Source organism: Pseudomonas sp. LTJR-52 (assembly GCF_003691465.1).
Lineage (GTDB): Bacteria > Pseudomonadota > Gammaproteobacteria > Pseudomonadales > Pseudomonadaceae > Chryseomonas > Chryseomonas luteola.
Genome location: NZ_CP033105.1, coordinates 685,631 through 743,031, shown reverse-complemented (window position 1 = coordinate 743,031; position 57,401 = coordinate 685,631). Strand labels below are relative to the sequence as shown.

The window sequence follows — 57,401 nt, the reverse complement described above, 5'->3', positions numbered from 1 at the left end:
ACCGTTACCGCCTTGATGTCGGCCTTCGACAGCGGGTTGCTGGTCGAATTGGACAGTTCCTGGCGATACGGGTTGGTCAGGCTGGACGTCAGGCGGATATCGTTGGATGCCGCACCCACCGAGATCTTGAACGTATCAGCATCCACAACCCAGTTGTTGGTGGCTTCATTGAAGTAGGCCAACGAACGGTCGTTGAGCTGCAACGTGACACGCTTGGTCTCACCCGGATTTAGGAACACCTTGCCAAAGCCCTTGAGCTCCTTGACCGGACGCGCTACCTGCGGCTTGTTCTGACCAATATAGAGCTGAGCGACTTCAGCACCCGCGCGCTGCCCTGTGTTGGTCACATCGAAGGACACCTTGATAGGCGCGTTACCCACTACCACCTTGGGCGTTACCTTGATGTTGGAATACTTGAAGCTGGTGTAGGACAGGCCATAACCGAACGGATACAGCGGCTTGATACCGCTCATCTCGTAGCCACGGTAGCCTACGTACAGACCTTCGCTGTAGGCCATACGGGTAATCTTGCCGGTGTTGTCGAACTCGGGGAAACCGGCATAGACGGGGTTATCCTGCAGTTTCTTCTCAATGCTGAACGGCATTTTCGCGGACGGGTTGACTACCCCGTACAGGATTTCCGCCAGTGCCTGGCCACCGTACTGACCAGGATAGAAGGCATGCAGTGCGCCATCGACCTGATCCACCCAGTCGGTCATGTTCAGACCGGTGCCGCCATGCATAACAACCACAGTTTTCGGGTTGACCTTGGCAACGTTCTGGATCAACTGGCTCTGGTATTCAGGCAGATCAAAGCCGTGGTCGAAACCTTCGCCTTCATACTCATTGCTGTTACCCACAGCCATAACGACCGCATCGTACTTGGACAGGTCCTGCGGAGCAGCCAGCGAGGCCCAGCTCATCTGCACGCCCACCATGCCGCCCATGGTTGAGATATAACCCTTGCGACGGGAGTACTCGAGCTTGATGTCGTAGGACTTGCCCGCTTCCAGATTGACCTTGCCGTATACCGGAATGGTCGGCGGAATGCTGTTGTTGGGCAGCGGATTGCCATCGCCATTGTCGATGATCTTCTGACCATTCACATACAGACGCACAGCGCCATCCGCACGAACCTTGAAGATCTGCTCGCCGGAGATGGTCGGCGTTACCGATCCGCTCCAGCGAACAGACGTATTCTGATCGTCGCCGGTAACGGGATAATTCGCGCCGTTGGTGGTATTGGAAACATAGTCCACTGTTGTGGTCTTGTTGCCATTGGCCCAGTCCAGGTTCACATGCTGATCGATACGGGTGTCAGAAGGGGTACCGGACCAGTTGGCATTATTGAAGAACTCAGCCTTCAAACCTTTTTCGGTATTGCCGGAGGCATCGGTGGTCGTCCATTCGGCCGCATTCGGGTCCAGGGACAGCGAGTCGATGAAGTCGACCTTGGCGTTACCAGCTACTTGCTTCAAGCCACTCAACTCACTGACGAAATTGCGTGCATCGACATTGGCACTACCGAAACCGGTAGGCGGCGCATACTTGGCCAAGTTGCCAATGACCGCAATGGACTTGACCTTGTCGCTGGACAGCGGCAACAACTGATCCTTATTCTTCAGCAGAACGATACCTTCACGAGCACCTTCCAGGGCTGCCTGCTGGCTACTGGCACTGTCCATGTCCTTGGACGCGGCAGGAATGGCCTGGTCGAAGCGGTACGCATAAATCTGACGCAGGATACGGCGAACCTTGTCATTGATGGTCTCGGTCGAGAGCTTTCCTGCCTGGATATAGGGCGTCAGGATGGTGCTATTCATCTGATAGCCCATCATGTCCAGATCGGTACCGGCATCAGCTGCTAGATAGCCATGAACGACAGCGTTGTAGTCGCTCTGCATGAGACCTTTCCAGCCCCATTCCTTCTTGAGCACGCCGGTGATCAGATGCTGGTGCTCACAGCTGTAAACGCCATTGATCAACTGGAACGCGCACATCATCATCGCAACGTTGCCGTTCTTGGCAGCCGACTCGAAGGCGGGCAGGTACATTTCGCGCAAGGTACGCTCGCCGATCCGCTCGTCCAGTGTAAAGCGGTTGGTTTCCTGATCGTTCGCTACAAAGTGCTTGGCATTGGCCCAGACGCCCTGGGACTGGATACCGTTGATGACCGCAGGCGCCATCACAGCGCCCAAATAAGGATCTTCGCCGGAAAGGTATTCGAATGCACGGCCGCTATAGGGCGAGCGGTACAGGTTGGCACCCGGACCTGTTACGAACTGATAGCCACCGGCACGTGTGTCGTAGCCCAGTGCTTCACCGAAGGACTTGGCTCGGTCGACGTTCCAGGTAGCCGCAAGGTTGGGACCCGCCGGGTAAACGATACCCTGGTTGTTGTCCTGACTGGTGTAGCGGATACCCACACCACCGTCTGCACCATGAATCTGGGGCAGACCAAATTTATCCAGCCCCTTGACATCCCAAGGGCCCGTTCCGCCAATCAGTGAAAGCTTCTCGGAAAGGGACATCTGCCCCAGCGTGCTCTCGACCTTCTTTTCAACCTGGGCAGGGTTTGCCTGGGTTACCGCATATGCTTGACCAACTGCCAGAGCCAAAGCCGTAAGCACAGCTCCCTGTAGCTTCATATTTCCCATTATTAATTAAGTCCTGCTTTTAAGTTAATAAAAACGAGTCACTTCGATATTGCCGAATATCAAGTTTTACTGACTTAACAGCGTCCCGCGTCCTGCGACAAATAACCTCAATACAATCAATTAAAGTTATTTGTACAAGTTGAGATTTTTTTGTTATGGGAGCAAACGAGAACAAAAGATAGCAAAATGATGGCAACAGAAAATCGCGTAAACGCGCGAAAAACCCGAAAAGATTAAGGCAAAAAAGGCGAAAAATTGTCAAATGAAACGGTTTAGCAAGTAGCAAACCATTTCTCTAATTTAACTTGAACTTTTACCGTTAAGCGATGTCTGGCCAAACTCTTGGCTTTAATCTATCGATTAGAACTTAGTCAAGAATCGAAAATTTAGAGTTGATTTTTTCTTTCAGAAGAAATTAGCTAAATATATCTACCTAACTCAGGCAGATATTTATCCGAAGAGTGAGAGCGTAATGAAAAAGTTTATTTCCAGCCTATGCCTGGTAGCAGGTTTTGCTGTAACAGGATGCGCCCTGGCGGCTGAAGACTCAGCCACTGCCACTCAAGCGTCCGGCACCTCCAACGGCCTGATGCAACAGGAGCACAACAGCAAGGCCGCCCAGAAAGCCAAACAGGAGCAGGACACCAAAGGTGGTCGTCCTGACGGCGTGTCCAACCCGAACGCCCTGAGCACCAAATAAGCACTGCTCAGCGTTCAAGCGCCTGCCGTTAAATGAGGCAGGCGCTTTCGGCCAACTCCAGCTTCGAGACTTGCGAATACAACGACATTGGCTGACCAAGCGCTCAGGTTCTATTCAGAGCGGCTTGGATGCTCGCTAATATCCCCTTCCGTTGACATGTCCTTCTGAGACAAAACCGACGAAGCGCCTCTTGCCCTTTTGTCAGCCTTTATTCAGCTAAAAACAGGTAATAGAAGTAACTTTGCAGCTAAAAAGCGATTTGGCTCACAGCCAATTTCGGTGGGTTACAGCAGCAAACACGTATTATTAAGCGTCCATCTGTACACTAAGTGTTCATTTAACGGTGCGATTATCATCCGTTAGGCTTTGTTTTCTCGTTTAGCCAACGCCCACTGCTTTCTACGCTACCGCCTATAACCATGAACCTACCCCAACCCGCTTCGTCGACCACGGCTGAACGCAGCCCTTCCAAGAGCGCTTCGCTGCCCTCGGTGCCTATGAACGAGCCACCGCTCACGTCTGTGGATTCTCACAAGCCGGGTGACGATGCTGTATGCGAATGGCTGGTCAGCCAGGGAAAGTTCAAGCCTGGCGATTTGGAGCGGGCCCGCCGTCTTCACGAAACCTCCTCTGGAGAAAGCTTCAGCCATCTGCTGCTGCGCCTGGGCATGGTATCCGAGCGAGACATGGCGCATGCGTGGGCATCACTACTGGACGTTCCGCTGGTTTTGGAAAGCGATGCGCCAGAAATCCTGGAAGACCCGCTCGACGTCTCCACACGCTTTCTAAAACAGCATCAGATCGTGCCGCTGGGGCAGGACAGTAACGGTCAGATCCATCTATTGGTGGCCAATCCCGCCGAGCGTTATGCCATCGAGGCGCTTGAGTACGCCTGTGGCCGCGCGGCTCGGCTGTCGATAGGACTTCGCAGTGACATCGAAAACCTGATCGAACGTTATTACGGTCAAGGCCGCTCGGCCATGGGTACCATCGTGGAAAACCTCGACGCCCAGGCCAATTCGGAAGACGACATCGAGCACTTGAAGGACCTGGCCTCAGAGGCACCCGTGATTCGCCTGGTGAATCTGATTATCCAGCGCGCTGTAGAAAACCGCGCCTCGGATATCCACATTGAGCCTTTTGAAAATCGGCTCAAGGTACGTTATCGCATCGATGGCGTACTGCATGAGTCCGAAGCGCCGCCTTCCAGCTCAACGGCAGCGGTGATCTCACGCGTCAAGATCATGGCCAAGCTCGACATTGCCGAGCGCCGTCTCCCCCAGGATGGCCGCATCATGTTGCGTATCCAGGGCAAGGAGCTGGACCTGCGGGTATCCACTGTTCCGACCAGTTTTGGCGAGTCGGTGGTAATGCGTCTGCTCGATCGCGAATCGGTGAGTTTCGATTTTGATACCCTGGGCTTTGCCGGCAAGTCACTGGACAACTTCCTGAGCGTGCTGGAGCGACCCCACGGTATTCTGCTGGTCACCGGCCCTACTGGTTCGGGTAAGACCACCACGCTGTATACCGCGCTGTCGCGCCTGAACACCGCCGAGCGCAAGATCATTACCGTAGAAGACCCGGTCGAATACCAGATCGAGGGCATCAATCAGATCCAGGTAAAGCCGTCCATTGGCCTGGATTTCGCCGGCGCCCTGCGCTCCATCGTGCGCCAGGACCCGGATGTCATCATGATCGGTGAAATGCGCGACCTGGAAACCTGCCGTATCGCCATTCAGTCTTCCCTGACCGGTCACCTGGTGCTTTCGACACTGCATACCAACAGTGCGGCGGGCAGCATCACGCGTCTTTTGGACATGGGGGTGGAAGACTATCTGCTAGCTTCTACAATCAATGGCATTCTGGCCCAGCGCCTGGTGCGCCGCCTGGATCCAGCGTTGTCAGAAGCCTATGAGCCGCTTCCGGAAGTTATCAGGGAATATGAACTCGAAAAATACACGGATGAACGCCCGATCCGTCTGTACAGGCCACGTCGCGACTTGCCACCCAATGAGGGCTACCGTGGTCGTAGTGCCATCAGCGAACTGCTGGTCATGAGCGATACGCTCCGCAGCCTGCTCATGCAGCGCGCCGATGCCGCGACACTGGAACAGGCCGCTCGCGCAGAAGGCATGTATACCCTGTACGAAGACGGGCTGCGCCAGGCGCTGGCAGGTACGACTACCTTGGAAGAGGTCCTGCGTGTGACGAGCGGAGACTGAGCATGGCCCAGTTTCGCTATCGCGCACTGGATGCGGCCGGTGAGTCCGTTACCGGCCATCTGGAAGCCGCAGGCCAGGATGAAGCTGTCAGCCAGTTGCAGGATCGTGGACTTCTGGTCCTGCAGGTCACGCCCACGCAAGGCAATGCTTCGCAGGGTTGGCGTGCTTGGTTCAATCGAGACCCGTTAAGCGGGGCCGGACTTGCCCAGTTTACCCAGCAGCTGGCCACGCTCCTGGGTGCAGGGCAGCCGCTCGATCGCGCCTTGAATATTTTGCTCAGCCAGCCAACGGAAGATAAATCCCGCCGACTGATCGAGCGCATCCGTGAGCGCGTCAAGGGCGGCAAGCCGCTTTCCGCCGCGCTCTCCGAAGAAGGCGGGCAATTTTCGCAGCTCTATATCAGCATGGTCCGTGCAGGCGAAGCCGGTGGCTCGCTGGAGGAAACCCTGGCGCAGCTCGCTCAATACCTCGAGCGCTCGCAGGCCTTGCGTGGCGAAGTGATCAACGCCCTGATCTACCCCGCCTTCCTGGTCGTTGGTGTGCTCGGTTCACTGGCCTTGCTGATGGCGTATGTCGTACCCCAGTTTGTGCCAATCTTCGCTGATTTAGGCGTTCCTGTACCGTTCATGACCCAGTCCGTACTCTGGATGGGCCAGTTTCTTTCGCAATATGGCCTATTGCTGCTGGCGGTTCTGGTTGCGCTCATCTGGTTCACCGGCGCCCGCCTTCGTGATCCGGAACGCCGCATCCGCTGGGATCGCCGGATGCTGAGCATTCGGATGATGGGCCCCCTTGTACAGCGGCTGGAGACCGCGCGGCTGGCCAGAACACTCGGCACCCTGCTGACTAATGGCGTTCCACTGCTGACTGCGCTGTCGATTGGCCGCCAGGTCTGCTCAAACCATGCCTTGCAGGGCGCCGTTTCGCAGGCAGCCGACCAGGTTAAGGACGGCGGCTCACTGGCCGCTGCGCTCAGCACCAGCAAGCTGCTGCCACAGCTATCACTGCAAATGATTCAGGTCGGCGAAGAATCCGGCCAGCTCGATACCATGCTGATCAAAGTCGCCGACGTCTTTGATGCCGAAGCCAAACGTGGTATCGATCGACTCCTTGCGGCATTGGTACCCAGCCTGACCATCGTCATGGCCGTACTTGTGGCCTTCATCATGTTGGCCATCATGCTCCCGCTGATGAGCCTCACCAGTAACATCTAACCGTAACGAGCCTTGTTTATGACTAGAAAAATGCGCTCCCTCCCCCACCGCAGCGGCGGTTTTACCCTGCTTGAAATGCTGGCTGTTATCGTACTGCTTGGTATCGTGGCCACCATTGTGGTCCGCCAGGTCGGTGGTAACGTCGATAAAGGCAAGTACGGCGCTGGCAAGGCTCAGCTGGCCAGCCTGAGCATGAAGATCGAAAACTATGCCCTGGATGTCGGCGCACCGCCCAAGAATCTGCAACAACTCACTACCAAGCCAGCCAACGCTCGTAACTGGAATGGCCCTTATGCCAAGCCCTCGGACTTGCAGGACCCGTTCGGCCATGAGTTCGGCTATCGCTCGCCCGGTCAGCACGGTTCGTTTGACCTGATCTTTTATGGTCAGGACGGACAGCCAGGCGGCGAAGGCTACAGCGCCGACGTTGGCAACTGGGAATAAAGAGTGTCATGCCGCGCCAGCCCTCCTGTACCCGTGCCCTACGCACCGTCTCGAACGGTATGCGCTTACAGGGCCGGACATCGCAGCGCGGCTTTACACTTCTTGAGCTGATCGTTGTCATCATCCTGGTCGCCATTGGTCTGACCCTGGTCTCCTTTGGCGTTACCCGCGGACTCGACAGTGTTCGATCCCGCGAGGCCGGTCGTGATCTGACCCTGGCACTGCGTGCCGTACGCACCCAGGCCATCACAACCGGTCAGACCACCACACTAAATTTCGATCTTGCCAACCAGCGATACCAACAACCCGGCCGCCGTCCTCAGTCGCTGCCCAAGGGCATGCGCATGCGGGTAACCACAGCGGCTGACCTGAGTACAGGTCGCAGGACCGCCATCGCCTTCTTTCCAGATGGCAGCTCAACCGGTGGAAATGTCAGGCTGGAAAAGGATGGACGTGCCTGGCGCGTCGATATCGCCTGGCTGACCGGCACCGTCAAATGGCAAGAGGTAAACCCGTGACGGGACAGCGCAGGCCCCGTTCAGAGGGTGGCTTTACCTTGCTGGAATTGCTGGCAGCCGTGGCATTGCTCGCCGTCACCTTTTTCGTATTGATGGGAGGCATTGGCCAAGCCACCCATGCCTTGCTGAAGGACAGCCGAGCGACCCAGATGGCCTTGACGGCCCGCTCGCTACTGGACGACACGGTTCATCGCCCTCTGAAGCCAGGCTCCAGCCAGGGCTCATTGCCTGACGGTACACGTTGGAAGCTGGATATCAGTAAAGCGGGCGCCGCAACGACCAGTCAGCTGTATCGCCTGGACTTGTCATTGACGGCGGGCCGGCATCAGGAGCGCTTCAGCACATTAAGGCTGCAAGGTATATCCGAGGTTTCGCAATGAAAGCCTCAATGCGCGGCTTCACCTTGCTGGAAGTCCTGCTGGCTATCAGCCTGCTGGGTATCCTGCTGGTCCTGATCGGCTCTGCCCTCATCAGCGCCAATCGGACATTGGCTCGCAGCGAGCAGTACAGCGCCCGATTGGATGAGCTGCGCTCTACACAGAATTTTTTACGTCGCGAACTGCAGCAAGCCCTTCCGCTGTCGATCCAGCGCACCCCCACCGGGCAGGGAATGGTGTTTATCGGCGAGCCACAGGAGATGCGCTTTATCGCAACGCTGCCTTCACATCTCGGAGGCGGTATTCATATCCAGACGCTCCGCCTGGCCGGTGACAGCCGAGACCAATGGCTACAGGTCGACTTCACCAAGATTGTTGGAAACAACCGCACTGAATCCTGGGGAGATCCCCAGCGTTTGTTGCGGCGGGTCAGAAACCTGCGCTTTTCCTATAGTGGCCTTGACCAGAACGGACGACCTACGGACTGGCTGCCGCGATGGCCCTGGCCGCAGCACCTGCCCCAGCGGGTCAGGGTTGACCTGGCGGCCGATGGCCCCATTGCTTGGCCGCCTCTACAGGTCGCCGTACGCCTCGACCTGGGCAACTCAAACAGCATGGGGTCTCTGCAGTGAAGCGGCAGCACGGGGTAGCGCTGCTCATTACGCTATGGGCACTGGCACTGCTCAGTCTGGTCATGGCCGGCGTCGTAACCGCAGTACGCCTGGAAAACAAACAGAGCGTCCATCAGCTTCAGGATGCCAGGGCGCATCTTGCGGCGGAAGCAGGTCTGGCCCTGGCTGTCCAGCATCTGACAGGCCTTCAACGAGAGCAGCGCTGGGTTGCGGATGGCCGCCCCTATCAACTCGAATTCGACCGCATGCGCCTGACCATTCAAGTGCGCAGCGAGCTGGGAAAGCTGGATCTTAACAGCACCTCATCCGCCTTGTTCATCAAAGTGGCGACTGCGTTGGGCGTTCCGGCTGGACAAGCGAAGCAAGTCGCGGCAGCCTTGCAAGCCCGTCAGAACGGGACGGATCCGACGCCCATGCGAACCCTGGAGGAATTGATTCAACTCCCCGGTATGGACAATGCGATGTTTACTCGCCTGGAGCCCTACATCACCGTCTGGAGCGGGTACGATCAGCCGGTTGTGAGCTTTGCAGCGCCACCCATACGCCAAGCCATGGACCAGAAGAACATCATTTCCCTGGAGGGAGAAGATCCAGGGCAGGTATTGAGTGTGTATAGCCAGGCTGAACTGGACAATGGTTTCCGCTCTGCCTTGAACGTGACCCTTTTACTCAACCCAACGGATAGCAACATGCAACCTTACCGCGTGCTGCGCTGGCAAGAATGAAAACAATTCGACTGGAATGGCCCAATAGCCTGCGCCCTGCCGTGAATGCCTTTCAGGCGCAATGGCACGCCTCCGTGTTTCCCCGCTTCTTCAACTGGTGGTTTACCGAACTTCGGGCCTGCTTGCCCCCTCGCCTACGCAGCCTGTTCGAGCGAAGCGAACATGAACAGATCATCCGCTGGGACAATGAAGAAGCCTGGCTTCACTCGGCGGAGGGTGAGCATCCATTAACCAGCGCCGATTCGCTGGGTACAGAACGCTGCGTTCTGCTGTTATCGCCTCGGCAGGCGCTGGTCAGAACCATCAATCTACCGGCTGGCGCAGCCCAGGACGTCATGGCGGCTGTCGCCTTCGAGATGGATCGCCATACCCCTTTTAAGGCCAGTCAGGTCTATTATGCGGTCCGCCGCTGGCCAAGCCAGCCCAAGCAGCCGCTCCGTGTGACGGTTGCCACCGTACTGAAGGATCGCCTCGATCCATTACTGGAGCGCCTGCAGGCGCAGGGCATTCGTCCCGACGAGATCGATGTGCAACAGCCTGAAGGGGGGCGCCTGGGTATTAACCTGTTGCCATCCGAACGCCGTCAGCTTCGCAAGAATCCGAGGCGTCAGCTGAACATTGGTCTTGCAGTCCTGGCTATCGCTTTGACATTCGCAGCCATGCAGGTCTGGTTGTATAACCGCGCCGTTGCGCTCGAAGCCATGCGTCATGAGGTCAGCCAGCTTCGTGCTGGCGCCCAGGAGATCGAAAGCCTGCGCCAGCAGATACAGAATGGCCTGGGCGCCACTCGCTACCTGACGGAGCGTAAGGCGGGTACTCCGCCGCTGAGCGTGATGCTTAGCGAGCTGACTCAGTGCCTGCCCAAAGACACCTGGCTGACGGAGCTGTCCGTTGAAGGAGACGGACAGGTCAATCTGGCCGGCCAGAGCCAGAAGGCTGGCGCCTTGATTGGCGAGATGAAGAATTGTCACTCGCTTACCGGTGCGCAGTTCCAAGGCGTCATCCAGCCAGACGAAAACACCAAGAAAGAGCGCTTCTACCTGCTCGCCCACCTGCGTCGGGAGGAAGCCAGCAATGCGCCGGTCACTGACACCCCGTGAAAGTCGCATCGCCGCGCTGGCCGTTCTGGCGTTCGCGTTGTATGTGCTGTACTGGATTTGTCTGGAATGGTGGTTCGTCGCGCCCCAGCAGGCCATGAACGACGAAATGGAGCAGCTCCGCCAGACCCAGCGCCGGTATGCCGCGCTGCAGGCCCAGCGTGAACCCTTGCAGCGCCAGCTCGAAACCGCACAGGAGCGAAACGCTGGGAGTGACAGCCTGCTGCCCGGTGACGACCCCAGTGCCGTAGCAGCCAACCTGATGCAACATACGGCTGAACTGATCGAGTCGCACAAGCTGGACGGCGCCGGCTGTGAATTGCTCAACCGCACGCCCATCGCCGGCAACCCTGGCGATGAGCCCTATGCCCAGGTCAAGGTCAGCTTCAACCTCAGCTGCGCCATCGAGCCGCTGGAAGCCATCCTGTACGACATTGAAAACGATCGCCCTTTCCTTTTCGTAGAGGAGCTTCGCGTCGAGCGTCATGAGGATGCGCCGCCCAAGGGTGGTGCCGGCAGGCTTGAAGTCCAGATGCTTGTCACTGGCTACATGCAGCGTAAAGCCGGTATGGACGATAACGAAAACACGGATTCGGATGACCCGACATGAACGCCGCTGATCAGCGTCGCCTCACCCCCTGGCTCGTCCTGATTACGGGGCTATCGGCCGCGCTTCTGGTCATGTTCGCGCTGGGCATTGGCCGTAACGTACAATGGCTGCCTCCCCTTGAAGCACAGCACTCGCCTGCAACCGTCAGGTCGCCGGAGCTGCCGAACGCACCGCCCTTGGATGCGTATGCCAATACCTGGCAGCAGCCCTTGTTCAGCCCGGACCGCCAGTCTGATCAGAAAATGGCCGCGCCGGGTCAGCCGACTTACCTTACAGGCTATGTGCTGACCGGCATTATCCTGACCGACTCGCTGCAGCTGGCCCTGCTCAAGGACAACTCAGGCAAGGCGCTCAGCGTTACCCGGGGCAAGGCACTGCCCAACGGCTGGAAGCTGGAGTCCGTGGCTGCCAACAAGGCGGTATTTGTCTCTGGTGATCGTCAGCAAAGCTTGCCGCTCGTGATCGAAAAGGCACCTCTTGACGGTGTGTCGGCCCCAGCCGCCGATGCGCCCAGCTCTACCACGGAAACGTCCCCGGAAGAGGATGACGACTCCGATAGCGAAGATTGATACGGAACCCGGATTCAGTGGCCAACGCGGCCGCCCCCTATTATGGAGCACTACAATCGTGACCTTGCGTTACCCCCTGGCCTGCATGGCCACCGCCACCTTGCTGGCAGGTTGTATCTCACCGGCCACCGATACGCAGCAGGACGATGCCCTGCTGCGTGAAGGTCTGGCCGGAACAGGCAGCCAACGCCCCTTGGTAAGAGAGCCCTCGCCCAATGTTCCCAGCTCGGCCGAAACGGGCGATAACCCCCGTACACCGGCCCGCAGTCAGATCATTCGTGGTGATAACCGCTTCATCAACAGTCGAGTGACACCTGCCGCCAAGCCGTCAGCGGCGCCGGACGGCGGTGTGGTATTCAACTTCAACAACCAGCCGATTCGAGCAGTGATCAACAGTATCCTGGGCGATCTGCTTCAGGTGAACTACACCATCGCGCAGGACGTAAAGGGTGAGGTCACTTTCTCCACGTCCAAGCCCGTTGCAAAAACCGAAGCCCTGTCGATCCTGGAGACGTTGCTATCCTGGACCAATAACGCCCTGGTGCGTGAAGGCGATCGCTACATGGTTGTACCAGCCAACCAGGCCGTGGCAGGCCGCATGGTGCCGGCGCTACAGATGCCGGAGCCAGGCAGTGGCCTGTCTGCCCGCCTGTTCCAGCTGGACTACATCTCCGCCACGGAAATGCAGAAGCTGCTCAAGCCCTTTGCCCGTGAAAACGCTTTCCTGCTGGTGGACCCCTCGCGCAATGTCATCGCGCTGGCCGGTACGCCCGACGAGCTTGCCAATTATCAGCGAACCATCAGTACCTTTGATGTGAACTGGTTGAAGGGCATGTCTATCGGTGTCTTTGGCCTGCAGCGCGCCAGTGTGGCAGAGCTGATGCCGGAGCTGGATCGCCTGTTCGGCCCGCAGAGCGGCACCCCGCTGGCCGGTATGCTCCGCTTCCTGCCGATCGAACGCACCAATGCGGTGGTGGCCATTTCTTCACAGCCTGAATATCTGAACGAAGTTCGTCAGTGGATCGAGACCATCGATAAGGGCGGCGGCAACGAGCCGCAGATGTATGTGTACGACGTACGCAATATGAAGGCTACAGATCTAGCCCGCTATTTACGCCAAATCTATAGTAACGAAGCAGTGTCTGAAGAACCAGAAGCACAGGTTGCTCCGGGTTTGCGTACAACGACACTCTCAACAGGAACAAATACCAGTACAACAGGTACCACCGGTATTACTGGTAGCAGCCAGGGCTTGGGAGGATTGGGCAGCAATGGCCTTTCTACCAGTATTGGCAGCAACAGTGGCATTGGTGGCGGTAACACAGGTAACAGTACGACAGGTAACCGGAACGCGTCTGATACGGATAACGAAAACTCGAATAGCAGTGCCTCGGGCGGCAGTGATTCTAATACCAACGACACAGGCGTTCGTATCACGGCGCAGAAAAGTAGTAACCAACTGCTTATTCGGACCCGCCCTTCACAATGGAACGAAATTCAGTCCGCCATCAAACGGTTGGATAACGCCCCCATGCAGGTTCAGATTGAAACTCGTGTCTTGGAAGTTAGCCTGACAGGCTCACTTAGTCTTGGTGTGCAGTGGTATTTAGGCCATCTCGCCGGAAACTCCAGCACTGAGGGTATCGCCAATACCTCTGGCAGCCAGGGTGCACTAGGGCAAGGTGGCGCTGCGTTAAGTTCAAGTGATGCCCTATTTTACTCTTTTGTCAGCAATAACCTGCAGGTAGCCTTGCATGCCTTGGAGACGAACGGTAATACGCGTGTGCTATCTGCCCCGTCCTTGGTTGTCATGAATAACCAGCAAGCGCAAATTCAAGTAGGAGACAATATTCCGATCACTCAAACGTCTGTTAGTACAACCAGTGACTCAACATTTAGTAGTGTGCAGTATGTACAAACCGGCGTCATTCTTGATGTGGTACCCCGAATAAATCCCGGCGGCTTGGTTTACATGGATATCCAGCAGCAGGTCAGCGATGCAAGCTCGACGACTGATGCTAATGGGAACCCATCAATTTCTACCCGAGCCGTTACTACACAAGTAGCAGTGCAGAGTGGGCAAACCGTATTGTTAGGAGGCCTGATTCAGCAGAGCGAGGCTGAAACTGACAATAGTGTTCCCTATCTCAGCCGGATCCCCGGACTACATTGGCTATTCGGTAGTACAGCACGTAATAAAGGTCGCTCCGAACTAATAGTTCTCATCACACCACGTGTGATCACCAGCAACAGTCAGGCGAGCCAGATCACGGATGAGTACCGTCAGCAACTCCAGCTGATCAGTCCCATCAAGCCTGTCAGCCAGATCGACACCTCCCGTTGACAACCTTGGTGGGTCGCCTGCATCGTCAGGCGGCCCACCAGGTGCTCAGGCATTTCCCTTCGCGACATGGGCAGAACGCTTGAGGCGTCCTGCGTTCCAACCCTTTGGCCACAAAGGAAGTACGATCACTTATGTCCGCTTCGCTACTTGATGCCCGTACCGCTCGCTATTTACCCTGGCTGGTTGCCATTGCATTCTTCATGCAATCGCTCGACGCCACGATCCTCAATACTGCACTTCCCAGCATGGCACATGATCTCAATGAAGATCCGTTGCGCATGCAGGGCGTCGTGATCGCCTACATGCTGACGGTCGCGCTGCTGATTCCGGCCTCAGGCTGGATCGCCGATCGCTTCGGAACACGGCGGGTCTTTTTCAGCGCCATCGCTTTGTTCACTTTTGGCTCACTGTTATGTGCATTGTCCCCCTCGCTCCCCTTGTTGATCGCAGCCCGCGTCATTCAAGGTCTGGGAGGCTCGCTGATGCTGCCAGTCGGGCGGCTCGTCATCCTGCGGGCTTATCCTCGTACCGAGTTGGTGCGAATACTCAGCTTCGTCACCGTGCCGGGTCTGATCGGCCCGCTGACCGGCCCTACCCTAGGCGGCTGGCTAGTGGAAGCAACCTCCTGGCACTGGATTTTTCTGATCAACCTGCCGGTGGGCTTGTTGGGCTGTTATGTCACTTCAAAACTGATGCCTGACCTGCGCAGCCCCATTCCTATGCGCTTCGACGGGTTTGGATTCCTGCTGTTTGGCGCGGCAATGATCCTGATATCGGTTGCCCTGGAGGGTTTGGGCGAGCTTCACATGCCTCATGCCCGGGTGGTTCTGCTGCTGGTGGGCGGACTCGCCTGCATGATCGCCTACTGGCTGCGAGCCTTACGTATCGAGCGTCCGCTCTTCTCGCCGCAACTGTTCCGCACCCGCAGTTTTGCCGTTGGCATATTTGGTAATCTGTTTGCTCGCCTGGGCAGTGGCGCGCTGCCCTTTCTGACGCCTCTGCTGCTTCAAGTGGGCATGAATTTTCCACCGGCCAAGGCAGGTATGACCATGATTCCGCTTGCGCTGTCGGCAATGCTGGTCAAGCCCATCGCCAAGCCGATCATCGACCGCCTGGGCTATCGCCGATTACTGATCGGCAATACCATTTTACTGGGCTGCATGATTGCCAGCCTGAGCCTAATCACCACGGAGACGCCTTATCCACTGTTGCTGATTCACCTGGGCCTTCTGGGCGCGGTCAACTCGATGCAGTTCACCGCCATGAATACCGTGACACTGATCGATCTACGCGATGAGCAGGCCAGTAGCGGCAATAGTCTTCTGTCCGTGGTCATGCAGCTGTCGATGAGCTTTGGCGTCGCCTGCGCCGCTGCCTTGCTGGGTGGGTTCAAGGATGATTACGCCGATACCGATGTGCTGTCCGCCTTCCATGCCACCTACCTCAGCGTTGGGCTGCTCTCTATTCTGGCTGCCGCAATTTTCGGGCAGCTTCCGGGCAATCCTGACCGCAAGGCGCCTTCGCATCGCGTCGAGGAGCCGGAAAAGAGCCCGCAGAGCGCAGAGGCCTGATGATTCAGCAGCATAAAAAAACCCGAGAGCATTCTCGGGTTTTTTGCTTCGGCGCTCAGCGGTCAAACCACCTGAACGTGCTCAGCCTGCATGCCTTTCTGGCCCTGCACAACTTCGAAGCTGACGCGCTGGCCTTCTGCCAGGGTCTTAAAACCATTGCCTTCGATGGCACGGAAGTGAACGAAAACGTCGGGACCGCTTTCAGGAGTAATGAAGCCATAGCCTTTGGTTTCGTTGAACCACTTGACGGTGCCGTTCTGACGATTCGACATGAAGATGTTGCTCCTTGGTAAATCGGGTTTTGTTATTAAAGCTTTTATTGCCCTGAACGATGCGCCATCAGACCATTCGCCAGGGACTGCGTTGCAAGGAGAAATACCAATCGAGCAGGACGGGGCCACGTGGAAACCTACCGCCTCAGGTCACGATCAACAGCGACCCAAGCAAACACAGTGGTTTGAACTCTACGATAAATTTATTACGAAAGCGATTACACGAAAGCCGCCTGTCGCAAACGGGATAACCGGTACTTCAGACGCGATCAACGGAGTAATCAATGCCGTCATCAGGTTTACTTCTCCTAGCATGACATGTCTATAGAAACACTAAATAAGCGTGTTTTTGGATATATGCCATGCTTGATGAGCACCACTTCGGGAATCCATTTCGTGCGTAATATTCTGGTCGTAGAAGATAGCCAACTGGTCCTCAAGCTTTTGTCGCACCTCTTTCGACAGGAGCCCTTGTTCGAACCGGTATTCTGCGCATCGCTGGCCGAGGCTGAACTTCTTTTGGAGACCAGCCCCGGTCAGTTCTTTGCTGCCATAGCCGACCTGAACCTGCCCGACTCGCCCAACGGCGAGGTCGTGGATGTCATCCTTGCCCACAAGGTGCCCTGCATTGTCCTGACCGGTCGCTACGATGAGCGTCATCGCGATGAGCTCATCAACAAGGGCGTCGTCGACTACATTATCAAGGAGAGCCAGTACTCCTATGACTATGTGCTGCGACTCCTGCACCGGCTGGTCCAGAATCAGAACGTCAAGATACTGGTTGCAGAGGACTCCTCCGTCTCGCGGCACTACATGTGTCGGGTGCTCTCATCACAGCTGTTTCAGCCGCTGCAGAGTACGGATGGGAACGAGACGCTCAGGGTGCTTCAGGCGCAAAACGATATCGACCTGCTGATCCTGGACCATGACATGCCCGGCCTGTTGGGCTTCGAGCTAGTCAAGCGCCTGCGTCAGCAGCTCAAACGGCACGACCTGCTGATCCTGGGGGTTTCGGCTGATCCACAGGGCATCCTTAGCGCACGCTTCATCAAGCACGGCGCCGACGACTTCCTACGCAAACCCTTCTGCCCGGAAGAACTCAACTGCCGTGTCATGGCCATGCTCGAGCGACGCGACTTGCTAAGGGCGTTACAACAGGCAGCCCGCTATGACTCACTAACCAACCTCCTGAACCGGCGAGCCTTTCAGGAAAAAGCCGAGCTGCATATCAACCTGGCGCAAGCCCAGTCGCAACCCATTAGTATTGCCCTGCTGGATATTGATTTTTTTAAGAACATCAACGATCAGATGGGACATGCCGGTGGCGACACCGCCTTGATAGCGTTTGCCCATGCCCTGCGAACACATTTTCCGCAAGACATCATTGGCCGCCTGGGCGGAGAGGAATTCGCACTGGTGAGCCAGTCAAGCGAACAGGAGCTGGCCAGACGCCTGGATATCTTCCGCAAACTCTGCACCCGGCTCAATTACCTGCCTAACGCACCCCTGCTGTCCTTTAGTGCCGGGGTTGCCAACCTGCAGACCCAGGCGCTGGAGCCGGCACTTCACGTGGCCGACCAGCGTCTTTATCAGGCAAAGCGCAGCGGGCGTGGCATGACGCTATGTCACTGACCTGCTGAGTTGGCGGCCACGCCAGGTCGTAGCGGGCAAAAATGTCGGCATAGGTACCATCTGCCTTCATCCGCTCGATCGTATCGTCAAACTGAGCAATGATTTTTTCCTGCTCAGGATGATCTTCCGATACCAACATATGCAGGCCTTTTTCCGCCAGCGGCTTGTCCAGAAACTGAAGCCGGGACGATTGAGCACTGGCCACGCGCTCGATCACACGCCTGGCCACATGCTCCTCTTCGATTGCCAGATCGACACGTCCCGCTAACAGCATTCTCAAAGCCTGCTCGAAATCGGCAACCGCGATCTTGTCCAGAGTTCGATCCTGATCGAACTCTTTCGAATAGGCATATCCCCGTACGACGGCCAACCGGTACGGCCTTAAATCTTCCAGCGTGGAAAAGGTAATCGCGCGCGTTTTCAATGCGATAAAGCGTAGGCGGTTTGCCAGAAAGGGTTTGGAAAACTGCCCCAGGCGCTCTCGCTCGGGCGCGTACCAGATGTCGACAATCACATCATGGGAGCCATTTTGTATGCCATACAGCACCCGCTCCCAGGGCTCCTCACGAAACGTTGTCTCGTATCCGGAGCGGCCAAGGGCCGTCCTGACGATATCTACGGCCAGGCCCTGGCCGACCGGCGAAGTCATGACATACGGCTCCCAATGGTTTCCAACCAATCGAAGTGGAGGGCTGGCCCAGGCCAGGAGCGAGCACGACCAGGTCAAAGCCAGGCAACAAAAGGTGAGGACACGCATAGAGCCTCCCTACTGGCATGACAATGCAATGAACAGGATCTTCTTAAGTATGTAGTCTCTAAGACGGCTTTACGCCAGCGGCAGATGAAAACAGAAATCGCTGCCTTCACCCAAAGTACTGCTGGCCTGGATCGTACCACCATGCGCCTCGACAATGGTTTTCACGATTGCCAGCCCCAGGCCAACCCCCTGGTGTTCACGCTTTTTAACCTGCCAGTAGCGATCAAAAATAAATGGCAGATCGCTTTCAGCAATACCGGGCCCGTTGTCACTGACCGTAAAGCGCACCCCCTGCGCCTCACGAACGACCGATACCCAGACCGTCGAGCCGGGCTGACTGAACTTCACGGAGTTGCTCACCAGATTGGAAAAGACGCGCAGCAGGCGTTCGTAATCTCCTTTTATGGTTGGCAGCTCCTGCTCACAGGACGTCAGCAAGCGTATGCCACTCCGCTCAGCCAACGGCTGCAGCATCGCAACGGCGTCTTCCAGAAGCTTGTGCGGATCAAGCAAGGCGAGCCGAAGCTCCAGCTGGCTTTGCTCCATTTGAGAGATTTCAAGCAGCTCATCGATCAGCTTGCCCATATGACCACTGGCTTTTTGTGCATGGCTGACCACTTCGCGCTGCCGCTCATTCAAGGCGACCCCGTCGAACAGGCTGAACGCCATGGTCAACACCGATAAAGGCGTTCGCAGATCGTGCGCCACGACCGCCAGCAACTCTTCACGCGCCCGAACGGCAATACGGGCGCACCTGGCATGCTGACGCACCTCCTGAACCGCCAGACGCAGTTTGATTTCACGTGTAGCTGAGTAGGCCAGCTCGCTCAAAAGCTCCAAATCGCGGGGACACCAGAGTCGGGAACACTGATCGGCAACAGCAAAATAGCCAAGCAGCTCTCCATCACTGTCCTTGAGCGGCACGGCTAAAAAGGCACCTGTTTCAGCGGGAAGCATCATCCAAGATGCAGCAACAGGATGCTGTGCAGCAGCATCGATAATCAGCGGCACCCTTTCAGCCAGGATACATTCACCCAGCGCATAGGCCGATCGTTCCCAGTGACTGGCCAGACAATCCGGCAGGCCATACTGACTTTTTAAAAAGGCACGTCGGTCATCCACCAGTGATATAAACGCAATGGGCACGTCTAACAGGCGAGCCGCCATGGCGGTCAGCCGGTCAAATCCCTCTTCCGGTGGCGTATCCAAAAGCTGCGTCCTGTGCAGCGCCGCCAACCGTGTTGCATCTCCAATCAATTCTGCCGGCTTGCAAGCCGATACGCACGGCGCATCATGGCTCATCCCAAGGCTCCACACCAAAAGGCCCTAACGCTCGCGGCTGCAAAACTTTTTCTGTGCAAGCCCTTCTAATGAGGCGATTCCAGAGCCATTAAGGCCTGTTTTTCACAGCCGAGAGTCCTGTCTCCGCGCGTGGAGACACAATCCATGAACAAGGCAGAAGCGATTACACTACGTCGAGGCAGTGCCTTTTGCCCATACCCTAGCCTCACTTTAAATAATTTGTCTCCTGTCTCATGTACAACGTGACAGGCAACCCAGTAATGCAAGCTAAAGATCAGCAGAGCACTGTTTGCAAACGACCTGTCATCCAGGCAGGCCCGGTATCCCTTCCTCTTGTCTGCGGCCATACTGGCCAGCCGCATTAAGGACGTCTTTGATGAAACCACACGCGATCGAATTGCTCATCAGCGACTGTGATGGCGTACTTGTCGACAGCGAAATCCTGTCGGAGCGCATAGCCATGGACGAGTTGAGCCGTCACGCCCCCAGAACGGAGCTCGAAAAATTGCTTGAGGGTACGTTCGGACTGACGACGCGCGATATTATCCAGCGGGTTGAAGAGCGCTTTGGCATTACCCTCCCCGAAGGCATTTGCAAGGATATTCGCACTCGCGCCGAGCAGCTGATTGCAACGCAAGTCGAGCCTATACCTGGTGTCAAAGAGGCTCTCGAACGCATTGACCTGCCGCTGGCCGTTGCCTCAAACAGCCAACGCCACAGCGTAGTATCCTCCGTGGCGCGTGCAGGACTGACCGAGCGCGTTGCCGGTCATATCTTCAGCGCGGACATGGTGGAGCATCCCAAGCCGGCACCCGATGTCTATCTGCTGGCTGCCCGTACCATGGGCGTATCACCGGAAAACTGCCTGGTGATCGAGGACAGCGCCACGGGCGTTCGCGCAGCGCTGGCTGCCGGCATGCGTGTGATCGGTTTTACAGGTGCAAGCCACATTCCTCCCGAGCACGGTGAAACACTTAGACGCCTGGGCGTGACAGCGCTGATCAGCCACATGGATCAACTGCCGCAGCAGGTTGCCGCCCTGCGGGAAACGGCCACCAGCGGACACGCCTGACGGCTATCTCTTGCGACCAACCGTGATAGCCCCTATCGAGCGGCCTGTTACACTGCACGTTTTATTTTGCATGCTGCAGGCCCTCCGTGACCGCTACCTCCTTTACCACCCTTTCACTTTCCGATGCACTGCTCGGCAACCTGGAGTCGCTGGGTTATCAGCAGATGACCCCCATCCAGGCCCTGAGCTTGCCGGTTATCCTGAAAGGGGAAGACCTTATCGCCCAGGCCAAGACCGGCTCGGGTAAAACGGCCGCCTTTGGTCTGGGTCTGCTGAATGGCCTTAATACCCGATATTTCGGCTGTCAGGCACTGGTACTCTGCCCTACACGTGAGCTGGCAGATCAGGTCGCTCAGGAAATACGCAGGCTGGCGCGATCAGCCGACAACATCAAGGTGCTGACGTTATGTGGCGGGGTCCCTTTCGGACCACAAATCGCTTCGCTCGAACACGGCGCTCATGTAATCGTTGGAACACCGGGCCGTATTCAGGAGCATCTGCGCAAAGGGACGCTTTCTCTTGAAGGCCTGAATGTCGCTGTACTCGATGAAGCGGACCGGATGCTGGATATGGGCTTTCATGACGCTATCGCCGACATCCTTGGCCAGACCCCGACACGACGCCAAACCCTGCTGTTTTCTGCGACCTACCCCTCAGGCATCGAACAGCTAGCGAGTAACTTTCTACGCAACCCCAAGACCATCAAGGTCGAAGCGTTACATGACGATACCCGTATCGAGCAACGTTTCTATGAAATAGACCCGCGCCAGCGACTTCAGGCGGTTCTTCAGCTGCTTCAGCATTTTCGGCCTCAGTCTTGCGTTGCGTTCTGTCATACGCGCCAGCAATGCCAAGAGGTTGTCGACTACCTGAAGGCGAGCAAGATCTCCGCGCAGGCCTTGCACGGGGATATGGAGCAGCGCGACCGCGATCAGGTTCTTGTACAGTTTGCCAATCGCAGTTGCACGGTTCTGGTAGCAACTGACGTGGCTGCCCGTGGAATCGATATCGCCGGCCTTGAAGCTGTCATCAATGTGGAGCTGTCCCGTGATGCCGATATCCACATTCATCGAATCGGCCGAAGCGGCCGGGCTGGCGAAACCGGCATGGCCTTCTCCCTGGTAGCACCTGCAGAGGCTGGTCGCGCGCAAGCCATTGAGGACAAACAAAAGGCGCCGCTGAATTGGCAGTCCATCGATACGCTGACGCTGGAGAACCCTGCCCCTTTGGTACCTCCCACGGTCACACTTTGCATTGCTGGCGGCCGTAAGGAAAAAGTCAGACCTGGCGACGTCCTGGGCGCTTTGACAGGTGAAGCAGGTATTCCCGGAGACAAGGTCGGAAAGATCACCGTTCATGACTATCAGGCCTATGTTGCCATCGAGCGCGACACAGCACGTCAGGCCCTGAAGCGGTTAAGCGAGGGCAAAATAAAGGGGCGCTCTTTTAAAGTGCGCATGCTGTAACTCGACAGCAGCCGGCGGATCACTGTCGGCTGCCTTACTCAACGGAAAGCATCATTTCCAGGCAAATCGAAAAACTCATAAAAAACAACCTCTCAATTGCGAAAAAATATTTCGCCTTTTTACCCTTCCGGCTGAACTTGCTAGGCCAAAGTGATCAAAGAGTCAGGCTAACGCTTAGGTGGCTAACCTAATAATTCTAGCGGTGTCGCATATCTGATTGATCGACGTTGTACCGCCTCGTGAAACGCAAGCAATGAGTTCTATTCATCACTTCGTAACGTTCGTTTTTGTTACCTTGAAATAACCTCTTCTAGATAGCTGTGACCACGCCGTCAAACAGGCTGCTTTCCGGTACGCCTGTGGGGTCGCCACTTCGCTCTAGGCCGCAGCTTACTTCAAGGAAAGTAAAGGCCATCCGGCTTTTACCGAAGTATGAATATCGACTATGACTGGTAAGGACGAGACAGTCTGATGAGAAGATTTACCGTACTCGATAGCTTTCGTGGCCTTTGTGCTTTGGCTGTTGTTCTTTTTCATACGTACGTTGTAAACAGCTTTGCGGAAATGAGCCTGTTTACCAACGCTTACCTTTTTGTCGAATTCTTTTTTGTGCTTAGCGGCTTTGTCCTCTATCACACCTATGGTCATAGACTTTCCAGTCTCACCGACTACAAGAACTTTTTCATCAATAGAACCCTGCGCCTCTACCCTCTGCATCTCACCATGCTTGGCGTCTATGTAGCGCTGGAATGCGGAAAGTACCTGGCTGAGCGCAAAGGCCTGCACTTCAATGACGGTGCCTTTTCCGGCGCAACGGCGCCTCACGAGTTTCTCCCTAATCTCCTGCTGATTCAGGCCTGGCTCAATAACACCATTACAGGCTCATTCAATTACCCCTCCTGGAGCATTAGTATTGAGTACTACATGTACCTCCTCTTTGGGGCTATTCTGATTCTGGCTCGCAGAGGCCATCTCAAGATCTTTGTGCTGATTTCCCTGCTCTCGTTCATTGTCCTGTGCCTGCCGGAATCGCCTCTTAAAACGGGCATTTTCAGGGGCTGCTCCTGCTTTTTTGCCGGCGCCTGCACATATGTCATCTTTACCAAGATCAAGGATTTTCAACTCAGCGCATTAAGCTTTACGGTGCTTGAAGTACTCAGCGTTGGCATTACCTATGCCGTTATCGTCTCTCACCTTGAGTACAAGGGTATTATTGCAAGCGTATTGTTCTGCTGCCTGATTCTGGTCTTCTCGTTCGAAAAAGGCTCTGTCTCACGCATCCTGCAAGGTGAATACTTTGTAAAGTTAGGTAACCTGTCGTTTTCAATCTACATGACTCACGCAGCTATTCTTTATATATTCAAAAGTGCTGCCATCGTATTGTCTAAAGTAACGGGCAAAGAACTTACAACGATGCTGCCGTCGCATGACACTCCGGCAGATCTGATTAAATACATCACGACTGGTGGCGCTGTAACGGATGATCTGGTTGTCTTGGCACAGCTCATTACTGTAGTACTGGTTTCCCGGTATACCTACCAGTACATAGAACTCAAAGGCGTAGCGATAGGTAAACGCCTGACCCGTAAGAAAGAAGCTACCACGGAAGCCCTACCTAACGGCTCAATCTGATCTCTTTCCATCCCTATAAAAAACCGGCTCTATTACAGCCGGTTTTTTATTGCCTTTAAGCCAGCATATATCTTTAACCCGACAAACAGAATTTGAGAGCATCTTATAATTTACCAAGCCGCTGCTTCGGCCTTTAACAAACTAAAACCAGTAGTAATTTATTAGGCAGACATGTGTCCGCCTCTAACTACTGTAAAAGCGCAGACAATAAAAAACCCTGTAATGCTTGCCGCATTACAGGGTTTCTTCAGTGCTTAATTAAACGACTGGGATAGTTCCAAAACCTTCATCAAGCCCTTTGCCAAAAGGAAATGCCTTGCGAGGTTCGTTGGTATTCAACAGGCCCGGCATTTGTGCTTGAATAACGGCTCGATGTTGCTCAATAACAATGTCCAATGCACGGCTAGGCACAAGTTCGATGTCATCAAACGTAATCACCTGGCCCGGCGCAACAGCACGTTTGAGGACGGAATGCTTCAGCAAGCCGATCGGTAGATGATCAGGATTTTCCGCAATCTTGACGGCCTCACCACGCACTTGGAAGCCACCAATACCACGTTCGATGATGTCACCTGCCTTCATCGGGTTCTTAACGACAGCAGCGACACTCAATGTGGGAGTCGTCGAGTTGTTCAGCAGAACGCCACCACCCGCGACCACACGGCGAATCGTCTTGCCGACCTCCAACGAGCAGAGATGGTAAGGACGAACGAGCACATAGTAAGGACCAGCACCCAACTTGAAGTATTCGATCGCAGGTGCCTGATCTTCATCATGGCGGCATACCACAAACACGCCGCCAGCCGGATAACCGCTCGGTACGACATAGTCGACGATAGGCTGACCCAGCTGCTCAGCCATCTGAGCCAACACATTGGCCGTCTCGTTCAAGTTAGTGGATTTAAGGCCTTCCAGTCCCTGACGCGTAATAGTAGCGCCGAAGCCGTTGCCTACGACTACCTGTTCAATCTGCACCTTGGTGCCATCGGTAAACGAGGTTGTCTGATCGATACTGATACCCTGGCGCTTGGCCCAGTACGCCATGTCTTCCGGCTTAGGGTCCAGGTTCAGATAGCCCTTCATGTTGCCGTATACGAGGGGTTTGAAACCCATCTGTATGGCATCTTCATGCAAGGCAGCCAACGAACCCGGCTGATCTCCTTCAGCCTCTGTCAGGAAGCCTTTTCCGGCCAGATAGGAGCCTGTGGTGACCTGCAGTTCAGCATTGATGGTCACCACCTGCAAACCTGCCTGAAAGGCGCGCTCGATGACCTCTGTACCGTGGTAGACATCACCACTGCATTCAACGATAAGGTCGGAATTGTCCAACACCTCATCCAGCGAATTGGTCAGGCACTCAGGAAGTGGAAAATCCGAAATGGTGTTCAGGCTACGGCGAGTAAAGACCTTGGAAATAACCAGGTCTTTATAATGCTTTGCAATCAACCTTACAAAGCAGCGGGAAATCATGCCTGTTCCGACAACGCCGACACGTTTTACTTGGAGGTTGGACATACGAACGAATCCTTTCAGAAGTGGTAGGTATGCAGCGAACAGAAGAGAAAGCGCTGCATATGTCGTAACTAGGAGTTTGAATTAGTTGGCAGCAAGGCCTTGGCGATTGCCTACAGACATAACGCGTTCACAATCGTGCTGTAGGACACAAAGCTAGTTTAAAAAGTTCCTAGTTGCTTGTTTTATTTCAAAAAATTACTGTCAAAAAGAAAGCGCCAATTTATCTAATGGAATTAATCCTTATAATTCCAATGGATTAATTAATGCTCTAGATCAAACTACTGCCCGCACAAGCTCGCAAAGCACTTTAAATTAAGTCTAAAGCGCTATAACCAGCCTAAATCAAATTCTTAATTTAAATAGCGAATAAGTTTAAAATTGTGACGATTGCAAGACAGTGACCGATAAGGAATTCGCAGGTTAGCTGGTCCCTCAGCTAACCTGTCAGATTTAGGCTGTTTTTACAGCGGTCCAGTACGAGCGCTTGAATAGGTCACGCTCACCCAGAACGACCAGACAGACCAGCAGGCACAGCAGCAAGGCCACTATATAGGCCACCAACTCTACAAACCCGTCAGGCTGAGGGCTTACATACAGCGTGGCAAACGTAACGGCCAGGGCAGCAGCCGTCCAACGGGCAAGCACTGCAACGCTTAATCCCTTGGGTGATGCTTGATAAAGGAAATAGGCCATGCATAGCGCTTGCACGAAAAAGCCAATCGACAGTGAATACGCAAGGCCATTGGCACCGTAGATCTTGTACAACACAGCATCCAGCAGCACCGTCAGAGCGGAACTGACCAAGGTTATGATGAGGAATGCACGCCCCCTTTGCTGAGCCAGCAAGGCACGTCCCCAGATCAGAGCGAGTCCCATCCAAGGCAGACCAATAGCGTAAGCCACCACCAGCGAAGCCGTAGCCTGTGTCTGGGCCGCGCCAAATGCACCGCGCTCAAGCAAGACCTTGACTACAGGCTCAGGGAAAGCGATCAGTACCACCGAGGCAGGCACCAGGAACAGCAACGTTGCCAGTGAGGCCTTGCGGGATACAGCATTGAAACGATCGTGCTCGGAATCTGCCCAGCTTTTCGCCATGTCTGGAAACATGACAGCCAGAACCGACAGCGCATAAAGTGTAAGCGGGATGGTAACGATGCGATAAGAGAACGAGAGCATACTGATCGTCCCTTCAGCCAAGAAGGAAGCGAAGAAGCGCTCAGCCAGCATGCATCCCTGCTGTGCGCCTGCGGCCACCAGCACGGGCGCAAAGGTCAGCACAAACTCGAAGCCTCGACTTTCCAGCTTTCCTTTTACTGCTCGGCCAGTCAGATAACCAATCCGCTGATGCTGGATAAAAATCAGTATCACCTGTGGAATCAGCATGCCTGCAAACAGGTAGATTCCGCTGGGGTAGAACGCATAAATGCCAATGATGGCACCTAGGTTCATCGATACTGTACGCGCCATCGGCAGGATGAAGATCCGGTCAAGACTCAGCAGTGCTCCCTGACAATACAGGATGGCCTGTACGAAAATCAGGAAGGCGCCTACGGAAAATACCAGCAGTCCCGCATTGACCTGATCAGCCGTCCAGCCAGGCGCCAGTGCCTTGAGTACCCAAGGGCTGCCCAGGGCTGCACACAGTGAAACCAGAAGACCAAACAGCATGACTCGCCAGTAGAGCCACCGACTGGACAGGATGAACTGATCCTCACTTTCTGATCGTATGCGTTGCAGGTAGGGAATCATGGCATCGCGTAACGCGAGGCCGAAAAAATTCTCGAAGAACAGCGGCAGGATCATCGCAACGAAGATGAGGTCCGTTTCCCAGCTAAGCCCGAATTCCTTGGCGATCAACAGATCACGCAGAAAGCCGAGAAGAAAACTCGCAACAGTGATGAGAAGGATAATTACGGTCTTCTTCATGTTTCTTTCCTAGAAAAATTACATCCATACCAAGCCCGATCGCTTGCAAGAAACACAAGGCATTTAGTCAAGACACAGCAGGCTTCGGACTCGATACCACAGCACGGGCTTACCGGCTCCCGTATAAGCCTCCCGGAGCAGATATCACACGTCCGGGACTTTGCTGCTGCACTGACAACGCAATCCTAAAAATATTTCGTAACATTCCTAAAATTTAGGCTTTTCCTGCTCATACCTGACTGGCGCACACAAAATCTGTGCGCCAGTCTCCAATTAACGAGCAGTCGTTGGCGATCATTCAGCCTTGTAGGTCTTGATAAGCCGCCAGCCACTATAGAGAGCCAATCCCACCGCTCCAGCCAAAGCCGCTGTCTTGGCAGGCTGCTGGCTGGCCTGGGCATACAGACTGTGGCGAAACATGGGACCGGGATTACGTCCCCTCGTAGAGCCACTAGTGACAGGTTCGTACAACGCATCTGACGGGAAAGCATCGGCTGTTTTACTCTGCTGAGCTGCGAACAGCGTCTTTATAGCTATCCAGTCAAATAACCGTGGCGTCAGTTGAGCCGCACGGGTTATGAGCTTGCTGTTCCCGATGTACACGTCCCGCTTGGGCCGTTCAGCAGCGCGCAGGATTGCCCGGGCGACGGTTTCCGGGACATAGGTCGGAGCCGGCAAGTGAGGCGTATGGGCCAGGTAATTCTTGGCCCTGTCGTTAATGGGCGTGTTTGTTGAGGAAGGTCTGATCAAGGTCACGGCTACAGGCACATTGTCGTGGCGAAGTTCTATACGCAAAGCATCCGTGAAGGCTTTGACGGCATGTTTGCTGGCGGTGTAGATACCTTGCAGGGGAGCAACGGCTTCCGATAAGGCACTCCCCAGATTGATCAGGGTTCCACCTTCCCGCTGCCTAAAGTGCTCGACAGCCACCAGTGATCCATTGACCACGCCCCAGAAGTTCGTTTCAAATACTTTTTTGAGGTCAGCCTCACTTACTTCCCAGAGCCGCCCCCATACCAGTGTGCCTGCATTGTTGACCCAGGTATCAAACCCATCAAACCGCTCGACTGCCCTTTTTGCCACTTGCTCCAGATCAGCTCGATTGCCTACATCGGCGGCAACATGAATAGCCTGTGCGCCCCACTGCTGACTGAGCTCATGCTGAAGGGACTGCAGAGCAGCTTCATCACGTGATACCAGTACCAGCTTCGCGCCCTTTTGAGCAGCCATTCGGGCAGTTGCCAGACCAATACCGCTGGTGGCACCGGTAATAACGATCGTTTGCTGATGTAACGGCTTGGGTACAGGTTTCATTAAAAGGCTCCAATAGTCATCTATTCCTATCGGAGCCTTTCAAGCCCTTCAGGATTCCTTCAACCGGATATATGGATGATCAGACGCGGCTATCTGAACGACACCTTGCCAGCAGGGATAGGACGTCCTGGTCAGAAACCGGACAAGAATCCTGATAGTAGGTCTCGATGTGCTTGACGACATCGGGCGTCGCCAAGCAAACCACGTCATCGGCCAGTGCTTTGAGCCCCTCGGCGACATCTGAAGGCCCAACGGGGGCCGCCCATACCAGACGTGCAGGCGCAGCCTCGGCCAATGCGACTAGCGCAACCCTGGCAGTGCTACCCGTCGCCACGCCGTCATCCACCACAATGACTGTACGACCGGTAATCACCATTGGATCGGTATAGCCGCGGTACAGCCGCCTGCGCCGCTCGATACTGTCTATCTGCCGGTCCCGCTCCGCCTCGAACCATCCGGCTGGCGGGTTGAGATACTCCAACATTGCCTGGTTCGCTACCCACCGCCTGGCAGTCCCATCAGTAACAGCCCCCAACGCCATATCCTTATTACCTGGCGCGCCGATCTTACTCACCATCAGCACATCCAGAGGCGCCTCCAATTCTCTGGCGACCTGATACCCCACCGGGACACCTCCGCGAGGTACTGCCAGTATGATGGGGTTATGGTGGATATACGGACGCAGCCGCGCAGCCAGCACCTGCCCTGCCTGGCTGCGATTCTTGTAAAGTACTGCCGGGCTCCATGCTGGTTTCATTGCCTGCCCTATGCCGTTCGGTCAGCCACCGACTGGTTGTTTACGGATCTCTACCTACCTATTTATAGACCCAAAGCTGAAAAATGACTCACCGGTCATAAATAAAACTCAGTAAGTCATCCAGAGATTTAAAAGGCGATTATCAACGTCTCACACTCTGGCTTCTGTCACGTACCGGCACCTTTATGACGAAACAGCAGCTCTACCAGCACATTGTGAGTACATTGCAAAGTGACCTTCAGGCCGCCATAGCCGCCGCGCAAGCTGCACATGAAACGGCGACACATGAAGAGAACGTAGCGGAAAACAAATACGACACTCGCGGACTCGAAGCGGCATATCTAGCGGCTGGCTATTCAAAGCGCATACAAGAGATTCAGCAGTCCTTGCAGGCTTACCGTAATCTCGTCATACGTACCCACGAGGCGGAACATGGTGTTCAGCTGTCTTCCCTGGTCGTTGTCTGCGATACCGTAGGCAAGCAACAAACCTTTTTCCTAGGCCCGGCAGGAGCGGGTCTTAAAATCAGGACGGATACCGGAGACATCATGGTGATCACACCCAATGCACCGCTCGGGCAGGCGCTACTGGGAAAAACCGAAGGGAAAGAGATCAGTCTTTCAATCGGCAGCACAAAGCAAATATTTGAAGTTGTATCGGTCGAATAAACAGGCCTTTCCGGGTTTTCTTTGCTCAGGTGCTGGTCAAAGCCAGTCTGGAAAGCTATACTGTATATATAAACAGTAATGACGAAGGCGATGAGGTGATGAATGGCCGTCGAAGTCTTGTACCGCAGCAGCCGAGATCCGGAGCGCTTATTCATGGATAAAGCTGAAGCTGATCGCTATGACAAAATGCTGGAGCTTGCTGAGTCTCTGGCAGTGGTATTACAAAAAGCCGTACCCGATCTGACTGACAAACAGGCAGAAGATGTCGGTATCTACATGGCTCGCCATCGCGATCTATTCGCCAAGGCGTTCAAGAGTCAGCCCGATGTGCTAGCCGAGCTGAACGGAAAAGAATCTGCCTGATTACGATGTTGCCGAGGCTGCCTTTTCCTGATCTCGCCAGAGCAGGAAAACACGCAGATCAAACTCGATCTGGTGATAACCCGGCAACATATGCTCGCATAACTGATAAAAGGCCCTGTTGTGCTCGTGCTCCTTCAGATGCGCAAGCTCATGGACCACAATCATTTTCAGAAACTCGGGCGCTGCCTCTTTGAACAAAGAGGCAATCCTTATTTCCTTTTTCGCCTTGAGCTTGCCGCCATGTACGCGTGAAATGGCCGTATGTAACCCTAGCGCTTTCTGCATCACATCCAAGCTTTGCATCGTAAAGCACCTTGTCTATACCAGGCGCATTCTTGAGGTGCGTCTGCTTGATCTCCAGGGCGTAGGTATAAAGTGCCTTGTCGCTTTGTATGGCGTGAGACCCAGGATAGCGACTGGACAGGTATGTCTGTAGGCGGCCTTGTTCACAGAGCAGACGAACCTGCTCCTGCAGTGAAGCCGGGTAGCCTTGCAGGTATTTAAGAGAAGCCATGATTGGTCGTGTCACTCGCTACCGTGGTGGGACCACTGACGCCTGAATAGTGAACCAGCCCACTATTGTAAAACACAGTCGACCTCCGCTCCTAAAAATGCGAGTCAGGCACAGCAAAGTGCCATCGAAACCGTGTAAAAGCGTGGGCAATCCTGTGGTTTATATCTGGCTGTTTCGCTGCAAATGCCGTGACGCTTGTCGTCTCTTTCATTCAGCGATCAGCATCGACCATACCCTCAGCGTTGCAATGGAATGCATATGTCTCATACCGACTTGGCTATAAGCGGAGAAGAGCTGACCCCGCGTGCTCCAAAGGATTTGGCTGCTGATCTCTTGCAGCAGATCGGCTTGGACGCTCAACCCGCTGAACCCGCCTCCTCTTCCCCTGCGGAAGCAACACACGCATCGAGTTCTGCCTCGCCTGCATTATCCGAGGTGCTACCGCGCTCACCCTTCAGCCTTTTGCACATGCTTCACCTCGTACTGGTTGTGACTGGGTGTGCAGCGATCGTGCTTTTCTACGTGGCGGTGGTTACCGTTATTGCCGCCCTCCTGTTCATAGCACTGCCTGCACTCGATGTACAAAGCCTGACCTCAGTTGAATTACCTGAATGGGGGCCTCTCGCAGTAAAGTCTTTCCTGGCCTGCCTGGGCGGATTCATCCTGTTCTTTACCGCAAAGCCTGTATTCACGGCTCGTCGTCGCGAGAAGCCAGCCGTCATTCTCGCACCAGGGCAGGAGCCAGCACTCTGGGAATTCGTGGTTCCTTTGTGCACAGCCATGCAAGTGCGTACCCCTATAGAAATTCACCTGAGCAATGAAGTAGATGCCAAGGTCCACCTGGCTTCCGGCTGGAAAGGTCTGGTTAAAGGCGATGTCACCTTGACGCTGGGACTACCGTTAGCGGCAGGCTTTTCCAGGCAACAGCTTGCCGGCGTCTTTGCGCATGAGTTTGGCCACTGCGCCCGGCGCTTCAATATGCGGTGCTACTACTTTATCAATTTCTGCAATGCCTGGCTGGACCAGCGGGCCCACTTCAAGGACGCACTGGGTGAGCGCCTCAAGCACCTTAGCGAAGCTGAAACCTCGCGAGTGACCAACCTGGGTGTTCTGGTCGCTCGCATCGGCATGCGTCTGCCACGCCAGTTTCTGCACTATTGCTTTTTGCTTAGTTACCGCCTCTCCAAGCCTGCCTGTAAACGGCTGGAGTTAGAGGCAGACCGTTATGCAGCACAGATTGCAGGCAGCGATACGTTTCGCGCCGCCACCCTGCATCATCATGCGTTACGCTGGGCATTCAGGCAGGCAGATCGCCAGAACGTGAGTACCTGGAGCGAAGGCGCGCTGCTGGCAGACATGCCACAGGCTGCTGCCCTGGGCGCCACCCGACTCGATATCGAGACGCAACGCCGCCTGGAGGCCAAGCTGCGCGACAGGCAACGCTATTGGCGTGTTCATCCTGCCGATGTCGAACGTATCGAGGCAGCAGAAGCCTTGGGTAGCACAGCGCTGATAACAGATGCGTCTCCTGCTACCGGGCTATTCGAATACTTCTCTCAGTACTGCCGACAAGTCACGACTGCGTACTATCAAAAACTTGGACTCGATGTGAGCCTGACCCAGTTTCGTGAAGCCAACGCGGCTACCTTCGATATGGACCAGAACAACGAAACTGCCTTTCTAAACAGGTGGACACTAGGTCAATGGGCTGACCTGCCCTGGCTTCCTCTGCATGCGCCTGCCGGTAAAGAAAAGGCCACCATGGACTGGGCGGCCGTCATCTCGGCCTTGAAAAACCGCACAGAGGAAACAGGCCTCAACTGGCAGCATGCACAGAAAGAAGTGCAGCGGCGCTTTACGTTGGCTTATTGTGATGAGCTGAACGCTCATCAGATCACAAACCATATCCATGGCGTAAACACGTTTGATCCAGAGCGCTATCTGAACGAGTACAGGAATATCGATACCTGGCAAAGCCCGGCTCGTACCGTCATGAGTGACGTGGCAGCGCTGCTCCGCCAGCGTATCGACCTGACGCTCAAAAGCCATCATCCGGGGCATGCACAAGCCCGCGACCTGGCCCAGCTGCTGTTTTCCCTCACAGAACTCTATCCCGATTATGAGCGACTGCGCGAGTCGCAGTTATTGGTCAAGGAATACAACAGTCTTCATCGTCTACAAGGCAGCATGCAGACCCACCAGCTTAGCCACTATGCGCTTCTGGACTTCCGGACCCGGACACAACGCCTGGTAAAACAAGCCGAAGCCATCAAGCAATATATCTTGCCCGGCGAGAGTATTGGCGGTTACCTCAAGCAGCAACATCCCTACCTTGAAGCCGAAGCAGGTCCCCTCCTCGACTTCTACCAGAAAAGTGATGCCTTGCTTGAAGCGTTTACCTATTGCTATCGATACACCTTCAACCTGCTTGCCAAGTGGTGTCTTGAGGCTGAGGCCGCCAAGGGACTCTAAATTGCATCCAATAAAAAGCCCGCATCGAGGCGGGCTTTTTATTAAAGTGTGATCAGTTGACCTTGGGGTCCAACTCACCCTTTGCATAACGCTCGAACATTCTGTCCAGCGAGATCGGCTTGATCTTGGAGGCCTGGCCTGCAGTACCGAACGCTTCGTAGCGAGCGATACAAACATCACGCATGGCCGATACCGTCTTCGCCAAGTATTTACGCGGATCGAACTCGCTGCGATTCTTCGCCATGAATTCGCGAATCGCACCGGTAGAGGCCAGACGCAGGTCGGTATCGATATTCACCTTACGAACACCGTACTTGATGCCCTCAACGATCTCTTCGACCGGCACACCGTAGGTTTCCTTGATGTCACCGCCATACTCGTTGATGATGGCCAGCCACTCCTGAGGGACGGAGCTGGAGCCGTGCATGACCAGATGAGTATCTGGAATGCGTGCATGGATCTCCTTGATACGCTGGATGGAGAGCGTATCCCCAGTTGGCGGCTTGGTGAACTTGTATGCACCGTGGCTGGTACCGATGGCAATTGCCAGGGCATCAACCTTGGTAGCCTGCACGAACTGGGCAGCCTCTTCCGGATCAGTCAGAAGCTGGCTGTGGTCCAGTGTACCTTCAGCGCCTACACCGTCTTCCTCACCTGCCATGCCGGTTTCCAGGGAGCCCAGGCAGCCCAGCTCACCTTCTACCGAAACACCACAGGCGTGGGCAAAGGCAACGGTCTGCTGAGTAACGCGCACGTTGTATTCGTAGTCAGAAGGTGTCTTGCCGTCTTCTCTTAGAGAGCCGTCCATCATGACCGAGCTGAAACCCAGCTGAATGGAACGCTGGCAAACGTCCGGGCTGGTGCCGTGGTCTTGGTGCATGACCACGGGAATGTGTGGAAACTCTTCAACGGCAGCCAGAATCAGGTGACGCAGAAATGGCGCACCTGCGTACTTACGAGCACCTGCAGAAGCCTGCACAATGACCGGAGAATCGGTCTTGTCGGCTGCTTCCATGATGGCCCGCATCTGCTCGAGGTTGTTAACGTTGAAAGCTGGTACGCCGTAGCCAAACTCGGCTGCGTGGTCCAGCAGCTGACGCATGCTGATGAGTGCCATGGTGATCCTATCTCCCGGTATGGACCTATTATGTTTTCAGCCTGCACCACTGGCAGGCTGTTTTTCAAGCAAGAGCAGCGCACTGCTCTTGCTGTATCGTTTAACTCGTCAATTTCGAGTGATCACTCGGTCCGCAGACTACGTCCCGCTTAACGGCAACCATCCGCACTTGTTGTCTGATCGGATGCACCGGTTGTCGTGGCTATCCGCTCATCATTCTGGCCGGTGGGTGTTGCAACGGAGACCGGTGGCGGCGAGAAAGCACGACAGGCCTTGTCGGATGTTGCTCCGGCACAGCCAGCCAGCATGAGACAACTAAGTACGGAAAAAGCAGCGAGACGTATCATGGCGATTATCCTTTAGCGCGTTGTTCCAGGACTTCGACCGCCGGAAGAACCTTTCCTTCCACGAACTCAAGGAATGCACCACCGCCAGTGGAGATATAGGAGATCTTTTCGCCTATACCGTACTTGTCGATAGCCGCCAGGGTGTCGCCACCGCCAGCAATCGAAAATGCCTCGCTGTCAGCAATGGCTTGAGCCAGTACTTTGGTGCCATTACCGAACTGATCGAACTCAAAAACGCCGACCGGGCCATTCCACAGAATAGTCTTGGCCGATGTGAGCAGCTGGGCAAATTGCTTGGCCGTTTCTGGGCCGATGTCCAGAATCATGTCGTCATCCGCAACATCGCTGATGGATTTAACCGTTGCTTCGGCAGACTCGGCAAATTCCTTGGCGACAACCACGTCGACCGGCAGAGGCACGCTGACCTTGGCAGCAATGGCCTTGGCCGTATCGACCAGCTCGGCTTCGTACAGAGATTTGCCTACCTTGTGACCAGCAGCAGCCAGGAAGGTATTGGCAATACCGCCGCCTACAATCAACTGATCGCAAACACTGGACAAGGAATTCAAAACGTCCAGCTTGGTAGAGACTTTAGAGCCCGCCACGATGGCAGCCATTGGACGCGCGGGCGCCTTGAGGGCTTTGCCCAGCGCATCCAGTTCGGCGGCCAGCAGCGGACCGGCTGCGGCCACTTTCGCAAACTTGGCAACACCGTGGGTAGAGCCCTCAGCACGGTGAGCGGTACCAAAGGCATCCATGACGAACACATCGCATAGCGCGGCATACTGCTGAGCCAGCTCATCAGCGTTCTTTTTCTCGCCCTTGTTGAAGCGTACATTTTCCAGCAGAACGATATTACCCGGCTGTACATCAACACCGCCCAGGTAATCCGTTACCAGCGGAACCTCACGATTCAAAGCCTTGGACAGGTATTCCGCTACAGGCTTCAAGCTGTTCTCGGCGCTCGCCTCACCTTCGGTCGGTCGCCCCAGGTGCGAGCAGACAATAACAGCAGCGCCCTTCTCCAATGCCAGCTTCAGCGTCGGAAGCGCGGCGACCAGACGAGCATCGCTCTTGATCTGTCCATCCTTTACCGGAACGTTCAGGTCCTCGCGAATCAGGACACGTTTACCGTTCAGATCGAGGTCGCTCATTTTCAACACGGACATGTATGCAATCCCTTCGTTGTGCTTGTTCAGATCGGCTTGGCGACGCGCAAGAAATGACTTGCCACGTCGATCATGCGGTTGGCAAAGCCCCATTCATTGTCGAACCAGGCCAGCAGATTGACGAGCCTTGGCCCCGATACACGGGTTTGACTGCCATCAACGATGGCGGAATGGGGATCATGATTGAAGTCGCAGGACGCGTGCGGCAACTCGGTGTAGTTCACCAGATGCTGCAAAGGGCCACCCATCGCAGCCTCGCGGAGCAGACCATTAACTTCCGAGACAGTGGTATCACGCGAAACATGACAAGTGATATCCAGCGCCGACACATTTACGGTCGGTACACGAATGGCCTTGGCCTGAACGCGCCCCGCCAGCTCCGGCAACAGGCGCTCGATTCCACGATCCAGCCCTGTAGAGACCGGAATGATCGATTGAAAGGCCGAGCGGGTACGGCGCAGATCATCGGCGTGATAGGCGTCGATCACGGGTTGGTCATTCATGGCTGAATGAATCGTGGTTATCGAGACGTATTCAAGACCCACGACTTCGTTCAAAAGTTTCAACAGCGGCACGCTGCAATTGGTAGTACAGGAGGCATTCGAGACAAGCCTCTCAGTCCCGCGCAAGCTGCCCTGATTGACGCCATACACAATGGTGGCGTCTACGTCGCTTTCGCTGGCCATCGGCTGGGAAAACAAGACGCGGGGCGCACCGGCTGCAAGAAAACGCTCACCGTCTGCACGGGTGCTGAAGGCGCCAGAGCATTCGAGAACCAGATCGACGCCCAGACGCCTCCAGTCAATGTCGTCAGGATTGGCGCAGCGCTGCACATGCATACTGCAGCCATTGATACGCAAGCGATCCCCTTCTATGGCAACTTCGCCGGGAAAGCGTCCGTGAGTCGAGTCGAAGCGTGTCAGGTACTCCAGACTTGGCAGGTCAGCCAAGTCATTCAACGCCACGAGTTCGAAATCAACCGAGGCGCTGCGCTCATGTAACGCACGGACCAGGCACCGACCGACACGGCCGTAGCCATTGAGCGCAACACGATAAAGAGAATCAGCCATGAAAGTGGGTTTCGGTGTCCAGAATTGAATAAGCAATGGCTAGTGATGTTACAAGTGTAGCCTGAGCAATGACACACTACACAAGCCCTAAGTGTAGGCTTTCAGACAATCTAGGCGAGCGAATCCAGAAAAGATTAGCGTAGCCAGAAGCGAATTTGCTGAAGATGCCGCTTCATTTGCAAAATAAAACACGCTTTTTCGTAGTCCATAGACGGATTGGCTACAAAATACTGGAACACCACGGTGTCGTTGATTCTAAAACACACTCTGAGATCATGAGTATGGCAAAAGAATCTTCCTCCACGCTCTTAATGGATAATTGGGCTGGTATTACAAAAATAACGGCGTTTATCTGGTAAACAGCAAATAATAAAAAACGCCACGATTCTCACCGTGGCGTTTTCATTATCTCACTGGAGGATCAGTCCTCAAGCAGCTCGTTTGCAACTGCCAGCACGTTATCCAGCGTGAAGCCGAAATGCTCCATCAGTGCCGGCGCCGGAGCCGACTCACCATACGTTGTCATGCCGATCACACGACCATCCAGGCCAACGTACTTGTACCAGTAGTCCGCAATACCCGCTTCAATGGCAATACGGGCACCAACCTCAACCGGCAATACCGATTGACGATACTCGGCGCTCTGACGCTCGAATGCGCTGGTGCAAGGCATGGATACCACGCGAACCTTGCGCCCTTCCGCGGTGAGCTTGTCGTACGCTTGAACAGCCAGCGACACTTCCGAGCCGGTAGCGATAAAGATCAGCTCTGGCTCACCTTCACAGCTCTTCAGCACGTAGCCACCGTGGGCAATGGCCGCTTCGGTTTCATTGTCACGCAGGTGATGAGGCAGATTCTGTCGAGAGAAGATCAGCGCTGACGGGCCATCCTTACGCTCCAGAGCCGTCTTCCAGGATACCGCAGCCTCGACCGCATCGGCAGGACGCCAGGTATCCAGGTTGGGCGTATAACGCAGGGATGCAATCTGCTCGACCGGCTGGTGCGTCGGGCCATCCTCGCCCAGACCGATGGAATCATGGGTGAAGACATAGATGATGCGCTGCTTCATCAGTGCCGACATACGCACGGCATTACGAGCGTATTCCATGAACATCAGGAAGGTGCCGCCGTAAGGAATCAGGCCACCATGCAAGGCCACGCCGTTCATGATGGCGCTCATGCCGAACTCGCGTACGCCGTAATACATGTAGTTGCCGGAGGCGTCTTCCTCGACAACCGGCTTGCAGCCCTTCCACATCGTCAGGTTGGAGCCGGCCAGGTCGGCCGAGCCGCCCAACAACTCAGGCAGTAGCGGGCCAAAGAAGTGCAGGCAGTTCTGGCTGGCTTTGCGGCTGGCGATGGTTTCGCCCTTGGCAGCTACCTCACGGATGAACGCCGACGCCTTTTCATCAAAGTCAGCTGGCAGCTCACCGGCCATACGGCGGGTAAACTCGGCGGCCAGTTCAGGATAAGCCTCAGCGTAAGCGTTGAATCGCTTGTTCCACTCGCTTTCCGCTTTAGAGCCTGCGTCCTTGGCGTCCCATTCGGCGTAGATATCCTGCGGAATTTCGAAGGCAGCGTGTTTCCAGCCCAGCGCTTCACGGGTGGCCGCTACTTCGGCGTCACCCAAGGCCGCGCCATGGGATTCTTCCTTGCCCTGCTTGTTGGGCGAACCAAAACCAATAATGGTCTTGCAGCAGATCAGGGTCGGCTGGTCGCTCTTGCGAGCCGTCTCCAGTGCCGTCTTGATTTCTTCCGGGTCGTGACCGTCGACGTTACGGATCACTTGCCAGCCATAGGCTTCGAAGCGTTTGGGCGTATCGTCGGTAAACCAGCCGTGGACTTCGCCATCAATGGATATGCCGTTGTCATCATAGAAGGCGATCAGCTTGGACAGGCGCAGCGTGCCAGCCAGTGAACAGACTTCGTGAGAAATGCCTTCCATCATGCAGCCATCACCCATGAAAACATAGGTATAATGGTCAACGATGTTATGGCCTTCGCGGTTGAACTGCGCCGCCATGATCTTTTCAGCCAAGGCGAAACCCACTGCGTTGGCGATGCCCTGCCCCAGCGGGCCGGTCGTGGTCTCGACACCGGCGGTATAGCCATACTCGGGGTGGCCAGGCGTGCGGCTGTGAAGCTGACGGAAATTTTTCAGATCGTCGATGGAGAGGTCGTAACCGGTCAGGTGCAGCAGGGAATAGATCAGCATGGAGCCGTGACCATTGGACAGCACGAAGCGGTCGCGGTCGGCCCACTTTGGGTTCACCGGGTTGTGCTTGAGGTAATCGCGCCAGAGCACTTCGGCAATATCGGCCATCCCCATAGGGGCGCCGGGGTGGCCGCTGTTGGCTTTTTGTACGGCATCCATGCTGAGCGCGCGGATGGCGTTGGCACGGTCACGACGACTGGGCATCGCTGATCTCCTGAAAAGGGGTCAAACGTTTAAAGGAAGTTTTATTGTGCCTAGCCGGGCACGCAGGAGCAATCCGAACGGTCATATCCAGCTTGGCTTCAGCCACGTTAATGGTTCGTCACGGTCTCGATTGCGTGATGGCCTCCGCCACCAGCCCCAAAAACCAGCGCAAGGCAACAGAGGTGTTACTACGCTCATGCCAGTGCAGCGTGACCTTAAAACTAGGCACGTCGAAAGGCAGGTTACATATGCGCAACGGGTGCTCTGCTGCAAACAACGTGGCGATCTGTGAGGGAAGGATGACGAGCAGGTCCGTTTGAGGAATGATTTTTGGAAGCACGGAAAAATGAGGAATGCGCAATGCAATACGCCGCGAGATACCCAATCTCTCTATTACATCCTCTGCCATCCCGTGACCAGAGGCTCGAGTTACCAGCACATGACTTTCTCTCTGGAATTGCTCAAGAGTCAATTCGCGCTTTATCCGTGAGTGTTTACGACTGAGCAAACAGACATAACGCTCATCGATCAGAGCCTGCCGAACGATACCTGTACTCGAGAGAGGCCGGCTGCAAATGGCTGCGTCAACCTTGCCTATGCTCAACCACTCATTTACCTGATCAATTTCCAAGGGCACGACTTCAAGCTCCGCCTGAGGTGCCAGCCTGTTGAGTCGATGCAGGATCAAAGGCAGCAAGGCCATTTCACCCAAATCTGATAAAGCGATACGGAAACACCGCGCCGTCTTATGCGGATCGAACTCTCGAATCCCTTCAACCGTTCCCTCGATACGGCTCAAGGCGTCTTTGAACGTGGCATAAAGCGTTCGGGCGACAGAGGTTGGCTGCATCCCATCACGGTTACGAACAAATAACGGATCGTCAAACAATTCCCGCAGCCGCGCAAGAGCATAACTGACAGAGGGCTGTGTTACGAACAGCCGCTCAGCAGCGACCGTTACACTGCCGGAATCGTAAAGCGTCACAAACGTCCTGATCAGATTAAGATCAATCTGGCCCATATCTTTATAAACCAGCTTTATTTTTAGAAGAAAAACTATCGATTTGATCAATTTATTGTGAAGCGACAGAGTGCCAGCGACAAGAACATCTATAACAGGCTCGCTGATGAAAACCGTTCACTCCGCTTCATACGATATTTTGCGCCGCTATGGCTTGACTACCATTTTTGGCAATCCCGGCTCCAATGAACTGCCTTTTCTCAAAGATTTTCCCAAAGACTTTCGCTACATCCTGGGATTACATGAGGGAGCGGTAGTTGGTATGGCGGATGGCTTTGCACTAGCCAGCGGTAAGCCAGCGTTCGTCAATTTGCATGCTGCTGCCGGTACCGGCAATGGCATGGGTGCTCTCACCAACGCCTGGTATTCGCATAGTCCGCTTGTCTTAACGGCAGGACAGCAGGTTCGCTCGATGATTGGTGTTGAAGCAATGCTCGCCAATGTTGATGCGCCTCAGCTACCCAAGCCCTTGGTAAAGTGGAGCTATGAGCCAGCAACGGCTGAAGATGTACCTCGTGCGCTGAGTCAGGCCATTCATACCGCCAGCTTGCCGCCCAGAGCGCCGGTATATCTGTCTATTCCTTACGATGACTGGGCGAAAGAAGCGCCACCAGGTGTAGAACATTTGACTGCACGGGAGGTTGCTCACGCAGGTCTCCCCTCTTCTGCTCAACTGCGCGAGCTGACCGAACACCTTTGCACTGCGCGTAATCCCGTATTGGTGCTGGGCCCTGATGTAGACGGTTATCAGGCCAATGAATTTGCCGTTGCCCTCGCTGAAAAGCTACGCATGACGACTTGGATAGCGCCCTCTGCATCGCGCTGTCCTTTTCCAACACGTCACCCTTGCTTTCGAGGTGTATTGCCTGCAGCCATTGCCGAGATCAGTCGATTGCTGGCTACACATGATCTGATCTTGGTCGTTGGTGCCCCCGTGTTTCGCTATCATCAGTATGCACCGGGCGATTACCTTCCTGCCGGCACGCAGCTTTTTCATATCACCTGCGATCCACAAGAAGCCGCCCGTGCGCCCATGGGAAATGCCCTGGTCGGGGACATTGCCCTAACCCTGAAGGCTTTGACCGATGAGGTTTCCCCGAGCAGTCGCCCAATGCCCGAGCCACTGCAGCATCCGGAGCACTATACGGATGAGCCTCACCTGCTCCGCCCGGAAACCGTTTTCGATGTGATCAACGAGTGCGCGCCGAAAGACGCCATTTACGTGAAAGAGTCCACTTCCACGGTATCTGCCTTCTGGCAGCGCATCGAGATGAAACAGCCTGGAAGCTACTTTTTCCCCGCAGCCGGAGGGTTGGGTTTTGGCTTACCGGCAGCAGTGGGCGTTCAATTGGCGCAACCACAGCGCAGGGTTATTGGAATCATAGGTGACGGCTCAGCCAATTACGGAATTACCGCGCTGTGGACGGCGGCCCAGTATCGCATCCCTGTCATTTTCATCATTCTCAAGAACGGCACCTATGGAGCGCTTCGCTGGTTTGCCGGCGTGCTTAAGGTTGACGATGCTCCCGGCCTGGATGTGCCCGGCCTTGATTTCTGTGCCATTGCTCAGGGCTATGGTGTGAAAGCCATACATACCGATAACCGAGAGACCTTCCGGCGCGCATTAACGGAAGCACTGGCTGGCAACGAACCTGTACTGATCGAGGTACCTACCGTGACTATCGAGCCGTAACCGCGGGTATAGCTATCCGATCGGACACCTATACCCCTGCGCTGCGACACCCACAACAAAAACAAAAGAGGTGGATATGCAACAGACATCAGTTGCCGAAGTCATTGGCAAAGCACGCTTGAACCGCACACACTTTACGATTTTGTGCTGGGGCTGTTTCATCATGTTGTTTGATGGCTATGACATGGTGATTTATGGATCGGTAGTCCCGCGATTGATGCAGGAGTGGTCCTTAACGCCTGTACAAGCCGGTACGCTGGGCAGCTGCGCCCTGTTCGGCATGATGTTTGGTGGAATGCTGCTTGCCCCACTAGCCGATAGGCTGGGTCGGCGAAAGCTGATCATTTCCTGCACATTGTTGGCCAGTGCTGCAGCCTTCACGACAGGCCATGCCACGACACCGTGGATGCTAGGCACCTGCCGTTTTGTCACTGGGCTTGCCTTGGGCGCGCTAGTACCTAGCTCGATCAACCTGATCAGTGAGTTTGCGCCTGCCTCACGGCGCAGTACGGCTGTTACCGTCATGTCAAGCTTTTATTCCGTGGGCGCAGTACTGTCAGCCTTGCTTGCTATCGTCCTTATTCCCCGCTGGGGCTGGCAATCGGTGTTTTACGTGGCGGTCCTTCCTGCTCTGGCCATTCCATTGATGCTGCGTTATCTGCCGGAGTCCGTAGCGTTCCTGGCGCTTAAAAATCGTCGTGATGAACTGGACGGGCTACTGCGAAAACTCGATCCAACTTACCAGCCCGGGATGCCACTGAATCTGAATACTCCAACCGCAGCCCAGCAGCGTGCTCGGTTACCGCAATTATTCGAGGGGCGTCAGGCGCTATGCACGCTGCTGTTATGGGTAGGCTTCGCAATGTGCATGCTAATGAGCTATGGACTTAACACCTGGCTGCCCAAGCTGATGGTGGCTGCAGGGTACCCGCTGGGGTCAAGCCTATCTTTTCTGGTAACCCTGAATATAGGGGCCACGCTTGGTGCACTGTTTGGCGGCTGGCTGGCCGACCGCTGGGGTGCACGTGGCACACTCTGCCTATTTTTTGCCTTGGCTGCAGTCTCTTTGGCTTTACTTGGTTTGAAACCCAGCCCCATCTTACTCAACGCGCTTCTGCTTGTTGCAGGCGCAACCACTATTGGTGGTCTAGCGGTCATTCACGCCTTCGCTGCTTTACTGTACCCCACCCATATTCGCTCGACGGGCGTCGGCTGGGCGGCGGGAGTTGGTCGTCTGGGTGCCATTGCCGGCCCGCTGTTAGGGGGCAGCCTGTTCGCCCTAAACCTACCATTCCAGCAGAATTTTCTGGCATTTGCATTGCCAGGACTAATAGGGGCTATAGCTATTGGCTGCATTCACGGTCCGTCCCACAACCCTTACTCTGCAAACAAGCAGGCTCGCACTACCGTAAAAAAACTCGTTTGAAAGAAAGGAAACCGGAATGACCGATTCTACACCGAATGCCTTTACCGACTTTCACCTGCAGCCCCTTGGTGGGCAATGGCGCAAGGGTCGCGCAGACAAAACGCTAATGGTCAGTGATCCGTTCAACGGCGAAATCCTAGTCAACATTTCCCAGGCGAACCGGGATGATCTTGACGAGGCCTATCAAAAAGCAGCACAGGCACAACAGGAATGGGCCGCCCAAGGACCTTCTGTACGTGCAGCCGTTCTGCTCAAGGTGGTCGAGATTTTCGATCGCCGCCGCGAAGAGATTATCGACTGGATCATTCGGGAATCCGGCAGCACTCGCTTGAAGGCTCAGATTGAGTGGAGCTCAGCACGCAGTATTACCCTGGAAGCGGCTTCATTCCCCAAACGTGTACACGGACGTATCGTCGAGTCTGACGTGCCAGGCAAGGAAAGCCGCGTTTATCGCTCGCCTATTGGCGTCATCGGTGTGATAAGCCCATGGAATTTTCCGCTCCATCTGACTCAACGCAGCCTGGCACCTGCATTGGCGCTAGGCAATGCAGTGGTGATCAAACCGGCCAGCGATACGCCGATCTGCGGAGGTCTGTTGCTGGCTCGTATTTTCGAGGAAGCCGGCCTTCCCTCTGGTGTCCTCAGTGTTGTTGTAGGGGCGGGTAGTGAGATTGGTGACGCTTTTGTTGAACATCCGATTCCAGGGCTCATCACCTTTACAGGCTCCACACCCGTTGGCCAGAACATTGCGCGTCTAGCGGGAGGAGGCAAGTATCTCAAACATGTTGCCTTAGAACTGGGCGGGAACAGCCCCTTCGTCGTTATGGCAGACGCAGACCTGAATCAGGCCGTTAATGCAGCAGTCATGGGTAAATTTTTACATCAAGGTCAGATCTGCATGGCGGTCAACCGCATTATCGTTGAGGAAGATGTCTATGATGACTTTGCTGCACGTTTTGTAGAGCGCGTCAGACAACTCAAGGTAGGCGACCCTTCGCGTGCAGAAACGGTCATTGGTCCGATTATCAACAAGCGCCAGTTGGAAGGGCTTCAACAGAAAGTCGAACAGGCCCGCCAGGAAGGTGCCAAAGTGCTGCTTGAGGGCAATGTCGATGGACAGCTTTTGTCACCTTATGTGTTTGGCGAAGTGACACGCGACATGGATATTGCACGCAATGAAATTTTCGGCCCGCTCGTTGGACTTCTACGTGCCCGAGACGAAGCCCATGCCCTTGAGTTGGCAAACGACAGCGAATTCGGCCTTTCCAGCGCCGTCTTCAGCGGCAATACAGATCGAGCTGTACGGTTTGCCAGGCAAATCAAGGCTGGCATGACGCATGTGAATGATATCTCCGTCAGTGATGAGACCAATGCGCCCTTTGGAGGTGAAAAGAACTCCGGGATTGGTCGGTTCAATGGCGATTGGGCGATTGACGAATTCACGACTGACCATTGGATCACCGTCCAGCACATCCCGCGTCACTATCCCTTCTGATCAGTAGGCCGGTCATGCCACCATGACCGTCCTCTTTCAATATCAAAACTTTTTGATGCTTCTCTTGCAGCTGGTCTCGGCGGCCACTAGACTGCGCACCCATGAACCATTTGCGCGTGCCTACATTTCGCCATGATGACTGCGACGAGCTGGCCGCGTTGTGCAAGGCGGGCGGTGATCCGCTGCGCCTGAATGTGTTACGTGCCTTGGCGAACGATTCGTTTGGTGTACTGGAGCTGGCTCATATCTTCGATACTGGGCAATCCGGGATGAGCCATCACCTGAAGGTACTGTCACAGGCGCGACTGGTGGCGACACGCCGGGAAGGCAACGCGATCTTTTACCGTCGCGCCCTGCCCCGGCTGGACACCCTGGGTGGCGCGCTGCACGCAGCGCTGCTGGCAGAGGTGGACGGGTTGCAGTTGCCAGCTGAAGCGCAGGCACGTATTGAGGCTGTACATGCTCAGCGGGCCGAGGCCAGCCGGGATTTTTTCGCCAGGATGGCGGACAAGTTTCAGGCGCAGCAGGATTTGATTGCCGGATTGCCTCAGTATCAGGAGAGCCTTCTGGCCCTGCTGGACACGATGGCTTTTTCGCCAGTGGCAACAGCGATCGAGATCGGGCCTGGAGATGGAGGGTTTCTGCCCGAACTGGCAAGACGCTTCACGTCGGTCACGGCGATTGATAACAGCCCAGCCATGCTGGAGCTAGCGTGTCAGCGATGTGAGCGCGAGCAATTGAACAATGTATCACTGGTATTGGCCGATGCCCTGGACAATGCCTTACTGAGCGCCGATTGCGTGGTCTTGAACATGGTGCTGCATCATTTTGCGGCACCCGCTGAAGCCATGAAATATCTGGCGGACTGGGTCCGTCCCGGTGGCAGTTTATTGATTACAGAGTTGTGCAGCCACGACCAGAGTTGGGCCCGGACGGCCTGCGGCGATCTCTGGCTCGGGTTCGATCAGGAGGAATTGGCCCGTTGGGCCGTTGCCGCAGGACTTGTGCCAGGCGAAAGCCTCTATATAGGTTTACGTAATGGCTTCCAGATCCAGATCAGGCATTTCGCCCGTCCTGGTTCGTAGACGATGCATAGGGTGGGCAGCTTGTCTGTCCAATCCGCAAGAGTGACTGTTTTAGACATGGCCTTCGGGCCGCCTCACCCACCGGTATATAGGAACCGTTAGATGAGCGAATACTCCCTGTTTACCTCCGAGTCCGTGTCTGAAGGACATCCGGATAAAATCGCCGACCAGATCTCCGATGCGGTGCTCGACGCCATCATCGCAGAAGACAAACACGCCCGTGTAGCCTGTGAAACGCTGGTCAAGACCGGTGTAGCCATTGTTGCCGGTGAAGTGACCACCTCCGCCTGGGTAGACCTTGAGCAGCTGGTTCGCGATGTCATCGTCGATATCGGTTACAACAGCTCCGACGTCGGCTTTGATGGCGCTACCTGCGGTATCGTCAACATTATCGGCAAGCAGTCCGTGGACATCGCCCAAGGTGTTGACCGCAGCAAGCCGGAAGACCAGGGTGCAGGTGATCAGGGCCTGATGTTCGGTTATGCCTGTAACGAAACCGACGTGCTGATGCCTGCTCCGATCCGCTTCTCCCACGCACTGGTTGAGCGCCAGGCCGAAGCTCGCAAGTCAGGCCTGCTACCTTGGCTGCGTCCGGATGCCAAGTCCCAAGTGACCTGCCGTTACGATGGCAACAAGGTTGTAGGTATCGACGCAATCGTCCTGTCTACCCAGCACAACCCCGAGGTCAAGCACACCGACCTGCAGGAAGCTGTGATGGAGCTGATCATCAAGCACGTCATTCCGGCTGAACTGCTGCACAAGGACACCAAGTTCCACATCAACCCGACTGGCCAGTTCATCATTGGCGGCCCAGTGGGTGACTGTGGCCTGACCGGCCGCAAGATCATCGTGGACACCTACGGCGGCATGGCCCGTCATGGCGGCGGCGCGTTCTCCGGCAAAGACCCGTCCAAGGTTGACCGTTCCGCGGCATACGCGGGTCGTTATGTTGCCAAGAACATCGTGGCCGCCGGCCTGGCTGACCGCTGCGAGATTCAGGTGTCCTACGCCATTGGCGTGGCTCAACCGACGTCCATCTCGATCAACACCTTTGGCACTGGCAAGGTGAGCGACGAGAAGATCATTCAGCTGGTTCGCGAGCATTTCGACCTGCGTCCCTACGCAATCACCAAAATGCTTGATCTGCTGCACCCGATGTATCGTGCTACAGCGGCTTACGGCCACTTCGGCCGTACTCCCTATGAGATGACTGTGGGTGAAGATACGTTCACTGCATTCACCTGGGAGAAGACAGACAAGGCTGAAGCGCTGCGCGCGGCGGCTGGCCTGTAAGGCCGCAACCGACAAGAAAAACCCCGCCTGGTGCGGGGTTTTTCTTGTGCCTATTCGAGGCCGGACATCATCTGGATTGCACGGCGTAGATCATCGTCCGTACAGTCAGAACAGGCACCTTTGGGCGGCATGGCGTTTACACCTTTGATGGCGTTGTGCAGCAGGCCATCCATTCCCCCTTTCTGGCTCGCCAGAACCTCCCAGCTGGCTTTGTCACCTATTTTGGGCGCTCCCAGGAGCCCCAACTTCTGCAACTGCGGTCGATGACCTAAGCGGGATCTTTTCCGGCAGGCTTTTGCTCATGGCTTCCCTTACCGGACTCTGCAAGGCAGTCCTGTCCTTGAATACAAACCTTGCCCACCGGCGCCAGCCGCTTCTCCAGGGCGTCTCTGTCTACCTGTTCGGCCTGTGCAGAGAACGTCCAGATCAAGGCATAAAGGCATATACCAGGATGCCTCGGGCGTTCATACCAGGTTTTTTGAGCACTGCTAGAAGTTGGCCGGAGTCGTGGCGCTGATCAAGCGCGCCGGCTCATCAAATGGATTACGGAAGCGATGCGGGCGGCTGCTTTCAAAATAATAACTATCGCCTGATTCAAGCAGGTAGGTTTCTCCACCAACCGTAAGCTCCAGGCGGCCTTCGATCAGCAGTCCTGCTTCCTCCCCCTCATGAGCCAGCATATCCATGCCAGTGTCGGAGCCTGGCGGGTAGGTCTCGTCGAGAAAGGCAATGGCGCGGCTGGGATGTGCCTTGCCGATCAACCGCATACTGACGGTATTGGCGCCACTGGAAATGTCGATCAGCTCGCTGGCCTTGTATACCACTTGAGTAGCGGACTCGTCCGCCAAGTCCAGGGAAAAGAACTCCACCAGGGACATGGGAATGCCGCTCAGGACTTTTTTCAACGAGCTGATGGAAGGACTGACACTGTTCTTCTCGATCATCGAGATGGTGCTGTTCGTCACACCGGCCCGCTTGGCGAGTTCACGTTGTGAGAGACCTTTGAGTTTGCGAATGGTTTGTAGACGAGCACCGACGTCCAAGGGGGGTATCCTCCTTCTCATGACAGACAGGCAGAGGTGAACGGCAGGCGCCGCAGAGCGCCGGGCGCGCCGTATCATGGCAATAGCGTTCAGTATTTACAACAGAACGATGGAAAATCCTGCGCAACCCGACGAGCGCGGTGTTTTAACGGTTATTCACCCATGTATTGGCGTGGAACCCGTTTCAGGTTGCAAAACAGCTGATAGGGGATCGAGCCACAGAGACCGGCCAGCTGACTGGCGGATACTTGCCTACCCCAAAGCTCTACCTGACTTCCCACCCCCGCCTGCGGCAGGTCCGTGAGATCAACCGTCAGCATGTCCATCGATACGCGACCGACAAGACGAGAGGCATGGCCATCAATCATGACAGGAGCGCCATCAGGCGCGTGCCGTGGATAACCATCCGCGTAGCCCATGGCGACTACACCAATACGGGAGGGCTGGCGGGTAACAAAGCGTGCGCCATACCCAACCGGCTCACCAGGCGGTAGCTCACGCACACTGATGATCCGCGACTCCAGTGTCATGACCGGCTGCAGCTGATCGGCCACAGGCTGTTCGGTTTCAAAAGGCGTAGCACCGTACAGCATGATGCCAGGGCGAACCCAGTCACTGGGCACTTCTGGCCAACCGAGCACGGCAGGCGAGTTCCGCAGACTGGTTGCGCCTTCCAGGCCGGCCGTAGCCCGCTGAAAGGTCTTGAGCTGACCGATAGTGGCTGAGCAATCCAGCTCATCGGCACGGGCGAAGTGCGTCATTTTCACAACCTCGTCAACCTTGCCCGTCGCCTTGATCCGCTTATAGGCTGCTGCGTAATCCTCAGGAAAGAACCCTACCCGGTGCATGCCGGAGTCCAGCTTCAGCCAGACCTGGATAAGGCCTGATAGAGCCGTACGTTCAAGCGCCTCGATTTGCCAGGGCGAATGGATGACGCACCACAGATTGTGGCGAGCGATCAATTCCAGCTCGCTGGCTTCGAAAAAACCTTCCAGCAGAAGTATCGGTGCCTTGATACCGGCTTCGCGCAGCTCCAGCGCTTCTTCGATACAGGCAACCGCGAAACCATCCGCCTCATTCATCAGCGCCTGCGCACATCGAACAGCACCATGTCCGTAGGCATCCGCCTTGACAACAGCCAGCGCCCTTGCCCCGTTACTGAGCTCACGAGCAAGCCGATAGTTCTGGCGTAAGGCGTTAAGGTCGATCAAGGCACGGGCGGGGCGCATGGTTATCTCTCAGAAAACAGGCGGGTAATGAAAAGACAGGACGTATAAAAAACCCGGCAGGCGCCGGGCTCTTTGGTTCTTTACGGTAGCGCAGCAACCACACTCATTTCGACCAGAATTTCCGGTTCACAGAGTTTGGCTTCCACAGTTGCCCGGGCAGGCGCTACACCCTCAGGCAGCCATTCGTCCCAGACACTGTTCATGCCGGCAAAGTGGGCGTCGATATCTTTCAGATAAACCGTAACAGACAGAATATGGTGAGTGTCCGTACCGGCTTCCTTGAGTAGACGCTCGATATTGGCCAGGGTCTCACGAGTCTGTTGTTCCACACCGGAGTTCAGGTCTTCACCGACCTGACCGGCCAGATAAACAGTACCGTTGTGAACAACGATTTCACTCATGCGGCGATTAGTGTGCAGGCGCTGGATGGCCATTCTTACGGGTCTCCTTGGAGTCGCTGTAGCGAGAAATATCAAGGCCTTCGGCGCTGATCTGTGGACGTTTCCTACCGATGACATCCGCCAGGAAACGTCCGGAGCCGCAGGCCATGGTCCAGCCCAGTGTACCGTGACCGGTGTTCAGAAACAGGTTGCGATAACGGGTAGCGCCTACGATCGGAGTACCATCCGGTGTGGTGGGCCGTAGTCCGGTCCAGAAAGTTGCCGCCTGCAGATCCCCTCCCTGCGGGTACAGATCGTTTACGATCATTTCCAGGGTCTCGCGGCGGCGGGGATTAAGCGAAAGGTCATAACCCGATATTTCCGCCATGCCACCTACACGGATACGGTTATCGAAACGCGTCAGCGCCACTTTGTAGGTTTCATCAAGAATCGTGGACGTAGGGGCCATATCGCCATTAGTAATCGGCACGGTAAGCGAATACCCCTTGAGCGGGTATACCGGAGCCTTGATGCCAATGGGTGCCAACAGCTGAGGTGAGTAGCTACCCAATGCCAGGACATAGTGATCGGCTGTTATCAGCTGACCGTCAATCCAGACGCCATTGAGACGATCTCCTACCGCTTCGAGCCGTTCGATCTTCTGACCAAAGCGGAATTCCACACCCAACTGACGCGCCAGCTCGGCGAGGCGATTGGTAAAGAGAAAGCAGTCACCTGTCTGGTCATTCGGCAACCGCAGCGCACCAGCCAGCTTGTCCTTGACATGGGCGAGCGCAGGCTCGGCGCGGGCGATACCGTCGCGATCCAGCAGCTCATAGGGTACGCCGGAACGTTCCAGCACAGCGATATCCTTGGCAGCGGCATCGACCTGCTGCTGCGTTCGGAATACCTGAGTCGTCCCTAACTGGCGTCCTTCGTAGGCAATACCCGTTTCGGCACGCAGCTCATCCAGACAGTCGCGACTGTACTCGGACAACCGCACCATGCGTTCCTTGTTGATCGCATAGCGCTCGGCCGTGCAGTTGCGCAGCATCTGAGCCATCCAGAGGTACTGATGAATATCGCCGGTCGGCCTGATCGCCAGAGGCGCATGCTGAGTCACCAGCCATTTGATGGCCTTGAGGGGCACGCCAGGAGCCGCCCACGGCGAGGCATAGCCAGGAGATACCTGACCTGCGTTGGCAAAGCTGGTTTCCAGCGCAGGGCCTTCCTGACGGTCCACCACCACCACTTCAAAACCGGCCCGCGCCAGGTAATAGGCACTGACGGTACCGATTACACCACTGCCAAGCACCAGTACTCGCATAACTGTGTCTCCTCGCCGCGAAGAATCGCCTACGTTTCATAAAATCTGAGGCAGATATGAAAAGTATAAAAAGCCTTAAGCAGTGGTATTCACTGAATGAAAGGCTATATTTGGTGTAATTCTTCGGTTAAGACACTATTTTTGGAGACGCCCAGGTATGCGAACCCAGCACCAAGCGAGACGCGAGCTCGACAAGATCGATCGTAACATCCTGCGTATCCTGCAGGAGGACGGCCGCATCTCGTTCACCGAGCTGGGCGAGCGAGTCGGCCTGTCCACGACACCCTGCACCGAGCGGGTACGCCGGCTGGAGCGGGAAGGCGTGATACTGGGCTACTCGGCGCGCCTGAATCCGCAGCATCTCAAGGCCAGCCTGCTGGTCTTCGTCGAGATCAGTCTAGATTATAAATCGGGTGATATCTTTGAGGAGTTCCGCCGCTCCGTCCTGAAGCTGCCTCACGTTCTGGAGTGTCATCTGGTTTCCGGCGCATTCGACTATCTGGTCAAGGCGCGCATTTCAGAGATGGCGTCCTATCGTAAGCTTTTGGGTGACATCCTGCTCAAACTGCCCCATGTGCGGGAGTCGAAAAGCTATATCGTGATGGAAGAGGTCAAGGAGTCCCTGACGCTTCCCGTACCGGACTGAGCCAGGTCTGCACTTCCCTGGCTTGGCGCAGGCGCCTACAAACGTTTATTGTCCGACCTCAACGCTTCGCCAGGATTGTCTTTCATGGATGCAACGACCCATTCATCCACTGACCCACACGCACATGCTTCGTCTTACTACGCGGCAACGGTTAACCGAGCGCTGCAGTTCGCCCCGCTCAAGGGTGAGATTCGGGCAGATGTCTGCGTAGTAGGTGGCGGGCTCTCCGGGCTCAATACGGCTATTGAGCTAGCAGAACGTGGGTACTCGGTTGTACTGCTAGAGGCCCACCGGATCGGCTGGGGTGCTAGCGGGCGTAACGGCGGACAGCTGATCCGAGGCGTTGGCCATGATGTTGAGCAGTTTCGCCCAGTCGTTGGGGATGAGGGCGTACAGGCATTCAAGCAGATGGGGTTTGAAGCGGTAAACCTGGTACGCCAACGTATCGAGCGCTACGGCATCGAATGCGACCTTACCTGGGGTTACTGCGACCTGGCCCTGAAACCGCGTCACCTGGAAGATTTCCAGGCCGAACTGGAGGAGTTGCATCAACTAGGCTATCCCCATGCGGTTCAGCTCGTTGCACGCGACAGAATCCGCTCCGTAGTGGGTTCGGAGCGGTACCTGGGTGCGCTCATAGACTCCGGCTCCGGTCACCTGCACCCGTTGAACCTTGCCTTGGGCGAGGCCGCCGCCGCCCAGTCACTGGGGGTGCGTCTGTATGAGCAATCTGCGGTCACTCACATCGAGTATGGGTCGGAAGTATGCGTTCACACTGCGCGAGGTCAGGTGCGAGCCGAAACGCTGGTCCTCTGTTGCAACGCCTATCTCCAGGATCTGGAACCGGCCCTCTCCGGGAAGGTGCTTCCGGCAGGCAGCTACATCGTTGCAACTGAGCCACTTCCCGAAGCATTGGCCGAGGAAATCCTGCCCCATAATCGAGCCGCGTGCGATCAGCAGATTACTGTCGATTATTTTCGACTCTCACGTGATCGCCGATTGTTGTTCGGAGGCGCCTGCCACTACTCAGGCCGTGACCCCAAGGACATAGCAGGCTACATGCGCCCCAAAATGCTGAAGGTGTTTCCTCAACTCGATCGGGTCACCATCGATTTTCAGTGGGGCGGCATGATTGGAATCGGGGCCAACCGGCTTCCACAAATCGGCCGTCTCAAGGATCATCCCAACGTTTTTTATGCCCAAGCTTATGCCGGCCATGGGCTGAACGCCACGCACTTGGCAGGCCATTTGCTCGCGGAAGCCATTGCTGCCCAGTCGACAGGGTTCGACCTGTTCAACAGCGTTCCTCACGCCACGTTTCCAGGAGGGCAACGCTTCCGCTCTCCCCTGCTTGCCTTGGGTATGCTCTGGTATCGCCTGAAAGATGCCTTTCACTAAAAAGCCGCGGCAGTTACCCGGCGCGGCTTTTTGAACGCAAAGCGTTTACAGACCAGTATTCAGGCTGGTTGCTTCGTCTGCGCCAATGTGGATGTTCATGCATTGAACCGCTGCGCCTGCGGCACCCTTGCCCAGATTATCCAGACGAGCCACCAGGGTCAGACGCTCCTCATTGCCGAACACGAACAGGTCGGCGCGGTTGGTATCGTTGCAGCCCTGTACATCGAAGAATCCCTCGTCAAGATTGCCGGCATCCTCAACCGGCATGACGCGAATGAACTGCTCGCCCGCGTAATGCCTGGCGTATGCCGCCTGGATCGCCTCGGCATTGGCGCCCTGGGCCAGGTGCTTGACATGCAGAGGAATCGTCACGGCAAGCCCCTTCAGGAAACTGCCCACAATTGGACTGAATACGGGCGCCTCATCAATACGACTCTGCACCTGCATCTCAGGGAGGTGCTTATGTTCCTGGGTCATGCCGTATGGCCGTGGACTGGCCAGCTTGGGCTCATTCCCAGCCTCGTAATCGGCAATCATCTTCTTGCCACCACCGCTGTACCCCGTGAGGGAAAAAGCCGACAGTGGATAATCAGGCGGTAGAAGGCCAGCCTCCACCAGAGGGCGAACCAGCAGGATAAATGCCGTGGCGTGGCAGCCGGGATTGGCAATGCGCTTGCTGGTACGGATTTTTTCACGCTGCCCAGCGGCCAGCTCAGGCAGACCATAGGTCCAGCTGCTATCGGTACGAAACGCCGTGCTTGCATCGATGATGCAGGTGTTGGGGTTATCCACCAGCGCCACGGCTTCGCGAGACGCAGCATCGGGCAGACACAGAAAGGCTACATCCGCTGCGTTGAGGAAACGAGCACGCTCGGCTGGATCCTTACGCTTGTCATCGGCGATACGTAGCAGCTCGATGTCATCGCGGCCGGACAGATAATCGAGCAGACGCAACCCTGTGGTGCCTTCCTGCCCGTCAACGAATACTTTGAACGTCATGACTTGCCCTCATGCAAAACGCGCCGGCCAGGCGTTGTATGAAACGGACCTAACAGCCGCAATGGAACATGCATTGTAGCCAGACCCTACTGTTTGACGCAGCCCTATTGCCAAACAGTTATCGGCCTGATGATCGGATCAGCATGCTTCATTGCCCTGCTGGGTGCGCTTTTTACCGGTACAGCAGGCTGCGTCACGAGGCTGTATCTCCTTCATTTCAACGTGTTGTGTCTGGAGAACAGTGGTGGTTGAAGCCACAGTAAAATGCCGTCCTGAACCTGGATATTGCCATGCGACACCTGCCTGCGCTGCCCTCTCTCAGATCAATCCATTTGTCTGTTCATGGTTGTCATTGGCTGGCACGCTGTGCCCTGGGTGTATTACGCGCCGTCTACTGTATGCTGCAGAAATGGCAGCAGAACGCCAAAACGCGAAGACAGCTGGCTTTTTTGAACGACCGTGAACTAGCGGACATCGGTCTGACCAAAACTGAGCAACAATGCGAGCTGAACAAGCCGTTCTGGCGCTAGTCTTGTAAGGACGGTACATACCGCGCCTTATTGTTCAGGAGAGATTCATGACCCGTTTGCACCTGCTGGGCGCTGCTGCCCTGCTCAGCCTGTCCACTGCTGCGTCAGCATCCAGTTTCTTTGTGACCACCGACATGATCGTCGACGCCATTGATGCGACGTCCGACGCCACATCCGGTATCACCCATTCCATTCGTGACGACAAGATCGTCCTGGCTGCACGTGACGATGCCGCCAGCTTTGTGGCCACCGAAGGCGGCATTCGCGGCGTACGCCTGGAAGCGGCCCTGGATCGTATCCGTGCCCTGCAACCGCAGCTCGAGGCAAGCGACGCTCAACTGGCCCAGGCCATTCTCACGTTGTAAGTCCATCGGAACGGCACCTCTGGTATCAGCGGTGCCGTTCCGTTAGCCTTGGCCTGTAGTTTTTCTTGAAAGAGTTACCCTACCTGCCTATGCGCCTGCGTTATCTGTTCATTCTAGGCATTGCCGTTACGACCACGCCCGCCTTCGCGTTCGATCCCACTACAGGATTTATTGTTCGCAGCCTCTATGTCACCAGCAAGGTGACGTCCGCTCCGTTCGATAACAAAGTAGTACGTGACGCACGTGACGATGCGGCATTATTTGTTGCCAGCGGCGGGGCTCAGCGTAGCGTTGAGCTTGAATCCGCCTTACGTTGGCTGCGTTCACATAATCCAACGCTGACCGCCAGCGATGAGGAACTGGCTGAGGCCATCCTCGCTCAATAAGCTGCTTTACCGTTCCGTTCAGGAGATTTTCCATGCGTCGTTCCTTATTTCTTGCAGCCGCGCTAGTTCTGGGTACGTCCAGCGCCGCGCACGCTCATACCGTTGTGGCGACCAGCAACATCATCGTGCGTGCGCTGGATCGCAGTATCGATTTCACTTCCGATACCACGACCTCCATCCGTGACATGAAAGTGGTGCAGGAAGCCCGTGGCGATGCGGCCAGCTTCGTTGCATCCGATGGAGACATCCGAGGCGCTCAATTGGAAGCGGCCTTCATGACCCTGCGTGAGCGTCTGCCGGAAGCACGCCAGGCCAGTGATATCGAACTTGCCCAGGCGATCCTTGCACTGTGAAACCTGCCCTTCGCCGAGCGCTCCTAGGAAAGCTCGGCCGCCTCGCCAGACCAAGCCTTCTCTGCACCGCGTTTATCGCCTGGCTAGGGGCCGGTAACGCTCACGCGGCGCTGAGCCTGCATCTGGACGACCACTCATTGTCGCCAGAGCAGGCCCAGGCCACCCAGCAGTTACTCAACGAGGCACTAGGCAAGCTGCCTCCCCGCTTCAAGCAAGCATTGGATGAGGATATCTCCGTCCGTTGGAGCCAGGACCTTGAGTCGCAGGCATACGGTCGCGCAGACCGTCGCACCCTGCTGCTCAATGAGCGCCTGCTACCGGCATTGACCGACGGCAGCGATGCTCATATTCAAACCGGTCGCCCCCATGGCACCCAGCGAGAAGAAATGCTGGCGACCGTTCTGCATGAGCTTACTCATTTTTATGACCGGGAGCGGGCCTGGACTCCAGCTGAGCGCAAGGAAATAATCGCTTGTAGTACCCTGGCCTCCTCGACCAAATCTGCTGACCTGCCTATCCATTGCCAGGGCCAGGCCGGTCGCCGCTACACCTTGTCCGATGATCCCCGCCTGCTGGATCTGGCTGGCTGGCAGGTCAAGGTCAAAAAGCATGGCGCCCGCGAGAGTCGCAACAATTTCATTGCACGCAGCCCCGATATCTATGAGGTGACCAACCCTCGTGAGTTCGTGGCAGTGAACATGGAGTACTTCCTGCTGGATCCCAGCTACGCTTGCCGTCGCCCGGCCCTGGCGCGCTATTTCACCGAGCACTTTGGTTGGTCTCCTCCTCACGATACCTGCTCCAGCAAACTACCCTATCTGAACGCGGGCAGTGACTTTGGCAAGACCCCGCTAGGCTGGCTTGATCCTGAGCGCGTCTACGAGGTGGACTATCTGTTCGCCGAGGGTAACGAGCATGTCATGAGCCGCTGGGGACACAGCATGCTGCGCCTTGTCGTGTGCGCCCCCGGACGTCCGCGTGGCCCCGACTGTCGCCTGGACTTGCAGGAGCATCTTGTGCTGTCGTTCCGGGCCTTCGTCAACGATGTACAGATCTCCAATTGGGATGGCTTGACCGGTTCCTATCCTTCCCGGTTGTTCGTGCTTCCGCTGGCTCAGGTAGTCGAGGAATACACCAAGATCGAGCTGCGCGGCTTGCAATCCGTTCCGCTCAAACTCAGCCGCCAGGAAATTGCCGATCTCCTGGAGCGGACCGCTCAAACCCACTGGGGTTATGACGGGCATTATTACTTTGTCTCTAATAACTGT

General features: G+C 55.7%; 52 protein-coding genes and 2 pseudogenes (2 of these 54 running past the window's edge). 33 read left to right on the top strand and 21 right to left on the bottom strand.

Features of this window, described 5'->3' with window-relative positions; translation table 11 throughout:
* Positions 1–2,657, bottom strand: partial view of a glycoside hydrolase family 3 protein gene (locus tag EAW52_RS03425; protein WP_122041414.1) — the 5' portion only. 19 nt of this gene lie to the left of the window's left edge; 2,657 of the gene's 2,676 nt are visible here — the first part of the coding sequence; its start codon is at positions 2,655–2,657; the stop codon falls past the left edge of the window.
* A 472-nt stretch (positions 2,658–3,129) separates the two neighbouring features.
* Here EAW52_RS03425 and EAW52_RS03420 point away from each other — a divergent pair, with 472 nt between their 5' ends.
* The 13 genes from EAW52_RS03420 (at position 3,130) to mdtD (ending at position 15,680) form a co-directional block, all read left to right on the top strand.
* Positions 3,130–3,357 (top strand): hypothetical protein, encoded by a 228-nt coding sequence (locus tag EAW52_RS03420; RefSeq protein ID WP_019367344.1) that lies wholly within the window; start codon positions 3,130–3,132, stop codon positions 3,355–3,357.
* A gap of 482 nt (positions 3,358–3,839) precedes the next feature.
* A complete protein-coding gene (gene gspE, locus EAW52_RS03415) occupies positions 3,840–5,579 on the top strand; it encodes a type II secretion system ATPase GspE (protein ID WP_372238901.1) in 1,740 nt (579 codons plus the stop codon).
* Positions 5,580–5,581: 2 nt separating this feature from the next.
* Positions 5,582–6,793, top strand: a complete 1,212-nt coding sequence (gene gspF / locus EAW52_RS03410) for a type II secretion system inner membrane protein GspF (RefSeq protein ID WP_122041412.1) — start codon at positions 5,582–5,584, stop codon at positions 6,791–6,793.
* A gap of 18 nt (positions 6,794–6,811) precedes the next feature.
* The gene (gspG, locus tag EAW52_RS03405) at positions 6,812–7,237 is read left to right on the top strand and encodes a type II secretion system major pseudopilin GspG (RefSeq protein ID WP_122041411.1); all 426 of its coding nucleotides are present in this window, start codon (positions 6,812–6,814) and stop codon (positions 7,235–7,237) included.
* An 8-nt stretch (positions 7,238–7,245) separates the two neighbouring features.
* Entirely contained in the window at positions 7,246–7,755 is a 510-nt protein-coding gene (locus tag EAW52_RS03400; protein WP_010796074.1) for a GspH/FimT family pseudopilin, read from the top strand.
* Positions 7,752–8,135: a prepilin-type N-terminal cleavage/methylation domain-containing protein gene (locus EAW52_RS03395; protein ID WP_162997576.1), complete on the top strand. Its 384-nt coding sequence runs from the start codon at positions 7,752–7,754 to the stop codon at positions 8,133–8,135. Before EAW52_RS03400 ends, EAW52_RS03395 begins: the two co-directional genes overlap by 4 nt.
* Positions 8,132–8,764: a prepilin-type N-terminal cleavage/methylation domain-containing protein gene (locus EAW52_RS03390; RefSeq protein ID WP_122041409.1), complete on the top strand. Its 633-nt coding sequence runs from the start codon at positions 8,132–8,134 to the stop codon at positions 8,762–8,764. The genes EAW52_RS03395 and EAW52_RS03390 overlap by 4 nt, the downstream gene beginning before the upstream one ends.
* Positions 8,761–9,489, top strand: a complete 729-nt coding sequence (locus tag EAW52_RS03385) for a type II secretion system protein GspK (protein ID WP_122041408.1) — start codon at positions 8,761–8,763, stop codon at positions 9,487–9,489. Before EAW52_RS03390 ends, EAW52_RS03385 begins: the two co-directional genes overlap by 4 nt.
* On the top strand, positions 9,486–10,589 hold the full coding sequence (locus EAW52_RS03380) for a PilN domain-containing protein (RefSeq protein WP_122041407.1): 1,104 nt from the start codon (positions 9,486–9,488) through the stop codon (positions 10,587–10,589). The genes EAW52_RS03385 and EAW52_RS03380 overlap by 4 nt, the downstream gene beginning before the upstream one ends.
* Positions 10,564–11,196 carry a type II secretion system protein GspM gene (gene gspM / locus EAW52_RS03375; protein ID WP_010796079.1) on the top strand — a complete coding sequence of 211 codons (633 nt, stop codon included), beginning with the start codon at positions 10,564–10,566 and terminating at the stop codon, positions 11,194–11,196. The genes EAW52_RS03380 and gspM overlap by 26 nt, the downstream gene beginning before the upstream one ends.
* Complete coding sequence (locus EAW52_RS03370) at positions 11,193–11,765, top strand: hypothetical protein (protein WP_122041406.1); 573 nt, start codon at positions 11,193–11,195, stop codon at positions 11,763–11,765. The genes gspM and EAW52_RS03370 overlap by 4 nt, the downstream gene beginning before the upstream one ends.
* A gap of 85 nt (positions 11,766–11,850) precedes the next feature.
* Positions 11,851–14,109, top strand: coding sequence for a type II secretion system secretin GspD (gene gspD, locus EAW52_RS03365; protein ID WP_162997751.1), 2,259 nt, complete (start codon positions 11,851–11,853; stop codon positions 14,107–14,109).
* Positions 14,110–14,240: 131 nt separating this feature from the next.
* Positions 14,241–15,680 carry a multidrug transporter subunit MdtD gene (gene mdtD / locus EAW52_RS03360; RefSeq protein WP_074827043.1) on the top strand — a complete coding sequence of 480 codons (1,440 nt, stop codon included), beginning with the start codon at positions 14,241–14,243 and terminating at the stop codon, positions 15,678–15,680.
* A gap of 62 nt (positions 15,681–15,742) precedes the next feature.
* Here the strand turns inward: mdtD and EAW52_RS03355 are convergent, their stop codons facing one another.
* Positions 15,743–15,952, bottom strand: a complete 210-nt coding sequence (locus EAW52_RS03355; protein ID WP_010796083.1) for a cold-shock protein — start codon at positions 15,950–15,952, stop codon at positions 15,743–15,745.
* Here EAW52_RS03355 and EAW52_RS03350 point away from each other — a divergent pair.
* Together EAW52_RS03350 and EAW52_RS03345 are read left to right on the top strand one after the other, a co-directional pair.
* Positions 15,951–16,280, top strand: a complete 330-nt coding sequence (locus tag EAW52_RS03350) for a hypothetical protein (RefSeq protein WP_122041404.1) — start codon at positions 15,951–15,953, stop codon at positions 16,278–16,280. The genes EAW52_RS03355 and EAW52_RS03350 overlap by 2 nt on opposite strands.
* A gap of 68 nt (positions 16,281–16,348) precedes the next feature.
* The gene (locus tag EAW52_RS03345) at positions 16,349–17,584 is read left to right on the top strand and encodes a diguanylate cyclase domain-containing protein (protein ID WP_122041403.1); all 1,236 of its coding nucleotides are present in this window, start codon (positions 16,349–16,351) and stop codon (positions 17,582–17,584) included.
* On the opposite strand, the gene EAW52_RS03340 is transcribed toward EAW52_RS03345, so the two are convergent.
* Both EAW52_RS03340 and EAW52_RS03335 read right to left on the bottom strand, forming a co-directional pair.
* A complete protein-coding gene (locus EAW52_RS03340) occupies positions 17,469–18,341 on the bottom strand; it encodes an ABC transporter substrate-binding protein (protein WP_122041402.1) in 873 nt (290 codons plus the stop codon). The genes EAW52_RS03345 and EAW52_RS03340 overlap by 116 nt on opposite strands.
* Before the next feature lie 69 nt (positions 18,342–18,410).
* Complete coding sequence (locus tag EAW52_RS03335; protein ID WP_122041401.1) at positions 18,411–19,643, bottom strand: HAMP domain-containing sensor histidine kinase; 1,233 nt, start codon at positions 19,641–19,643, stop codon at positions 18,411–18,413.
* A 376-nt stretch (positions 19,644–20,019) separates the two neighbouring features.
* On the opposite strand from EAW52_RS03335, the gene EAW52_RS03325 reads away from it, so the two are divergent.
* From EAW52_RS03325 to EAW52_RS03315, 3 genes are all read left to right on the top strand, one after another.
* Positions 20,020–20,715, top strand: coding sequence for an HAD family hydrolase (locus EAW52_RS03325; protein WP_122041399.1), 696 nt, complete (start codon positions 20,020–20,022; stop codon positions 20,713–20,715).
* Positions 20,716–20,801: 86 nt separating this feature from the next.
* Positions 20,802–22,181 (top strand): ATP-dependent RNA helicase DbpA, encoded by a 1,380-nt coding sequence (gene dbpA / locus EAW52_RS03320; protein WP_122041398.1) that lies wholly within the window; start codon positions 20,802–20,804, stop codon positions 22,179–22,181.
* 471 nt (positions 22,182–22,652) lie between these two features.
* Positions 22,653–23,813, top strand: coding sequence for an acyltransferase (locus EAW52_RS03315; RefSeq protein ID WP_122041397.1), 1,161 nt, complete (start codon positions 22,653–22,655; stop codon positions 23,811–23,813).
* 258 nt (positions 23,814–24,071) lie between these two features.
* Here EAW52_RS03315 and EAW52_RS03310 read toward each other — a convergent pair whose 3' ends face one another.
* From EAW52_RS03310 to EAW52_RS03295, 4 genes are all read right to left on the bottom strand, one after another.
* Positions 24,072–25,283 (bottom strand): NAD(P)-dependent oxidoreductase, encoded by a 1,212-nt coding sequence (locus tag EAW52_RS03310; protein WP_230382176.1) that lies wholly within the window; start codon positions 25,281–25,283, stop codon positions 24,072–24,074.
* A gap of 495 nt (positions 25,284–25,778) precedes the next feature.
* Positions 25,779–27,254, bottom strand: coding sequence for a lipid II flippase MurJ (locus EAW52_RS03305; RefSeq protein ID WP_019367325.1), 1,476 nt, complete (start codon positions 27,252–27,254; stop codon positions 25,779–25,781).
* A gap of 294 nt (positions 27,255–27,548) precedes the next feature.
* Positions 27,549–28,568, bottom strand: coding sequence for an SDR family oxidoreductase (locus EAW52_RS03300; RefSeq protein ID WP_019367324.1), 1,020 nt, complete (start codon positions 28,566–28,568; stop codon positions 27,549–27,551).
* Between the two features lie 79 nt (positions 28,569–28,647).
* Positions 28,648–29,325 (bottom strand): phosphoribosyltransferase, encoded by a 678-nt coding sequence (locus EAW52_RS03295; protein WP_122041396.1) that lies wholly within the window; start codon positions 29,323–29,325, stop codon positions 28,648–28,650.
* Positions 29,326–29,510: 185 nt separating this feature from the next.
* Here EAW52_RS03295 and EAW52_RS03290 point away from each other — a divergent pair, with 185 nt between their 5' ends.
* Positions 29,511–29,993, top strand: coding sequence for a GreA/GreB family elongation factor (locus EAW52_RS03290; protein ID WP_122041395.1), 483 nt, complete (start codon positions 29,511–29,513; stop codon positions 29,991–29,993).
* A gap of 102 nt (positions 29,994–30,095) precedes the next feature.
* Entirely contained in the window at positions 30,096–30,356 is a 261-nt protein-coding gene (locus EAW52_RS03285; protein ID WP_122041394.1) for a YebG family protein, read from the top strand.
* Here the strand turns inward: EAW52_RS03285 and EAW52_RS03280 are convergent.
* Positions 30,357–30,870 (bottom strand): annotated as a pseudogene (locus tag EAW52_RS03280) (YgjP-like metallopeptidase domain-containing protein). It abuts the gene before it with no gap.
* A 258-nt stretch (positions 30,871–31,128) separates the two neighbouring features.
* Between EAW52_RS03280 and EAW52_RS03275 the strand changes: the two are divergent.
* Positions 31,129–33,342, top strand: a complete 2,214-nt coding sequence (locus tag EAW52_RS03275; protein WP_162997574.1) for a M48 family metallopeptidase — start codon at positions 31,129–31,131, stop codon at positions 33,340–33,342.
* 52 nt (positions 33,343–33,394) lie between these two features.
* Here EAW52_RS03275 and fba read toward each other — a convergent pair whose 3' ends face one another.
* The 6 genes from fba to EAW52_RS03245 form a co-directional block, all read right to left on the bottom strand.
* A complete protein-coding gene (gene fba, locus EAW52_RS03270; protein WP_010796099.1) occupies positions 33,395–34,459 on the bottom strand; it encodes a class II fructose-bisphosphate aldolase in 1,065 nt (354 codons plus the stop codon).
* A 149-nt stretch (positions 34,460–34,608) separates the two neighbouring features.
* The gene (locus EAW52_RS03265) at positions 34,609–34,806 is read right to left on the bottom strand and encodes a hypothetical protein (protein WP_122041392.1); all 198 of its coding nucleotides are present in this window, start codon (positions 34,804–34,806) and stop codon (positions 34,609–34,611) included.
* Positions 34,807–34,811: 5 nt separating this feature from the next.
* Complete coding sequence (locus EAW52_RS03260) at positions 34,812–35,975, bottom strand: phosphoglycerate kinase (RefSeq protein WP_010796101.1); 1,164 nt, start codon at positions 35,973–35,975, stop codon at positions 34,812–34,814.
* Between the two features lie 26 nt (positions 35,976–36,001).
* Entirely contained in the window at positions 36,002–37,045 is a 1,044-nt protein-coding gene (epd, locus tag EAW52_RS03255) for an erythrose-4-phosphate dehydrogenase (RefSeq protein WP_122041391.1), read from the bottom strand.
* Positions 37,046–37,466: 421 nt separating this feature from the next.
* A complete protein-coding gene (tkt, locus tag EAW52_RS03250) occupies positions 37,467–39,464 on the bottom strand; it encodes a transketolase (RefSeq protein WP_019367318.1) in 1,998 nt (665 codons plus the stop codon).
* 118 nt (positions 39,465–39,582) lie between these two features.
* Positions 39,583–40,485 (bottom strand): LysR family transcriptional regulator, encoded by a 903-nt coding sequence (locus tag EAW52_RS03245; protein WP_122041390.1) that lies wholly within the window; start codon positions 40,483–40,485, stop codon positions 39,583–39,585.
* Positions 40,486–40,591: 106 nt separating this feature from the next.
* Between EAW52_RS03245 and mdlC the strand changes: the two genes are divergently transcribed.
* The 5 genes from mdlC (at position 40,592) to metK (ending at position 47,477) form a co-directional block, all read left to right on the top strand.
* Positions 40,592–42,178, top strand: a complete 1,587-nt coding sequence (mdlC, locus tag EAW52_RS03240; RefSeq protein WP_122041389.1) for a benzoylformate decarboxylase — start codon at positions 40,592–40,594, stop codon at positions 42,176–42,178.
* Between the two features lie 76 nt (positions 42,179–42,254).
* Positions 42,255–43,604 carry an aromatic acid/H+ symport family MFS transporter gene (locus EAW52_RS03235; RefSeq protein WP_122041388.1) on the top strand — a complete coding sequence of 450 codons (1,350 nt, stop codon included), beginning with the start codon at positions 42,255–42,257 and terminating at the stop codon, positions 43,602–43,604.
* 16 nt (positions 43,605–43,620) lie between these two features.
* A complete protein-coding gene (locus EAW52_RS03230; RefSeq protein ID WP_122041387.1) occupies positions 43,621–45,099 on the top strand; it encodes an aldehyde dehydrogenase family protein in 1,479 nt (492 codons plus the stop codon).
* Positions 45,100–45,200: 101 nt separating this feature from the next.
* Positions 45,201–46,184, top strand: coding sequence for a metalloregulator ArsR/SmtB family transcription factor (locus tag EAW52_RS03225; RefSeq protein ID WP_122041386.1), 984 nt, complete (start codon positions 45,201–45,203; stop codon positions 46,182–46,184).
* A gap of 102 nt (positions 46,185–46,286) precedes the next feature.
* Positions 46,287–47,477: a methionine adenosyltransferase gene (gene metK / locus EAW52_RS03220; RefSeq protein ID WP_010796109.1), complete on the top strand. Its 1,191-nt coding sequence runs from the start codon at positions 46,287–46,289 to the stop codon at positions 47,475–47,477.
* A gap of 50 nt (positions 47,478–47,527) precedes the next feature.
* Here the strand turns inward: metK and EAW52_RS26725 are convergent.
* The 5 genes and pseudogenes from EAW52_RS26725 to dadA form a co-directional block, all read right to left on the bottom strand.
* A pseudogene (locus tag EAW52_RS26725) lies at positions 47,528–47,922 on the bottom strand (cytochrome c5 family protein).
* Positions 47,923–47,965: 43 nt separating this feature from the next.
* Positions 47,966–48,520 (bottom strand): cupin domain-containing protein, encoded by a 555-nt coding sequence (locus tag EAW52_RS03210; protein WP_019367313.1) that lies wholly within the window; start codon positions 48,518–48,520, stop codon positions 47,966–47,968.
* A gap of 152 nt (positions 48,521–48,672) precedes the next feature.
* Positions 48,673–49,749 (bottom strand): alanine racemase, encoded by a 1,077-nt coding sequence (gene alr / locus EAW52_RS03205; RefSeq protein WP_122041385.1) that lies wholly within the window; start codon positions 49,747–49,749, stop codon positions 48,673–48,675.
* 80 nt (positions 49,750–49,829) lie between these two features.
* Complete coding sequence (locus tag EAW52_RS03200; RefSeq protein WP_010796113.1) at positions 49,830–50,183, bottom strand: RidA family protein; 354 nt, start codon at positions 50,181–50,183, stop codon at positions 49,830–49,832.
* Positions 50,158–51,456: a D-amino acid dehydrogenase gene (gene dadA, locus EAW52_RS03195; protein WP_074827111.1), complete on the bottom strand. Its 1,299-nt coding sequence runs from the start codon at positions 51,454–51,456 to the stop codon at positions 50,158–50,160. Before dadA ends, EAW52_RS03200 begins: the two co-directional genes overlap by 26 nt.
* A 157-nt stretch (positions 51,457–51,613) precedes the next feature.
* Here dadA and EAW52_RS03190 point away from each other — a divergent pair, with 157 nt between their 5' ends.
* Positions 51,614–52,102: an AsnC family transcriptional regulator gene (locus tag EAW52_RS03190; protein ID WP_010796115.1), complete on the top strand. Its 489-nt coding sequence runs from the start codon at positions 51,614–51,616 to the stop codon at positions 52,100–52,102.
* 84 nt (positions 52,103–52,186) lie between these two features.
* The gene (locus EAW52_RS03185; RefSeq protein WP_122041384.1) at positions 52,187–53,500 is read left to right on the top strand and encodes an FAD-binding oxidoreductase; all 1,314 of its coding nucleotides are present in this window, start codon (positions 52,187–52,189) and stop codon (positions 53,498–53,500) included.
* A gap of 45 nt (positions 53,501–53,545) precedes the next feature.
* Here EAW52_RS03185 and argC read toward each other — a convergent pair whose 3' ends face one another.
* Complete coding sequence (gene argC / locus EAW52_RS03180) at positions 53,546–54,499, bottom strand: N-acetyl-gamma-glutamyl-phosphate reductase (protein ID WP_122041383.1); 954 nt, start codon at positions 54,497–54,499, stop codon at positions 53,546–53,548.
* Between the two features lie 290 nt (positions 54,500–54,789).
* On the opposite strand from argC, the gene EAW52_RS03175 reads away from it, so the two are divergent.
* From EAW52_RS03175 to EAW52_RS03155, 5 genes are all read left to right on the top strand, one after another.
* Complete coding sequence (locus tag EAW52_RS03175) at positions 54,790–55,029, top strand: DUF1127 domain-containing protein (RefSeq protein WP_019367308.1); 240 nt, start codon at positions 54,790–54,792, stop codon at positions 55,027–55,029.
* Positions 55,030–55,076: 47 nt separating this feature from the next.
* Positions 55,077–55,394, top strand: a complete 318-nt coding sequence (locus EAW52_RS03170) for a DUF2388 domain-containing protein (protein WP_010796119.1) — start codon at positions 55,077–55,079, stop codon at positions 55,392–55,394.
* 95 nt (positions 55,395–55,489) lie between these two features.
* A complete protein-coding gene (locus tag EAW52_RS03165; protein ID WP_372238900.1) occupies positions 55,490–55,780 on the top strand; it encodes a DUF2388 domain-containing protein in 291 nt (96 codons plus the stop codon).
* A 32-nt stretch (positions 55,781–55,812) separates the two neighbouring features.
* Positions 55,813–56,133 (top strand): DUF2388 domain-containing protein, encoded by a 321-nt coding sequence (locus EAW52_RS03160; RefSeq protein WP_122041382.1) that lies wholly within the window; start codon positions 55,813–55,815, stop codon positions 56,131–56,133.
* A gap of 74 nt (positions 56,134–56,207) precedes the next feature.
* A protein-coding gene (locus tag EAW52_RS03155) for a DUF4105 domain-containing protein (RefSeq protein ID WP_162997750.1) crosses the window boundary here: on the top strand, positions 56,208–57,401 show its 5' portion. It continues 732 nt past the right edge of the window; only the first 1,194 of its 1,926 coding nucleotides appear in the window; it begins with the start codon at positions 56,208–56,210; its stop codon lies off the right edge, out of view.

What these genes read in the sequence shown, in the direction of transcription:
- dadA (WP_074827111.1), bottom strand. Translation starts at nt 51,456, where the DNA reads ATGCGAGTACTGGTGCTTGGCAGTGGTGTAATCGGTACCGTCAGTGCC.
- EAW52_RS03170 (WP_010796119.1), top strand. Translation starts at nt 55,077, where the DNA reads ATGACCCGTTTGCACCTGCTGGGCGCTGCTGCCCTGCTCAGCCTGTCC.
- EAW52_RS03265 (WP_122041392.1), bottom strand. Translation starts at nt 34,806, where the DNA reads ATGATACGTCTCGCTGCTTTTTCCGTACTTAGTTGTCTCATGCTGGCT.
- epd (WP_122041391.1), bottom strand. Translation starts at nt 37,045, where the DNA reads ATGGCTGATTCTCTTTATCGTGTTGCGCTCAATGGCTACGGCCGTGTC.
- EAW52_RS03390 (WP_122041409.1), top strand. Translation starts at nt 8,132, where the DNA reads ATGAAAGCCTCAATGCGCGGCTTCACCTTGCTGGAAGTCCTGCTGGCT.
- EAW52_RS03235 (WP_122041388.1), top strand. Translation starts at nt 42,255, where the DNA reads ATGCAACAGACATCAGTTGCCGAAGTCATTGGCAAAGCACGCTTGAAC.
- EAW52_RS03200 (WP_010796113.1), bottom strand. Translation starts at nt 50,183, where the DNA reads ATGGCCATCCAGCGCCTGCACACTAATCGCCGCATGAGTGAAATCGTT.
- EAW52_RS03350 (WP_122041404.1), top strand. Translation starts at nt 15,951, where the DNA reads ATGAAGATGTTGCTCCTTGGTAAATCGGGTTTTGTTATTAAAGCTTTT.
- EAW52_RS03305 (WP_019367325.1), bottom strand. Translation starts at nt 27,254, where the DNA reads ATGAAGAAGACCGTAATTATCCTTCTCATCACTGTTGCGAGTTTTCTT.
- EAW52_RS03295 (WP_122041396.1), bottom strand. Translation starts at nt 29,325, where the DNA reads ATGAAACCAGCATGGAGCCCGGCAGTACTTTACAAGAATCGCAGCCAG.
- alr (WP_122041385.1), bottom strand. Translation starts at nt 49,749, where the DNA reads ATGCGCCCCGCCCGTGCCTTGATCGACCTTAACGCCTTACGCCAGAAC.
- EAW52_RS03400 (WP_010796074.1), top strand. Translation starts at nt 7,246, where the DNA reads ATGCCGCGCCAGCCCTCCTGTACCCGTGCCCTACGCACCGTCTCGAAC.
- metK (WP_010796109.1), top strand. Translation starts at nt 46,287, where the DNA reads ATGAGCGAATACTCCCTGTTTACCTCCGAGTCCGTGTCTGAAGGACAT.
- EAW52_RS03285 (WP_122041394.1), top strand. Translation starts at nt 30,096, where the DNA reads ATGGCCGTCGAAGTCTTGTACCGCAGCAGCCGAGATCCGGAGCGCTTA.
- EAW52_RS03355 (WP_010796083.1), bottom strand. Translation starts at nt 15,952, where the DNA reads ATGTCGAATCGTCAGAACGGCACCGTCAAGTGGTTCAACGAAACCAAA.
- EAW52_RS03310 (WP_230382176.1), bottom strand. Translation starts at nt 25,283, where the DNA reads ATGATTTCCCGCTGCTTTGTAAGGTTGATTGCAAAGCATTATAAAGAC.
- argC (WP_122041383.1), bottom strand. Translation starts at nt 54,499, where the DNA reads ATGACGTTCAAAGTATTCGTTGACGGGCAGGAAGGCACCACAGGGTTG.
- EAW52_RS03290 (WP_122041395.1), top strand. Translation starts at nt 29,511, where the DNA reads ATGACGAAACAGCAGCTCTACCAGCACATTGTGAGTACATTGCAAAGT.
- gspD (WP_162997751.1), top strand. Translation starts at nt 11,851, where the DNA reads ATGGCCACCGCCACCTTGCTGGCAGGTTGTATCTCACCGGCCACCGAT.
- EAW52_RS03175 (WP_019367308.1), top strand. Translation starts at nt 54,790, where the DNA reads ATGCGACACCTGCCTGCGCTGCCCTCTCTCAGATCAATCCATTTGTCT.
- EAW52_RS03380 (WP_122041407.1), top strand. Translation starts at nt 9,486, where the DNA reads ATGAAAACAATTCGACTGGAATGGCCCAATAGCCTGCGCCCTGCCGTG.
- mdtD (WP_074827043.1), top strand. Translation starts at nt 14,241, where the DNA reads ATGTCCGCTTCGCTACTTGATGCCCGTACCGCTCGCTATTTACCCTGG.
- EAW52_RS03245 (WP_122041390.1), bottom strand. Translation starts at nt 40,485, where the DNA reads ATGGGCCAGATTGATCTTAATCTGATCAGGACGTTTGTGACGCTTTAC.
- EAW52_RS03340 (WP_122041402.1), bottom strand. Translation starts at nt 18,341, where the DNA reads ATGCGTGTCCTCACCTTTTGTTGCCTGGCTTTGACCTGGTCGTGCTCG.
- EAW52_RS03420 (WP_019367344.1), top strand. Translation starts at nt 3,130, where the DNA reads ATGAAAAAGTTTATTTCCAGCCTATGCCTGGTAGCAGGTTTTGCTGTA.
- EAW52_RS03160 (WP_122041382.1), top strand. Translation starts at nt 55,813, where the DNA reads ATGCGTCGTTCCTTATTTCTTGCAGCCGCGCTAGTTCTGGGTACGTCC.
- EAW52_RS03185 (WP_122041384.1), top strand. Translation starts at nt 52,187, where the DNA reads ATGGATGCAACGACCCATTCATCCACTGACCCACACGCACATGCTTCG.
- fba (WP_010796099.1), bottom strand. Translation starts at nt 34,459, where the DNA reads ATGGCACTCATCAGCATGCGTCAGCTGCTGGACCACGCAGCCGAGTTT.
- EAW52_RS03335 (WP_122041401.1), bottom strand. Translation starts at nt 19,643, where the DNA reads ATGAGCCATGATGCGCCGTGCGTATCGGCTTGCAAGCCGGCAGAATTG.
- EAW52_RS03315 (WP_122041397.1), top strand. Translation starts at nt 22,653, where the DNA reads ATGAGAAGATTTACCGTACTCGATAGCTTTCGTGGCCTTTGTGCTTTG.
- EAW52_RS03370 (WP_122041406.1), top strand. Translation starts at nt 11,193, where the DNA reads ATGAACGCCGCTGATCAGCGTCGCCTCACCCCCTGGCTCGTCCTGATT.
- EAW52_RS03225 (WP_122041386.1), top strand. Translation starts at nt 45,201, where the DNA reads ATGAACCATTTGCGCGTGCCTACATTTCGCCATGATGACTGCGACGAG.
- tkt (WP_019367318.1), bottom strand. Translation starts at nt 39,464, where the DNA reads ATGCCCAGTCGTCGTGACCGTGCCAACGCCATCCGCGCGCTCAGCATG.
- mdlC (WP_122041389.1), top strand. Translation starts at nt 40,592, where the DNA reads ATGAAAACCGTTCACTCCGCTTCATACGATATTTTGCGCCGCTATGGC.
- EAW52_RS03325 (WP_122041399.1), top strand. Translation starts at nt 20,020, where the DNA reads ATGAAACCACACGCGATCGAATTGCTCATCAGCGACTGTGATGGCGTA.
- gspM (WP_010796079.1), top strand. Translation starts at nt 10,564, where the DNA reads ATGCGCCGGTCACTGACACCCCGTGAAAGTCGCATCGCCGCGCTGGCC.
- EAW52_RS03275 (WP_162997574.1), top strand. Translation starts at nt 31,129, where the DNA reads ATGTCTCATACCGACTTGGCTATAAGCGGAGAAGAGCTGACCCCGCGT.
- EAW52_RS03230 (WP_122041387.1), top strand. Translation starts at nt 43,621, where the DNA reads ATGACCGATTCTACACCGAATGCCTTTACCGACTTTCACCTGCAGCCC.
- gspF (WP_122041412.1), top strand. Translation starts at nt 5,582, where the DNA reads ATGGCCCAGTTTCGCTATCGCGCACTGGATGCGGCCGGTGAGTCCGTT.
- gspG (WP_122041411.1), top strand. Translation starts at nt 6,812, where the DNA reads ATGACTAGAAAAATGCGCTCCCTCCCCCACCGCAGCGGCGGTTTTACC.
- EAW52_RS03190 (WP_010796115.1), top strand. Translation starts at nt 51,614, where the DNA reads ATGCGAACCCAGCACCAAGCGAGACGCGAGCTCGACAAGATCGATCGT.
- EAW52_RS03260 (WP_010796101.1), bottom strand. Translation starts at nt 35,975, where the DNA reads ATGTCCGTGTTGAAAATGAGCGACCTCGATCTGAACGGTAAACGTGTC.
- EAW52_RS03300 (WP_019367324.1), bottom strand. Translation starts at nt 28,568, where the DNA reads ATGAAACCTGTACCCAAGCCGTTACATCAGCAAACGATCGTTATTACC.